The 57,671-nt window shown below is 32.4% G+C and carries 59 protein-coding genes and 1 pseudogene (2 of these 60 cut by a window edge); 47 read left to right on the forward strand and 13 right to left on the reverse strand.

Annotation, left to right across the window (positions count from 1 at the left end):
- The 24 genes and pseudogenes from T335_RS0106355 to T335_RS0106475 form a co-directional block, all read left to right on the forward strand.
- Window positions 1-421: the final stretch of a sensor histidine kinase gene (locus T335_RS0106355; RefSeq protein ID WP_026476798.1), read on the forward strand. Its footprint begins 1,382 nt before the window's first position; only the last 421 of its 1,803 coding nucleotides appear in the window; its start codon lies beyond the left edge, outside the window; it ends in the stop codon at window positions 419-421.
- An 80-nt stretch (window positions 422-501) separates the two neighbouring features.
- A complete protein-coding gene (locus tag T335_RS0106360; protein ID WP_026476799.1) occupies window positions 502-1,008 on the forward strand; it encodes a hypothetical protein in 507 nt (168 codons plus the stop codon).
- Window positions 1,009-1,023: 15 nt separating this feature from the next.
- Window positions 1,024-2,457, forward strand: coding sequence for a two-component system activity regulator YycH (locus T335_RS0106365; RefSeq protein ID WP_026476800.1), 1,434 nt, complete (start codon window positions 1,024-1,026; stop codon window positions 2,455-2,457).
- A gap of 16 nt (window positions 2,458-2,473) precedes the next feature.
- Complete coding sequence (gene yycI / locus T335_RS0106370) at window positions 2,474-3,379, forward strand: two-component system regulatory protein YycI (RefSeq protein ID WP_156943638.1); 906 nt, start codon at window positions 2,474-2,476, stop codon at window positions 3,377-3,379.
- A 323-nt stretch (window positions 3,380-3,702) separates the two neighbouring features.
- Window positions 3,703-4,959: a UDP-N-acetylglucosamine 1-carboxyvinyltransferase gene (locus tag T335_RS0106375; protein WP_026476802.1), complete on the forward strand. Its 1,257-nt coding sequence runs from the start codon at window positions 3,703-3,705 to the stop codon at window positions 4,957-4,959.
- Between the two features lie 136 nt (window positions 4,960-5,095).
- On the forward strand, window positions 5,096-5,896 hold the full coding sequence (locus T335_RS0106380; protein ID WP_034327899.1) for an MBL fold metallo-hydrolase: 801 nt from the start codon (window positions 5,096-5,098) through the stop codon (window positions 5,894-5,896).
- 117 nt (window positions 5,897-6,013) lie between these two features.
- Window positions 6,014-7,264 (forward strand): serine protease HtrA, encoded by a 1,251-nt coding sequence (gene htrA, locus T335_RS0106385; protein ID WP_242837259.1) that lies wholly within the window; start codon window positions 6,014-6,016, stop codon window positions 7,262-7,264.
- Between the two features lie 203 nt (window positions 7,265-7,467).
- Window positions 7,468-7,635 carry a CxxH/CxxC protein gene (locus T335_RS21925; RefSeq protein ID WP_084281029.1) on the forward strand — a complete coding sequence of 56 codons (168 nt, stop codon included), beginning with the start codon at window positions 7,468-7,470 and terminating at the stop codon, window positions 7,633-7,635.
- 55 nt (window positions 7,636-7,690) lie between these two features.
- Complete coding sequence (rlmH, locus tag T335_RS0106395; protein WP_026476805.1) at window positions 7,691-8,170, forward strand: 23S rRNA (pseudouridine(1915)-N(3))-methyltransferase RlmH; 480 nt, start codon at window positions 7,691-7,693, stop codon at window positions 8,168-8,170.
- Window positions 8,171-8,356: 186 nt separating this feature from the next.
- Window positions 8,357-10,441: a winged helix DNA-binding protein gene (locus T335_RS20045; protein ID WP_330371200.1), complete on the forward strand. Its 2,085-nt coding sequence runs from the start codon at window positions 8,357-8,359 to the stop codon at window positions 10,439-10,441.
- A gap of 329 nt (window positions 10,442-10,770) precedes the next feature.
- Entirely contained in the window at window positions 10,771-11,304 is a 534-nt protein-coding gene (locus tag T335_RS0106405; RefSeq protein ID WP_026476806.1) for a hypothetical protein, read from the forward strand.
- A 288-nt stretch (window positions 11,305-11,592) separates the two neighbouring features.
- Complete coding sequence (locus tag T335_RS0106410; protein ID WP_026476807.1) at window positions 11,593-12,342, forward strand: potassium channel family protein; 750 nt, start codon at window positions 11,593-11,595, stop codon at window positions 12,340-12,342.
- 269 nt (window positions 12,343-12,611) lie between these two features.
- A complete protein-coding gene (locus tag T335_RS0106415; RefSeq protein ID WP_026476808.1) occupies window positions 12,612-13,346 on the forward strand; it encodes an AraC family transcriptional regulator in 735 nt (244 codons plus the stop codon).
- 94 nt (window positions 13,347-13,440) lie between these two features.
- Window positions 13,441-14,340 carry a DMT family transporter gene (locus tag T335_RS0106420; RefSeq protein ID WP_034327905.1) on the forward strand — a complete coding sequence of 300 codons (900 nt, stop codon included), beginning with the start codon at window positions 13,441-13,443 and terminating at the stop codon, window positions 14,338-14,340.
- 331 nt (window positions 14,341-14,671) lie between these two features.
- Complete coding sequence (locus tag T335_RS22815) at window positions 14,672-14,959, forward strand: DNA methyltransferase (protein WP_084281035.1); 288 nt, start codon at window positions 14,672-14,674, stop codon at window positions 14,957-14,959.
- A 177-nt stretch (window positions 14,960-15,136) separates the two neighbouring features.
- A pseudogene (locus tag T335_RS20055) lies at window positions 15,137-15,573 on the forward strand (DUF1643 domain-containing protein).
- Between the two features lie 196 nt (window positions 15,574-15,769).
- A complete protein-coding gene (locus T335_RS20060) occupies window positions 15,770-16,036 on the forward strand; it encodes a hypothetical protein (RefSeq protein ID WP_084281037.1) in 267 nt (88 codons plus the stop codon).
- Window positions 16,037-16,408: 372 nt separating this feature from the next.
- Window positions 16,409-17,386: an alpha/beta hydrolase gene (locus T335_RS20065; protein ID WP_051569175.1), complete on the forward strand. Its 978-nt coding sequence runs from the start codon at window positions 16,409-16,411 to the stop codon at window positions 17,384-17,386.
- 1,011 nt (window positions 17,387-18,397) lie between these two features.
- Window positions 18,398-19,231 (forward strand): class I SAM-dependent methyltransferase, encoded by an 834-nt coding sequence (locus tag T335_RS0106450; protein ID WP_026476811.1) that lies wholly within the window; start codon window positions 18,398-18,400, stop codon window positions 19,229-19,231.
- A gap of 272 nt (window positions 19,232-19,503) precedes the next feature.
- Complete coding sequence (locus T335_RS21575) at window positions 19,504-20,133, forward strand: TetR/AcrR family transcriptional regulator (protein ID WP_026476812.1); 630 nt, start codon at window positions 19,504-19,506, stop codon at window positions 20,131-20,133.
- Window positions 20,126-20,935, forward strand: a complete 810-nt coding sequence (locus T335_RS0106460) for an alpha/beta fold hydrolase (RefSeq protein ID WP_026476813.1) — start codon at window positions 20,126-20,128, stop codon at window positions 20,933-20,935. The genes T335_RS21575 and T335_RS0106460 overlap by 8 nt, the downstream gene beginning before the upstream one ends.
- On the forward strand, window positions 20,922-21,746 hold the full coding sequence (locus T335_RS0106465) for a pentapeptide repeat-containing protein (RefSeq protein ID WP_026476814.1): 825 nt from the start codon (window positions 20,922-20,924) through the stop codon (window positions 21,744-21,746). The genes T335_RS0106460 and T335_RS0106465 overlap by 14 nt, the downstream gene beginning before the upstream one ends.
- A 391-nt stretch (window positions 21,747-22,137) precedes the next feature.
- Window positions 22,138-22,704 (forward strand): sigma-70 family RNA polymerase sigma factor, encoded by a 567-nt coding sequence (locus tag T335_RS0106470; protein WP_026476815.1) that lies wholly within the window; start codon window positions 22,138-22,140, stop codon window positions 22,702-22,704.
- Entirely contained in the window at window positions 22,691-23,767 is a 1,077-nt protein-coding gene (locus tag T335_RS0106475) for a DUF4179 domain-containing protein (RefSeq protein ID WP_034327909.1), read from the forward strand. Before T335_RS0106470 ends, T335_RS0106475 begins: the two co-directional genes overlap by 14 nt.
- Window positions 23,768-23,901: 134 nt before the next feature.
- Here T335_RS0106475 and T335_RS20075 read toward each other — a convergent pair whose 3' ends face one another.
- Window positions 23,902-24,975, reverse strand: coding sequence for a serine hydrolase domain-containing protein (locus T335_RS20075; protein ID WP_051569176.1), 1,074 nt, complete (start codon window positions 24,973-24,975; stop codon window positions 23,902-23,904).
- A gap of 359 nt (window positions 24,976-25,334) precedes the next feature.
- On the opposite strand from T335_RS20075, the gene T335_RS0106485 reads away from it, so the two are divergent.
- From T335_RS0106485 to T335_RS0106505, 5 genes are all read left to right on the forward strand, one after another.
- Window positions 25,335-25,955 carry a DUF1062 domain-containing protein gene (locus T335_RS0106485; protein WP_026476817.1) on the forward strand — a complete coding sequence of 207 codons (621 nt, stop codon included), beginning with the start codon at window positions 25,335-25,337 and terminating at the stop codon, window positions 25,953-25,955.
- 210 nt (window positions 25,956-26,165) lie between these two features.
- Window positions 26,166-26,459 (forward strand): CD3324 family protein, encoded by a 294-nt coding sequence (locus T335_RS0106490; RefSeq protein ID WP_026476818.1) that lies wholly within the window; start codon window positions 26,166-26,168, stop codon window positions 26,457-26,459.
- Window positions 26,460-26,814: 355 nt separating this feature from the next.
- Complete coding sequence (locus tag T335_RS0106495; protein ID WP_026476819.1) at window positions 26,815-27,231, forward strand: RrF2 family transcriptional regulator; 417 nt, start codon at window positions 26,815-26,817, stop codon at window positions 27,229-27,231.
- Window positions 27,232-27,366: 135 nt separating this feature from the next.
- Complete coding sequence (locus T335_RS0106500) at window positions 27,367-27,993, forward strand: class I SAM-dependent methyltransferase (RefSeq protein ID WP_026476820.1); 627 nt, start codon at window positions 27,367-27,369, stop codon at window positions 27,991-27,993.
- A 166-nt stretch (window positions 27,994-28,159) separates the two neighbouring features.
- Window positions 28,160-28,906 carry a class I SAM-dependent methyltransferase gene (locus T335_RS0106505; protein WP_026476821.1) on the forward strand — a complete coding sequence of 249 codons (747 nt, stop codon included), beginning with the start codon at window positions 28,160-28,162 and terminating at the stop codon, window positions 28,904-28,906.
- Between the two features lie 177 nt (window positions 28,907-29,083).
- Here T335_RS0106505 and T335_RS0106510 read toward each other — a convergent pair whose 3' ends face one another.
- A complete protein-coding gene (locus T335_RS0106510) occupies window positions 29,084-30,406 on the reverse strand; it encodes a hypothetical protein (protein ID WP_026476822.1) in 1,323 nt (440 codons plus the stop codon).
- 135 nt (window positions 30,407-30,541) lie between these two features.
- Here T335_RS0106510 and T335_RS0106515 point away from each other — a divergent pair, with 135 nt between their 5' ends.
- The 3 genes from T335_RS0106515 to T335_RS0106525 all read left to right on the forward strand — a co-directional run bounded on the left by T335_RS0106515 (window position 30,542) and on the right by T335_RS0106525 (window position 33,696).
- Entirely contained in the window at window positions 30,542-31,921 is a 1,380-nt protein-coding gene (locus T335_RS0106515; RefSeq protein WP_026476823.1) for a tryptophanase, read from the forward strand.
- Window positions 31,922-32,486: 565 nt separating this feature from the next.
- Complete coding sequence (locus tag T335_RS0106520) at window positions 32,487-33,272, forward strand: alpha/beta fold hydrolase (RefSeq protein WP_026476824.1); 786 nt, start codon at window positions 32,487-32,489, stop codon at window positions 33,270-33,272.
- A gap of 73 nt (window positions 33,273-33,345) precedes the next feature.
- Window positions 33,346-33,696: a DUF2200 domain-containing protein gene (locus T335_RS0106525; protein WP_026476825.1), complete on the forward strand. Its 351-nt coding sequence runs from the start codon at window positions 33,346-33,348 to the stop codon at window positions 33,694-33,696.
- 59 nt (window positions 33,697-33,755) lie between these two features.
- Here the strand turns inward: T335_RS0106525 and T335_RS0106530 are convergent, their stop codons facing one another.
- Window positions 33,756-34,295 (reverse strand): nitroreductase family protein, encoded by a 540-nt coding sequence (locus tag T335_RS0106530; RefSeq protein ID WP_026476826.1) that lies wholly within the window; start codon window positions 34,293-34,295, stop codon window positions 33,756-33,758.
- Between the two features lie 123 nt (window positions 34,296-34,418).
- Between T335_RS0106530 and T335_RS0106535 the strand changes: the two genes are divergently transcribed.
- Both T335_RS0106535 and T335_RS0106540 read left to right on the forward strand, forming a co-directional pair.
- On the forward strand, window positions 34,419-34,745 hold the full coding sequence (locus T335_RS0106535; protein WP_242837260.1) for a winged helix-turn-helix transcriptional regulator: 327 nt from the start codon (window positions 34,419-34,421) through the stop codon (window positions 34,743-34,745).
- Window positions 34,746-34,784: 39 nt separating this feature from the next.
- Entirely contained in the window at window positions 34,785-35,414 is a 630-nt protein-coding gene (locus T335_RS0106540) for a flavodoxin family protein (RefSeq protein WP_026476828.1), read from the forward strand.
- Between the two features lie 686 nt (window positions 35,415-36,100).
- On the opposite strand, the gene T335_RS0106550 is transcribed toward T335_RS0106540, so the two are convergent.
- The gene (locus T335_RS0106550; RefSeq protein WP_026476829.1) at window positions 36,101-37,069 is read right to left on the reverse strand and encodes a DUF4367 domain-containing protein; all 969 of its coding nucleotides are present in this window, start codon (window positions 37,067-37,069) and stop codon (window positions 36,101-36,103) included.
- A complete protein-coding gene (locus tag T335_RS0106555) occupies window positions 37,062-37,637 on the reverse strand; it encodes a sigma-70 family RNA polymerase sigma factor (RefSeq protein ID WP_026476830.1) in 576 nt (191 codons plus the stop codon). The genes T335_RS0106550 and T335_RS0106555 overlap by 8 nt, the downstream gene beginning before the upstream one ends.
- A gap of 197 nt (window positions 37,638-37,834) precedes the next feature.
- On the opposite strand from T335_RS0106555, the gene T335_RS0106560 reads away from it, so the two are divergent.
- The gene (locus T335_RS0106560) at window positions 37,835-38,143 is read left to right on the forward strand and encodes a hypothetical protein (RefSeq protein ID WP_026476831.1); all 309 of its coding nucleotides are present in this window, start codon (window positions 37,835-37,837) and stop codon (window positions 38,141-38,143) included.
- 167 nt (window positions 38,144-38,310) lie between these two features.
- On the opposite strand, the gene T335_RS0106565 is transcribed toward T335_RS0106560, so the two are convergent.
- A complete protein-coding gene (locus T335_RS0106565) occupies window positions 38,311-38,733 on the reverse strand; it encodes a carboxymuconolactone decarboxylase family protein (protein ID WP_026476832.1) in 423 nt (140 codons plus the stop codon).
- Between the two features lie 135 nt (window positions 38,734-38,868).
- Between T335_RS0106565 and T335_RS0106570 the strand changes: the two genes are divergently transcribed.
- The 8 genes from T335_RS0106570 to T335_RS0106605 all read left to right on the forward strand — a co-directional run bounded on the left by T335_RS0106570 (window position 38,869) and on the right by T335_RS0106605 (window position 46,644).
- A complete protein-coding gene (locus tag T335_RS0106570; RefSeq protein ID WP_026476833.1) occupies window positions 38,869-39,321 on the forward strand; it encodes an Lrp/AsnC family transcriptional regulator in 453 nt (150 codons plus the stop codon).
- Window positions 39,322-39,564: 243 nt separating this feature from the next.
- On the forward strand, window positions 39,565-40,176 hold the full coding sequence (locus T335_RS0106575; protein ID WP_026476834.1) for a TetR/AcrR family transcriptional regulator: 612 nt from the start codon (window positions 39,565-39,567) through the stop codon (window positions 40,174-40,176).
- A 21-nt stretch (window positions 40,177-40,197) separates the two neighbouring features.
- Window positions 40,198-41,007 carry an alpha/beta fold hydrolase gene (locus tag T335_RS0106580; RefSeq protein WP_084281044.1) on the forward strand — a complete coding sequence of 270 codons (810 nt, stop codon included), beginning with the start codon at window positions 40,198-40,200 and terminating at the stop codon, window positions 41,005-41,007.
- A 167-nt stretch (window positions 41,008-41,174) separates the two neighbouring features.
- Window positions 41,175-41,735: a hypothetical protein gene (locus T335_RS0106585; protein ID WP_026476836.1), complete on the forward strand. Its 561-nt coding sequence runs from the start codon at window positions 41,175-41,177 to the stop codon at window positions 41,733-41,735.
- Between the two features lie 396 nt (window positions 41,736-42,131).
- Window positions 42,132-42,806 carry a response regulator transcription factor gene (locus T335_RS0106590; RefSeq protein ID WP_026476837.1) on the forward strand — a complete coding sequence of 225 codons (675 nt, stop codon included), beginning with the start codon at window positions 42,132-42,134 and terminating at the stop codon, window positions 42,804-42,806.
- Window positions 42,803-43,831: a sensor histidine kinase gene (locus tag T335_RS0106595; protein ID WP_026476838.1), complete on the forward strand. Its 1,029-nt coding sequence runs from the start codon at window positions 42,803-42,805 to the stop codon at window positions 43,829-43,831. Before T335_RS0106590 ends, T335_RS0106595 begins: the two co-directional genes overlap by 4 nt.
- A gap of 90 nt (window positions 43,832-43,921) precedes the next feature.
- A complete protein-coding gene (locus T335_RS0106600) occupies window positions 43,922-44,680 on the forward strand; it encodes an ABC transporter ATP-binding protein (RefSeq protein WP_026476839.1) in 759 nt (252 codons plus the stop codon).
- The gene (locus T335_RS0106605; RefSeq protein ID WP_026476840.1) at window positions 44,677-46,644 is read left to right on the forward strand and encodes an FtsX-like permease family protein; all 1,968 of its coding nucleotides are present in this window, start codon (window positions 44,677-44,679) and stop codon (window positions 46,642-46,644) included. The genes T335_RS0106600 and T335_RS0106605 overlap by 4 nt, the downstream gene beginning before the upstream one ends.
- Before the next feature lie 128 nt (window positions 46,645-46,772).
- On the opposite strand, the gene kynU is transcribed toward T335_RS0106605, so the two are convergent.
- From kynU to T335_RS0106620, 3 genes are all read right to left on the reverse strand, one after another.
- On the reverse strand, window positions 46,773-48,056 hold the full coding sequence (gene kynU / locus T335_RS0106610; protein ID WP_026476841.1) for a kynureninase: 1,284 nt from the start codon (window positions 48,054-48,056) through the stop codon (window positions 46,773-46,775).
- Window positions 48,057-48,198: 142 nt separating this feature from the next.
- On the reverse strand, window positions 48,199-48,633 hold the full coding sequence (locus tag T335_RS0106615; RefSeq protein ID WP_026476842.1) for an Lrp/AsnC family transcriptional regulator: 435 nt from the start codon (window positions 48,631-48,633) through the stop codon (window positions 48,199-48,201).
- Between the two features lie 46 nt (window positions 48,634-48,679).
- Entirely contained in the window at window positions 48,680-49,111 is a 432-nt protein-coding gene (locus tag T335_RS0106620; protein ID WP_026476843.1) for a MarR family winged helix-turn-helix transcriptional regulator, read from the reverse strand.
- Between the two features lie 195 nt (window positions 49,112-49,306).
- On the opposite strand from T335_RS0106620, the gene T335_RS0106625 reads away from it, so the two are divergent.
- From T335_RS0106625 to T335_RS0106635, 3 genes are all read left to right on the forward strand, one after another.
- On the forward strand, window positions 49,307-49,789 hold the full coding sequence (locus tag T335_RS0106625) for a glutathione peroxidase (RefSeq protein WP_026476844.1): 483 nt from the start codon (window positions 49,307-49,309) through the stop codon (window positions 49,787-49,789).
- A gap of 359 nt (window positions 49,790-50,148) precedes the next feature.
- Window positions 50,149-51,966, forward strand: coding sequence for a methyl-accepting chemotaxis protein (locus T335_RS0106630; RefSeq protein ID WP_026476845.1), 1,818 nt, complete (start codon window positions 50,149-50,151; stop codon window positions 51,964-51,966).
- On the forward strand, window positions 51,953-52,921 hold the full coding sequence (locus tag T335_RS0106635) for a pectinesterase family protein (RefSeq protein ID WP_026476846.1): 969 nt from the start codon (window positions 51,953-51,955) through the stop codon (window positions 52,919-52,921). The genes T335_RS0106630 and T335_RS0106635 overlap by 14 nt, the downstream gene beginning before the upstream one ends.
- On the opposite strand, the gene T335_RS0106640 is transcribed toward T335_RS0106635, so the two are convergent.
- From T335_RS0106640 to T335_RS0106650, 3 genes are read right to left on the reverse strand one after another with little or no spacing between them, the layout of a single operon-like run.
- On the reverse strand, window positions 52,918-53,139 hold the full coding sequence (locus T335_RS0106640; protein WP_026476847.1) for a hypothetical protein: 222 nt from the start codon (window positions 53,137-53,139) through the stop codon (window positions 52,918-52,920). The two genes, T335_RS0106635 and T335_RS0106640, sit on opposite strands and share 4 nt — an antisense overlap.
- Window positions 53,139-54,290, reverse strand: coding sequence for a Ger(x)C family spore germination protein (locus tag T335_RS0106645; protein WP_026476848.1), 1,152 nt, complete (start codon window positions 54,288-54,290; stop codon window positions 53,139-53,141). Before T335_RS0106645 ends, T335_RS0106640 begins: the two co-directional genes overlap by 1 nt.
- Before the next feature lie 18 nt (window positions 54,291-54,308).
- A complete protein-coding gene (locus T335_RS0106650; RefSeq protein ID WP_051569177.1) occupies window positions 54,309-55,922 on the reverse strand; it encodes a spore germination protein in 1,614 nt (537 codons plus the stop codon).
- Between the two features lie 114 nt (window positions 55,923-56,036).
- Between T335_RS0106650 and T335_RS0106655 the strand changes: the two genes are divergently transcribed.
- Complete coding sequence (locus T335_RS0106655; RefSeq protein WP_026476850.1) at window positions 56,037-57,152, forward strand: GerAB/ArcD/ProY family transporter; 1,116 nt, start codon at window positions 56,037-56,039, stop codon at window positions 57,150-57,152.
- Here T335_RS0106655 and T335_RS0106660 read toward each other — a convergent pair.
- Window positions 57,124-57,671: the 3' portion of a M15 family metallopeptidase gene (locus T335_RS0106660; RefSeq protein WP_169735931.1), read on the reverse strand. Its footprint extends 349 nt past the window's final position; 548 of the gene's 897 nt are visible here — the last part of the coding sequence; the start codon falls outside the window, past its right edge — the gene reads right to left on this strand; it ends in the stop codon at window positions 57,124-57,126. The genes T335_RS0106655 and T335_RS0106660 overlap by 29 nt on opposite strands.

Raw genomic sequence — 57,671 nt, forward strand, 5'->3', positions numbered from 1 at the left:
TAAAGAACAACAGTTAAAGTGTTTTGTTGAGGATGAAGTTAACTCTATTGATATTTTTGCTGATGAAGACCGAATCGAACAAGTTTTATTAAACGTTGTAAGTAACTCTTTGAAGTATACACCAAAGGGTGGTTTGGTAGAAGTTACTGTTAAGTCTACGGAAGAGAATGCTGTAATTGAGATTATTGATACCGGTATAGGGATTCCTAAAGAGGATATACCAAGACTATTTGAACGTTTCTATCGTGTTGATAAAGCTAGGTCGAGGGAAATGGGCGGAACAGGATTAGGTTTATCTATTGCCAAGGAAATAATTGATGCCCATGAGGGATCAATCCAAATTTTTAGTAACGAAGAAAAGGGCACAAAGGTTGTAATTTCACTACCTTTAATGGGAGAATCTCATGTAATTTATTCTTAATTTGGTTGTAATATGATTGTAACATTATTCTTGTATAATGATAATAATTACACGTATGTTGTTTTACAGGAGGAATCTGTATGATGAAAAAATTAATGGCATGTACATGCGTACTTGTTATATTAGGAAGCTCAGGCTCCTTCACATATGCAAACCAGACTAACAAATCTGCTATTGTGAGGGAAGCTAAACAATTACAAGTTGTTACACCAGAAAGAGATGAGTCTAGCACAACAAATAATAAATTGGTTATTGAATTTACTGCCCCTAGAGAAACTCAAGTAACGATCCTAGTATACTATAATACAAGTCTTGAAAAAGATGGGGAAAACTTTACATTAGGACTAGATCCTATAACCATCGAAGTAGGAGCGCTTCAAAGAGGTTGGGCGGAAGTCGACTTAAGAAGAGGCACTAACAAGGTAGAAGTTCATGCAATATTTAAAGATGGTTCAAAGGAAATGGAAACACGCATAGTAAGAGTCAATAGAGTTGAGGATGTAAAAAAGTCTTTAGAAGATAATAAACTTTTAAGATCTACAACACAAATCTTACAAGGAATTGCAGGTAACGGCAAAACTCAGTAATCTGGAGTGGAAACTATGAATAGAGAAAGAACTAAAACCTTGATATTATCTTTGCTGGTAATATTGAGCATTATGTCGGTTCATAAGATTTGGTTCGATTCACCGCTACCATTATTACAAACAGACGCGACTGGCGGAAAGGAGTATCAAGCCAAAGTTTATGACTTGCGTAATCAGGTTATTTCACCGAAGAGGGCAACTGTAGGCTTTGGTGGAGGAACTAGGAATGATCCATACGCCATTCCATATACGATTTTAGATTATTATGAGATGAAGGATGTTTGGGAAATAAGCAAACTCCTTCTTCTTGATTTTTTCGCAGGAGAAGTAGAAATAGAATCCATCGGTATAGATCAATATCTCGATAATAATAGACGAAGGTTTGTCGAATTAGAGTTTGGAGATAATATATCATCCGTAATACTTTCTTCATTATTTGAAGTAGTAGATAGTAGGATTATTAGAAATGTACGGGAAATCAAAAAAATCTTTATCCCTGTAAATAATGTTGGTCGAATCTACTTGGTAGGTAATGATGATAATATTTATGAAGTAAGATTAAATAATTATCAAAATGATATGTTAGAAGGATCTATTTTAGAACTTGAAAGAAAAGAGTTTGTTAGATATTATCCTACTTTAAATTATGTGGGGAATCAAACCCTCATACCTGTAAATTATGATCAACCATTGCACTCAATAGTAATTGAAAGTGAGATTAATAGTAATAATGAATCTGATGTGATTGCAAGAACGAAAAGTCTTTTTAATGATAATTTTGATTTTGTTAAAACAATACAAGAAACCAGTGGTTCTAGAATCTTTTTATATGGCTATGGGGAAAAAAGTGTTCGGGTAAGTAATCGAGGTCATCTAGAATTTAAACAAGAAGTTGGAAATGCTTCAAGTACTAATGTAACAGAAGCCTTAAACGTAGCTCTTGGTTTTATAGATGGTCATGGAGGGCTACCAGAAACAGCCTACATAGACAAAATAGAAAATGTTGCTGAGTCTAATAAAGGTTACTATTTTTCTTTCGGTTATAGTGTTGGTGGATACCCAATAGCCATTGGTGATGATATACCACCGATTGAAATTGAGATATTTGGAAATAAGGTGAAGACCTATAGACGGATAATTAGAAATGAGTTAAACCCAGCTTCTTTCGATATGGGCGAAGGCATTATATCTCCAATAAATATTATTGAAAAACATCTTGAATTACTTAAGAAAGATTTTATTGAAGATTCAATTACTGTAGATAAAATAGATGATAACGAGATTTTAAGTAGTATTAGTAATGTAGAAATCGTTTATCATGATCCCTTAGAAATAGGGGGGATGCAATTGCTTACTCCAAACTGGAGGATCACAGTGAATAATAGGGTTTACTATTTTGACGGATATAGTGGGTCATTATTATATAATTATAATTATACTGCAAATTAATTTGGTGGTGGATGATATGGATTGGTCAAAGGCAAAAAATATTCTAATATTAGCTTTTATCGTGACCAATATGTTTTTATTCTATCATTTGAGTAGGGATCTATTGGTAGGTGGAGACCTAAACATTATTAGCGATCAATATATCTCAAATGTAGAGACACATTTAAAAGAAAATGGAATTTTTCTAGAAACGGATATTCCTAAGGAGATAATCTCTCTACCTGTTTATTTAACAGTTAAATATCAACAATATAACCCTAATGAGGTAGCCAAACAATTTTTAAGGGAAAATTATAAGTTAGCTGACGAAGGTGTTAATAAGTTAGACATAAATGAGGTTGTCTATCAAAAGGGTGATGAAAAACTTATAGTTGAGAGCAGTAAAAGAATTCAGTACTATAACTTCAATAAAGGTAGAGCCAGCAGTCTTAGTGAAAAGGATGCCATTAGTAAAAGTATTGAGTTTTTAGCCCAGGTGGGTTTCGATGATTCTGATGTGCTTCTTAATCAAATCCATCATAATTATTATAATGAGATTTTAGATGAGCACTTATATAAGTTAATATACAATCAGACTTTCAATAATCGGTTTTTAGGGGAGAGTCATATTCATGTATATGTTAACGACATTGGTGTTGTTGGTTTCGAAAGTATGCTTTTAGAGGTGGAAAAGGTAAATAATGAGAAAAAAGTTTTAATCCCTGCAACCCACGCACTACTTAGAAAAATGTCTGAAATAGTTGATGATAATAAAGGGAATCGAGTTGTAGTCGATCGTATTGAAATGGGATATTATTTCAATCCTCATGATTTTGATTTTGTTACTAACTGGCATACAATTGAAACTGGAAGAGCTTTTCCAGCTTGGAAAATTACATTAACAAATGGAAGAACCTATTATGTCGAAGCCTTGAAAAATTAATGTTTTTTAAAAAAAATAAAGGATTTTTAAATTAAAAGTAGAAAAAGTATATTGGACTTTTCTACTTTTTTTTTATTGCATAAAATAAATTATTAGATAATTTAGAAAAAAATAGAGTTACTTAAGTTATTTTTTGATGTTATAGAATGGTATAATAAAATTTAAGTAAAAATATTATTTTATATAGTTAAATTTTCCATTAACAAATAGACATGTAAGTGATAAAATAGGAGTTATGAGTGGTGTAAATATGCGAAATGCTTTGATTAATAAATTTATTAAATTTAAAGGTGGTGGATTGCTGACACTGGTCAGTGGGATCTATGGATAAAATAATAATTGATGGTGGTAAAAAATTACAAGGTATTGTTAATATAAGTGGTTTTAAAAATGCTGCTGTAGCTATTATTCCAGCTACAGTTTTAGCTGGAGGTAAGTGCATTATTGAAAATTTACCGCAAATAAGTGATGTAAAGACTCTTGGTAGTATATTAACTAATTTAGGTGCATCAGTTGTTGAAATAGACGAAAAAACAATGGAAGTAGATACAACAAAAATGAATCAATGCTTTGCCGACTATGAAATGGCGAAAGAACTTCGGGCTTCCTATTATCTTTTAGGTGCAGGTCTGGGTCGATTTAAAAAGGCTAGGGTAATTTATCCAGGAGGCTGTTCTATTGGGACAAGACCTATTGATCAACATATAAAAGGATTTGAAGCTTTAGGTGCAAGTGTTTCTATAGAACATGGACTTATTTCAGTAGAAGCAGAAAGGCTAGTTGGAGCAGAAATTTATATGGATGTTGTGAGTGTAGGGGCAACAATTAACATTATGCTGGCAGCTACAATGGCTGAAGGAAATACCATTATTGAAAATGCAGCAAAGGAACCCCATATTGTTGATGTTGCCAACTTCTTAAACTGTATGGGTGCAGATATCCGTGGAGCAGGTACTGATGTCATTAAAATCCGTGGAGTTGAAAAGCTTAAAGGATGTAATCATATGGTTATTCCTGACCAAATTGAAGCGGGAACTTATATGATTGCTGCTGCAGCAACTGGTGGAGACGTAATTATTAATAACGTAATTCCTAAGCATTTAGAAGCAATTACAGCTAAACTAAAGGAGATGGGTGTAGAAGTAGTTGAAAATGGCGACTCTTTACGAATCATATCTTCTAAAAACTTAAAAAATATTAGTATTAAAACCCTTGTTTATCCAGGTTTTCCTACTGATCTTCAACAACCAATGTCAAGTTTATTAACTATTGCTAAAGGAACAGGGATGGTAACTGAGACAATTTTTGAAGGTCGTTTTAAACATGTAGATGAACTTAAAAGAATGGGAGCCGATATAAAAGTAGAGGGAAGAGTAGCAGTAATACAAGGGGTAAGTAACTTAATGGGAGCAAAGGTAGCTGCTAGTGATCTTCGAGCTGGTGCAGCCTTATTAATTGCTGGACTTATTGCAGAGGGTGAAACTGAAATAGAAAACATTCACTATATTGAAAGAGGCTATGATAATGTTGTAGAGAAGTTAGCTAGTTTGGGAGCTTCAATTAAGAAAATAGTAGGTTAGATAAATGCACATCCCAAAGGGTGTGCATTCTAGCCTTTAGTATAATTTGTGCGATAATCTTCACAAAACCATCATATAACTTTGATATAATTATAGAAACTCGATCAAACTAAAGCACAACGATTGGGGGTGTAATATGACAATAAATTTTTGTTCCCTTGCCAGCGGTAGTAGTGGTAACTGTCATTTTATCGCTGATGATAGTAATTCAATATTAATAGATGCTGGGTTGAGTGGTAAGCAGATCCAGTTAAAGCTAGGGGAAATAGGAGTCGAACCCCAAAAACTTTCAGGTATTTTAATTAGCCATGAACATTCAGATCATATTCACGGGGCAGGTATTTTGTCCCGTAGATTTAACATCCCAATTTTTGCAAATAAAGGGACATGGGAAGGAATGGAGCATAAGTTAGGGAGCATAAAGGAAGATAATATTAAAATATTTGAAACTAATAAACCCTTTGAAATGGGTAATTTCTCGATACTACCCTATGAGATTTCCCATGATGCAAATGAACCTGTTGGTTTTTCTCTTTTTAATGGTAGAACTAAAATTTGTATAACTACAGATTTAGGCCACATTACAGACGAGATTAAGGATCATATTAGTGATTCTGATTTGGTAGTATTAGAGTCAAATCATGATATAGAGATGTTAAAGGCTGGGGGATATCCCTATTACTTAAAGAGGCGTATACTTTCAGATTTTGGACATTTAAGTAATGAAGCTTGTGGCAATGCCATTGTAGATCTAGTAAATAAAAATGTAAAAACTGTAATGCTAGCTCATTTAAGTAAAGATAATAACTTTCCAGAGTTGGCAATCGAGACAATTAAAAGTATCTTATCAATGAACGAAATTGTCATTAATAAGGATGTTATGATTGATATGGCTTTTCGAGATCGTGTAAGTCATTTGTATCGGTTCTGTAAATAATCTTTATCTTTAATTATGAAGAAATTTAGCTAAAATGGACATAATTATTGTTATACTATTTTAAATCAGTTAGGATTGAATATTTTTCAAAATATAGCTATTCAGGAGGTACTGATTATGAACTATGATAATAATAATGAATATCAAGAAATAAATGACCCTCAAGAAAATACACCAATGGTAGAAGGTGTGGATCAAAGGATGGATCAAGATATGAAAATGGAAGCTCGGCCTTCCACCTATTTTGATCAAGAAAGAAAATTAAAACCCAAAAAAACTTCAAAGGTAAGTTATTTTATTCTTATATTAGTAGGTGCATTACTAGGAAGTACAATTACGATGGCTGCCACATATACTTACTTACCCCAGATTATCCAACAAAGGGGAATTTATGTAGGAAGTGGGGAAGGTCAACCGTTTGTTATTGAACCTGTACAAGATTTAACTGTATATTCGGCGGTTGCAAGAAAAGCAATGTCTTCGGTGGTTGGGATTACCACAATTACATTACAAAGGGATGCATTTTTTGGAACAACAAGAAGAACACCTAGCTTAGGGACAGGTGTTATTGTTGATGCAAGGGGATACATCTTAACTAATTCCCATGTAGTTGGGGATGGTAATGTAGAAGAGATAGGTGTCATTTTATATGATGGAGAGCAGTTGCCAGCTGAAGTTGTTTGGCAAGATAGAAGTTTAGATTTAGCCGTCATAAAGGTAGATGCTGCAAATTTACCTGTTGCTGAATTGGGAGATAGTGATCTTTTAGAAGTCGGTGAAATTGCCGTGGCTATTGGTAATCCTTTAGGTTTAAACTTTGAAAGAACATTAACCCAAGGGGTAATTAGTGGATTAAATCGTTCAATTCCGCTGGATGGACAAGAAACAATCGAGAATTTAATTCAGACTGATGCTTCTATTAACCCTGGTAATAGTGGAGGTCCGTTATTAAATGCTAGAGGGCAAGTAATTGGAATTAACACTGCTAAAATTAGATCTGGGGAAGGATTAGGGTTTGCAATACCCATTAATACAGCTAAACCAATAGTTGAACAAATTATTGAGCAAGGTGAATTTACTCGAGTTCATTTAGGAATACGTGGTGTAAATGTAGATGCTTTTGAAGCTACAACTGGTACAAAGCTTCAAGCAGAATATGGTATTTATGTAGTTGAAATTGTTGCAGATTCACCTGCAGAAGTTTTTGGCATGTTACCTGGGGATGTAATTACTAAAATTGGTGAAATAACTGTAAAAACCATGGGCGGATTACAAAGAGAATTATATAGATATCGCCCTGGAGATCGTATAGATGTAACTGTCATTAGAAATGGCAGAGAAGAAGTGATTAATATTCAGTTTGAATAGAAGGTCTTTTTAGAACCAAGCTCTTTTGAGCTTGGTTTTTACATATTATTGTAAAATTTATAAAGTTAGTATATAATAATGAAAAGTATAAAAGTTAAAGCTATGGTAGAAAAGTGAATTAGTTCTACTAAATTTACTAATAATAAGTATGAATAAATTTATATTTATTGAATATAAAAAAACCATGAATATGGGGTGAGGCTATGTATGTTGTTTGTAGTAAACATGTAGAAGATGCAATAGAGGAATTTGTTGATGTATATGAGCAGCCACCGGACTTATACGAATTAGATACCATTACTTTTACTGAATGGACAACTCCAAGTTGTTGTCATTTTTGTGATACGGTTCCTAAATACTTAATTGTTTAGCTGAGGTATATACTCAGCTTTTTCTATTTATATTGATTTAGATAGGTGGGATAAAGTGAATATTACTATATTAACAGTAGGAAAAATCAAAGAAAAGTTTTTTAAGCAAGCTATTGATGAATATGCAAAAAGGCTATCAAGATATTGTAAGCTAAACTTTGTTGAAGTGGCTGATGAAAAGGCACCAGAGAACTTAAGTAATGCAGACATGGAGATTATTAAAGCTAAGGAAGGAGAAAACCTTCTAAAACATATAAAGGACGGTAGTTATGTTATTGCCTTAGTAATTAAAGGGAAAATGTTAACCTCTGAAGAACTAGCTGATCAAATGAATAAGTTAGCAATCACAGGAAATAGTCAAATAGTCTTTGTTATTGGGGGCTCTTTAGGGTTGGCTGATGAGGTTATAAAACGTGCTGACTTTAAGCTTTCTTTTTCACCTATGACTTTTCCTCATCAGCTTATGAAGGTGGTATTGTTGGAGCAGATTTATAGGGGGTTTAGGATTATTAAGGGTGAACCGTACCATAAATGACGGCGGTTTTTTGAAACATATATAGGATACAGCCGACTCTAGTATTTTCGTAAATACAATAATTATAGGAAGCCTAAGAAATATTGATACAATAGAAAGACAACTTTTTTCTACAAAGCTATCTAATTATTGCCATAATATGCTAAAATAATATTAATATCAATAATAGGGGTGATAACTTTGGGAATGGAACTATTATCATGTTCAGTACAAATAGAGAAAGTATTTAAATCTCTAATGCAAAGTGGTAGACCGGATGTATATGATGATGAGAATAATAACATCACAGGAGATCTTTATGTTGACCTATTTGAGCAGGATTATATGTTAAGACAGGTGTTAGATAATAATCATATAATTTTAAAAGGTAGAAGAGGAACTGGCAAATCTACGATTTTCGTTAAGGCTGAAAAAATAATTCAACAAAATGAAAAAGATTCACTGCCAATATATATTAATTTACAAACTTGCTATGAAGAAATAAAAACATCAGGTTCAAATGATGCAAGTAGCCATTTGACTAAAATTAGAACATATACAAATTTTTTAAGTGAGGTTTTAAAGAGTATCCAAAAAAAAGCTAGGTCAAAGATAAGGGATTCAAAAGATTTCGATCAACTGTTTCAAGCTATAGAAAATGGAGAATATTTTGATGCTGATTTTGAAAGAAGTATTGAAGTTGCAGCTACAATTGAAGAAGAAAATAAAAAAAGTTTAGGTGCAAGTTTAGATATAACAAGCCTTGGATTAAGTGGAGAACTTGGTAAAAACAATAAAGTAAATTCTAGCTTATCTCATCAACGTCATGAAATTAGGTTGTTTTCAATACATAGTATATTGAAGAGAATAAAAGAAATTTTAGAAAATAGCGGAATTAATAAAATTTATTTATTCTTAGATGATTTTAGTGAACTTACTAAAGAGAGCCAAATGGTTATAGTAGATTCTTTAATAGCTCCTATCATTACATCATATAATGATACATTTAAAATTAAAATAGCAGCCTATCCAGGAAGAATATACTTGGGAAGTATCGATTCAACTAAAATACCTACAAACTCCCTAGATTTTTACGATGCATTTGAGCAAAGTACTAGTAATTATACTGGTGTAGAAAAAGCAGCAATTGATTACATTAAAAGAACTCTAGAAAAAAGATTAGAAGTATTTACTGCTAATCAAATCAAACTGCATGAGATATTTTCAATAAACAGCAGAGCTACATTGGATGATTACCTAAAAAGATTATTTGAATGTAGTGCAGCAATACCACGGGTGTTAGGATTCATATTAAATTATTGCTATCTAGGGTCGATAAATAATGGGAATCCTATAACAATGAATAATATTGATAATGCTTCTATAAAGCACTATGAAGAAAATGTGTATAACGATTTTATTAATGATGCAAGATTTAAACAATCATTTTATGATGATAAGAGCTTGCTTGATCAAGTTGCACAAAAAAACTTAATGGATGAAATGGTAAAATATCTATATGAAGTTAAAAGAAAGGTAATCAAGGATTATCAGGATGGAAAGCTGAGTAATCAGTTGTTTATTGAGACATTAGAAAATAATAAAAGAGGGAGTGCTTATTGGCTACCTACTTCCTATTTTTATGTGAGTAAAAGTTCAGAAAAACTACTAAAAACTTTAGAATTAAGCTATATCGTAAATAAGTTCAATGAAGGAAGCTCTAGAGGTGCAGGAGAGGAAAAGGACTGTTATTATGGTCTTAATTATGGTTTATGTTTATCTAAAAAGATAGATTACGGAAGACCGGATGGGAGAAGGAAATCAGACTATTGGAGACAAGACGAGTTTGATTTGACAAACTTTATACCGACTATTTTAAGTAATATCGAGACTATTCAATGTACTAATTGCGGGAAAATATACAATGATATTGAATTTGAAATATATGAAAAGAATAAGAATTGTTTTCAATGTACTGAACATAATACGGTAAAGAAAATTAATAAGTTTGAGAAGAAATTAAAAAGTAAGCTAGACGAGTGGAGAGAAAAAAGTCTTCCTAATGTGCATATTGAAATATTAAGAGTGTTATATAACCATAGAAATTCAGAATTATCTGCATCAGATATTGGAACTATAATAGATAAACATCACCTTACAATCACAAATGCAATGAGAACCTTATGTAAAAGAGAATATGTAGAATATAATACACATGATAAGCGATATTATTCTATAACAGACAGATCTATTTCTGATTTCTTTTCAGATTCAATTGATAATTTAATGTAGTGATATTAATTAAAAGATATGGTTGTTACCATATCTTTTAATATAAAAAAAACTCTGGTACGATAATTTGGTGAATCGGATTAAAAGTGATTATATTTTTTCACTTAAACCTGTAAATTTTCAATGATATTTGGCAATATAGGAATTGTAAATCTATAGCTTTATAATATCTTTATTAGTATACAATAGATACAATACAATAAATAAAAATTAAAAGAGTGGGAATCATACTGAGCAATACCCACAGAAACGGGAAGGGGTACTGTCTGGAGTGACCTCCTGTTGCCATACAGTTCGAAATTAATTTTTCAAAATTATAAGGAGGACAAATGCATACTTCAGCAATTAAAAATATTAAAACATATGAAAACGGGAAAATTGGTGTTTCCTATTTAATTACAGAAGTTTATAAAGACGATTGGCGTGATACTAAAGATTACGATGAATATCATATAAGATATAATGAATATAACTATGTGAATGAAATAGATTTTTATTCTATGTATATAGAAAATTCAGAGGTTGAACTAGAAAAGTGTTTTATTAGTGATTTCTCACTAGAATATATAAGTAAGCTTGTAGAAAATACTGAATATAATGATGATTATAAACTTTTAAATATAGAATTAAGAAACTGTTATCTTGTAGCTAAAAAATTTTCTGTATTTAAGGACTTTAAGATAAAGAAAGTTGTATTTAATAGATGTATTTTTGATATATTGAGAATTGATTTAATAAATTTAATAATGGATACAAATAGCCAATTTGAATTTTATGATTGTAAATTTATAAATACTCAAATATCTTTTGAGGATTTTATAATGGATAATGCACACTTTGTTATTTCAAATTGTGAATTTTAAAACTCTAAGATTATATTTAAAGGAACAATCAACAATTCCAATATGTTTTTTAATAGTAATAAATTTATTGTATCTCCACTGTTTTTTTATGAAAGTAAATTTACAAACTCTCTGCTTTGTTTATCTAGTGATTTTAAATATAATAATGATATACATTTTCAATCAATATATTGTAACAATTCAAATTTTGATTTTTGTATTGATAATTCATCAATTAATAATGTAAGTGTTATAGAGTTTGAAAAAAATAATTTTGAAGGTGGAAATCTTAGTTTTAAGTACTCTAATTTGGAGGGTTCTATACTTATATTTAAGGATTGTATATTAAATACATTTTTAAATATATCATTAAAAGGTTGTAAGGGAATTAGGTTTGATAGTGAGGTTGTTAATAATGGAATTATTAATATCAATGCAAAAAATAAATTTGATTTTCTATCCATAGAAGGATTATTAAATATAGGAACAATTGAAATAGATTGGGTTAAGAATAATGTTAAGGATTTGATTATAAGAGGTCAATGTGGAAGTTATTTAGATTTGGCAAAACAGTTTCTTATTTTAAAAGAAAGCTATAATAAGCTTGGATATTACGACTATGAGGATGAAGCATATATCTTATTTAAACGATACCAAATGAAAAATGATTTGAAAGAATTCCTTGAATACAATAATATTTTTAAAAAGATATGGGGCTTAACTAAATATCTTAATAAGAAAATAGTATTTGATTATATAGGTGAGTTTGGAATGAATCCAATAAGAATTGGAGGTTCTATGTTTTTAGTAATTCTATTATTTGGAATTATATATGCATTCTGTCCTTATATTGAATTTGCAGGTACAAACATGCATGCAGATATATTATCAAAACTGTATGAATCATTATATTTCTCAGGGATAACATTCTTAACCATTGGCTATGGAGATATTCAACCGATAGGGCTAACTAGAATATTAACTATTATTGAGGGGTTTTTAGGTTTATTTCTTATGTCTTATTTTGTAGTAGCATTTTCGAGAAAAGTTATAAGATAAGGCACCATAGCATACTAAATAAAAACCGCCGTTATACCCGTTACGGTGAACCATACCATAAGTAACGGCGGTTTTCTTGATAAACTAGTGATATCAATACTTACGATGAATGATATTTTAAAAATGTATGAAATAGGTCTTTAAGATATGAGTATTATATAATGTAAGTTAAAGAATGGACAGATTTTAAATAGGATATTATTTTTCAAAGAGGAATTATACTATTTATTATAGAAAAAAGCAATAAAAGAGAATGGGTGAGAAAAACGATGCAATTAAAAAATTTATTGTGCGAGACGAGGACATATACAGAAAAAACTTATAAACATAGTCATTGTTATAGTCAGTTAATACTTCCACTACAGGGCAGTTTATTTATCAAAACAGATAAGCATGAATTAAGCTTAGATGAAAATCATTTGTTTTTGCTACCCCCTGAATGTTATCATTCATTTAACTCAAATAGTATAAATAAGTTTTTAGTACTTGATATCCCAAGAGAAAATAGTCTGATTTTATTAGAAGATATGTTTAAGTATGAAATGCATCAAGTCCTCGATGATAGATGGAAAGCAATTAGATATCTTCTGCTTGAAGAGACGCGAAACCCAAACAAAAGAGGACTATCTGACTTAGTGAACTATGCTTATAGTTTTCTACTAGATGAAGCAAGATCAATTTCCATACAGTATATTCATGATAACTTTCAGGAGCAAATATCAATCGATAAATTGGCAGCAATTGAGAATTTTAATGTATCCTATTATATTGAATGGTTTAATAAAAAAACTGGCATGACACCGAATGTATACATTCAAAAACTACGGTTAGAAAAAGCAAAAGAATATTTGATAGACACAGACTTAAGTATACTTATGATTTCTCAACTTGTTGGATATGAACAACAATCATCCCTTACCAGACTATTTATAAAGCATCAAGAATTGTCACCAAGTGCATATCGTAAAAAATACCGAGAAATGGCCAAAAGCTCCTCCATTTAAGTAAAGAACTTTATCCTTATTCATTTTATAATGATTGTATGGACTTAGATTTTAAAGTCCGTAGAACATATAAATATTTTGGGAGGACAAAGTTATGGAACAATTGAAAATAAGAGCACAAGTATTCGTACTAATGGCAGCGATACTATGGGGAACCACAGGTTCTACACAAGCTTTTGCTCCCCAAGGCTCTACACCAATTGTAATCGGTGCATTACGTATGGCAATAGGGGGAACATTTTTACTTGTAGTAGCAAGAGCAAGAGGGGGATTTAAAACAAAGATAAAATTGGATAAAAAATTACTAGTAGTAGCATCTATATGTATGGCAGTCTATCAACCTCTTTTCTTTTCAGGAGTATTTAAAACGGGTATTGCACTTGGTACGGTTTTAGCATTAGGAAGTGCACCTGTTTTTTCAGGTATGATTGAATATTTTATGGGAGAAAGGCTAAGTATAAGATGGATTATTGGTACGATACTATCTATTATTGGATGTACTTTACTTTTCGGTGGACAGGATTCTATGAATATGAACGTATTAGGCTCGAGTTTATCTTTAGGAGCAGGGTTATCATATGCCATATATGTAAAAGTATCTCAAAAGTTATTTCAGAATTCACGAAGAGAGGAAGTTAATGGATTAGTATTTTTTATAAGTGCAATAATACTATCACCAATTTTATTTATGAACGACTTAAGTTGGGTAACGTCTACACGTGGGATTGTGACAACACTACATTTAGGAATAGTAGCAACTGCCTTAGCATATACTCTATTTGCATATGGACTTGTTAATATTTCAACACCTAAGGCAGTTGCTTTAACATTGGCAGAACCACTTACTGCAGCTATGCTTGGGGTATTTATGTTTAATGAAAATTTTACAAGTGTTTCCATGGTGGGTGGTTTACTTTTATTTTGTGGGTTAATAATAAACTCTTATCCAGAAAAAGAAAACGTAAAAGATAAAATAAGAGCATTACAAATCTAGAGTGGTACTATATATGAAACAAAAAATTATTTTATTATAGGATGAGATTGTTTATTTAAAGACCATAGGGTTAGATATCTACCCCTATGGTCTTTATTGCTTCAGGAGGCTTAAGCAAGTTGGACTATATATAAGGGAGAGAGGCCGAACGTTTTTAATACACAGAGAATTCCTATGAAAACTTGTAGGCACTGTGGAGGGGAAATACATGATTACGGTGGGAAGAAAAAAGATGTAAATAGAACTGGTCAAACAATTTCTGATATATGGGAAGACATCCATCCAGTTTAGGCATAAAGGACATAAAAATAGGGAATAAAATGAATTACCTATTAAATTATTATTTAGAATAATATCATTAGCTACAAATAAAGGAGATAAAATATTTGACCCTTTTGGAAGTAATGGCACTACATATATTGCAGCTGAATTGTTGGAAAGAAAATGGGTTGGCTGTGAGCTTGGGTCACTAGATCCGATAATCAGTAGATTAAATGATAAGACAAGAGATAAAGGTAAGTTATACACTTTTCTGGAGGAAAGCAATACAATTTTTACAGTTGATCAAAGAGAACTCAGAATTAAAAACAAACGTTGGTTGCCAGAGGATTTTGATTAAATTTTTACTTTATTAAACCCGAGCTAAGCTTGGGTTTTTTATTTTACTGGAGGTGTAATTTTGTTAAAAGCGGAAAAGAGCATCACTAAAACAGAGGTTATCTTTTCGAAAGACAAAGAGCACAGGTACTTTATAAGAAAAGAATGAAATAAATCCCATAAAAAAGCAATGGTAATAATGATTAACCCTAGTTCTGCTGGTGAACTACTGATAGATCATACAACCATGTATGTTGTCAATAATCTGTCAAGATTGGCTTTGGTTCAGTAAATATCGTCAATATTTTTTCCAAGATAGATACTAAAATCAGTACGAAAGAAGGTATAGAAGAATTAGTGGATGCAGAAAATGATGCTCAAATTTTAAAATCTGCTTCCAAGGTAGAGAATATAATCATTGCATGGGGGAAGGTAGGTGAGAATAATAAGAAGGTGAAGGAACGACAGGAACAGGTTATAAACCTCTTAGCAGAGTATAAAGACAAATTCTACACCATCCAGGACAGCAAAGGCAGGGAAGGCTTCCACCCCCTCGCCCCACAAATCCGACATAACTGGAAGCTGAAAAAACTGCAACTGAAACTAGAAGAAACTCCCACAGAACAAAACAAATAGTCCAAGAGAGCCGCTAAAACCCTTTCTTGGGCTTTTTCTGTTTCGGAGAACAGGAAGGGGAACCTCAGGACTGACAAGCCGAAAAAACGAGAAAAACAGGCTTGGAATCCTGCACCAAGCAAACGGAAGAAACAAGCAGAAAAAAAACCACCAAAACCTTGGGAGGAAAGCTAAAACTACGAAAGGAGCAATACAAATGATAAAGATAGCACACGTGAAGGAAACAGAATCCCTAAGATTGCCACAGGAGGTGGTGAGAGTAATTAAGGATATTGCAACGATTTTTGATACTGAATACGGAGAAGATCGAAATGTAGATGGTGGTGATGGCGGATATATTCTAGTGATAGAATCCAAAGATGAATTTGATAAATTAAGAGACATCTACATAGATATGGAGGAGGTCATTGCCGAATATGTTGATTTAATTAAGGTGACCGACGGAGAAGATTACATGTTATAAAGACTGGTTTGCGGTGTTTGATGAATCTTGAATGGGACAAGTGGGACAAGGGGACAGGTTTTTTGTCCCAAAATATATCTATAATTCTAAAAGAACCTTTGCTTAAGCTTGATTTAAAACCGCAGTTAAAGTGATACGGTGAACCATATCATAAATGACTGCGGTTTTCTTTGAAAGTAATTATTTTAAAAGTATAGCACTTAGGGAACGGAGTAATCTATATTGTTTCACTGCAGGATATATGCTACACTTATAGTGTTCCAAAATATTCATAATTTGAGCAAAACAGGATTTAGGATACTTAATTTTAAAATCTGCTATATATGTCTGTACTTTTAAGAAATATTATTGGAAAATGGAGGATTAAGCAACTTGCACAATAAAATAAATATAAGTTCCACAACTAAGGTAGTGAAGAATAAGAATAAAAAAATTAAAAAGTGTATAAAAATATTATCTGTTTTTATCGGGATAATGATGACAATTTTCTTAGCAATACAGATAGTTACTATGAGTAAATTTATTAACATACATGTAGAGTATGAAGACGTCTACACAGCAGAGGACTTCGGAATAGAATCTGAAAAATTGAAGTTAAAAACTATTGATGGCTTTAATATAGTAGCTCATGAGGTATTTATATCAGAGCCTAAAGCTGTAGTTATACTTATTTCAGGTATTCATAATCCTTCTGTAACAGCTTTTTTCGGGCATTCTAAAATGTTGCAAGAAAATGGGTATGCATCTATACTACTAGAACTAAGAGCCCACGGCGAAAGTGATGGAAATGTAATCGGATTAGGGTACAAAGAACACTTGGATGTTAGAGCAGTAGTAGAGTATATTAAGTTGAATAATAAATATAAAAACGTTCCAATTGTAGTTCATGGGGCATCCATGGGAGGGGCTACTGCAATAAATTCATTTGGACAAATTCCCGAAATAGATGGGTTAATAAGTATGTCAGCCTTTTCATCGTGGGAGGATGTATTTTGTGATACGATGATTAATATGAGGGTGCCAAAAGTATTTGCATATATGCAAAAGCCTTTTATGAAGCTTCATACAACACTTAAATACGGTTTTGAATCTTTCTATATAAGTCCTAAAGTTCAGATAAAAAATTCAGGAGAAAGACCTGTACTGATTATGCATTCTAGCGAAGATCCAGAAGTACCCTTTTCAAATTTTGAAAGAATTATAAAAAATGCACCTGAACATGCTGAAATTTGGATCAGAGAAGGATATCATCATTTTATTGTAGAAAGGGATAGTCTTTTAAATCCACAAAATGACAAAGAGTACTCAGAGCGAGTTCTTCAGTTTTTAGATAACCACTTTGATAATTGAGTTAAATGTGAGCGTCGATTGCTTTCGCTTGCTTCTAAATAATTCTTGAATTTCAAGTTAATCAAATTACTACTGTATGGATAAATATAAATGCTAAATTATGTTAAATATAACCAAATTAATATCAGCTACTTTCAATTAGAGTTTTTGCTACTGCTGATTTAAAAGGTTAGAAATGAAGAAGAGTGTTCGTAGGTAACATAAAGTATCAAAGAAATAAAAATTATTGATATAATCAACTTTGTGTGATTTAATATAGATATAACAATATGATAAGGAAAGGTGGAATGCTATCCGGCAACACTTGATGTTAACTAATCAAATAACATAAGTGAAGCACGGAGATGAAGGATAAAATCTTAAATTGAGTTTAATAGGAAAGACAGTACTGTTAGCTACTTGACAGTTACTTGTTGTACCTAAATTCCAATTTAGATTTTAATCTTTTATCTCTCGGCATAGCTTTAACCTGTTTTTTAGGAGCCGTAGAGTAAAATCTATGGTTCTTTTTTATTGAAATTTTAACATAATCATATTGTTATATAAAGAAATTTACAGAGGATGAATATGTCTAGACCATACGTTGAATGGAGGTCTTTCTAGGGTATTAAACGTAGGCAATTAGCAATTGAAGATTTATGGAATGAAGTAGACAATTTTATTAAGCGTAAGGGGTATAGGGGATCTAACTTGGTATACCATCAAAAGTCATTCTATCATTTATTAAGGCAGCTTGTCTAAAGAGAAAGTATTTCAGTATTTCCGTTGATGAAAGGAATAGAATATCTAATTTTTTCAGTTCTTATATATAGAACCCTTTCACAAGATTACAGAAATTTGTGGGGATAGAATTACACTGAATAAAGAGAGACTAATCTTCTTAAAGATAGAAGGTTTGTACTCTTAGAATTATGAAATAGTATAAGGCGTGATTGAAGATTTAAAATTAGTTTACCTATAAAACTTAAAAATAAAAACTATTATACGTATAAAAGAAAAGAGGAAATAATTATGTTAAAAGAGTTGTTCAAGTACTTAAAGAAACCAGCGATATATGCACAAAGCACAAGTGAATTTTGGGATGATGAACATATTTCTAAGGGAATGCTGGAAGCTCATTTACATCCTAACTGGGAAGCAGCTAGTAGATGTCATGACTTTATAGATGAATCAGTAGCGTGGATTGCTAAAATTACTCCATCAGAAACTAATAAACATCTCTTGGATTTGGGCTGTGGGCCTGGTTTGTATGCCGAGAGGCTATATAAAAGAGGTTACCAGATTACCGGTATTGATTTTTCAAAAAGATCAATTGAATATGCCAAGGGGAAAGCAAATGAAAGGAATTATGATATAAACTATATTTACAAAAATTACTTAGAAATTAATTATAAAAATGAGTTTGAATTAGTTGTAATGATATATTGTGATTATGGAGCTTTATCAGATAATAATCGAGAGGCTTTATTAAAGAAAATCTATGACTCTTTAAAGCCAGGCGGTAAATTTATCTTTGATGTTTTTAGCTTAAAGGAGTTTGAAGGCAAAAATGAAAATAATACATGGTACATGAGTGAGGAAAGTTGCTTTTGGAAACCGGAAAAACATATATGTTTAGAATCTCATTTTATTTATGAAGGAGATGTGAGGTTAAATCAGCATATAATAATTGATAAAGATGGAAAAATTGAAATAATTAGAAACTGGTTTAAAAGTTATACTAAAAATACTATCATTACAGAAGTTAAGAGGGCAGGATTTAATAAGATTGAAGTATATTCAGATGTAACAGGAAAACCATACACAGAAGAATCTAAAACAATTTGTATTGTAGTAGAAAAATAGAGTATATAAATAAAGTAGTAAGCTATTCCGAACGTGATGTGAATATTACTGTAATATAGCTTAAAAAACCACAGTTTTAATGCTATGGTGAGCCCTAGAATAAATGACTGCGGTTTTTAAGAAGATAGTATTTTTAAAAGATATATGTTAATATATAATTTTTGCAACTAACCCCTTCTAGTAATAATATAGAAGGGGTTCTATATATTGACAGAATAATATGACTATGTTATATTTGAAGAGACCAAGTGGTCTCCGAAAGGAGTTTATTGATGAAAGCTACATTTTTCAATCTTTCAAATCAAAAAAAAGAAAATTTAATCAATGAGTGTATACATGAATTTGCAGAGTATAATTTTTCTAGTGCTTCAATTAATCGAATTTTAAAGAGAGCACAGATCTCTAAGGGCGGCTTGTTTAAATATATCCATGGAAAAAATGACCTCTATATTTTTGTTATAACGGGGATTATGGAAGGTGTAATATCACATCAGGCTGCACATATCAATGAATTAGAAAGCTGTTATTTTGATCGGATTCATACATTATTGCATTATGGATGTAATTATTACAAAGATAATCCCATGGCTTTTAGAGCTATGCTCAATGCATTCTACGATTTAACTTCTCCAATGTATCATGAAGTAGTATTAAGACGAAAGGAGTTAATTCATAAGCATCAGAAAAATTTGTTAAAGGGCATCAATTGGAATCAATATAACCGACCCAAAGAGGATGTTTTGAAGTTTTCAGAATACTTAATTGAGGGATTTAATGTACTCTTATTAAAGAAAGTCACAACTGGGCTAGAAATCGAAGATTTTGAAAAGTTGGTGAAACAAGATATAGATATTCTTATATCAACATTAAAGAAAGGTTTGGAGAGAAAAAATCATGCTTAAATATAAAATTAACGGTAATGAATCTGGAGAGCTAATTGTTTTTGTGAATGGAGCAGGGGTAGGACCATGGATGTGGGAAAGACAACTTAATTATTTTAAAGATTATAAATGTATAAGCTTTGATTTACCAGGACATGGGGAGAATAGCGATAGAGATTTTACAACGATTGAAGATTGCAGCAGGATTATCCGGGAAATTATTGAAAATGAAAGCTCTGAGGGCAAAGGAATCGCTATAGGTCTATCAATTGGAGCTCAAATTGTACTACATATGATATCCCATCATCAGGATGTATTGAAAAAATGCGTTGTAATTAGTGGACTTAATAAACCAATGAAACTAAGCAAGCCATCAATTCGTATTTTAGTTAGTTGTTCTATGCCCTTTATTAAGTTAAAGTCCTTTTCTAAGTTACAAGCGAAACAACTAAGCTTACCAAAGCATATGTTTGAAGCATATTACACCGATTCGTTAAAAATATCAAAAAATAGTCTGGTTAATATTTTATATGAGAATATGAAATTTTCTTTCGGTAAAATGGAACAAACTACAGTAGATACTCTACTACTTGTAGGTGAAAACGAAAAGAAAATCATGATTGACTCAGCACGCTTGACATATAGCAATATGAGTAATTGTATAGGTTATATTGTAAAGAAAGCGGCCCACGGAATACCCTATGAACAGGCTGACATATTTAATGTTCTTGTCTCTAATTTTTTTGAAGGAATTACGACAAATATAAGTGATGCTGTTATAGGAAATATAAATTTGAGGAGATTACAATATGAAGATACATGAAAAAAATAAAGGAAGATTAGAGCAACTAAAAGTAGATTGTGAAAAATGCAGTGGTTTATGTTGCACAGCATTGTTCTTCTCAAAAATAGATGGTTTTCCAGAAAATAAAATAGCAGGTAAACCTTGTACAAAACTACAAAATAATTATCTTTGTAAGATTCATCATGAATTAGAAAAGCGTAATATGAAAGGTTGTATAGGATATGATTGCTTTGGGGCAGGACAGCATGTAACACAATGCATTTATAATGGTAAGACATGGAAAACATCAAAAGAGCAAGCAAAGGAAATATTCGATGTTTTTGTGATTGTTTCTCAATTATATCAAATACGTTACTTTTTAGAAGAGTCAAAAATAATAATTCCAGCAAAAGGATTATGGAGTGATATTCAAAACTTGATTTATGAAAATGAAACCTTATGCAACTCTACTCCACAGACTATCCTTGATATTGACACCGAGAGTTATAGAAACAACGTCAATATCATTTTAAAGAAAGTCTGCGATTGTATTATAAAGTGCTTTAAGAATAGTGATAATAAGAGGTTAACAGAGTTATTCGGAAAAAATTTTAAAAATAGAGACATGACTGGATTAGACTTAAGCATGAAATTATTAATTGCAGCTAATTTTGATAGTTGTATATTTAATGGAACAGTTTTTTTAGGTGCTGATACAAGAGATACTAATTTTAGTAATGCAGATTTAAGAGAAGCTGTTTTTTTAACACAAGGGCAAATTAATTCTGCTAAAGGAAATCGGAATACAAAACTACCTCCATATTTAGATTATCCAGTAACGTGGAAATAATATTTAAGTAAGTGAAGAAATCTATGAAGGGTACATTTATTCCTGCTCTTTTAATAGGAGAAAGTTACCTCCTTATACCTGTTACGGTGCGCCGTACCAAAATAACTGCGGTTTTTTGAAGATGAGTTAAGGAAATCTTAAAGAGAGAACCATACATATATAAGATAAAGAGTATGAACAAGCCCACTAATTCTTTAGGAGTAGTGGGTTTGATCGTTTATAAAAAAGGTATTGGAGTAAAGATCTATCTATAATTTACTATATGGTTTAAGTAGTCAATAAAATATTTTGTGTTCTTGATAGATTTACTTGTTTTGTTGCGAAATATTAAGTGAAAAGATAAGTATCTAAATGATCTACATGTAGAAATAAAGGTAAAGAAGGTGAAGCATTGAAAATAACAGAGCATAATTTTGTTGATGAATTGAAGAAGGGAAACGAGAGGGCTTTAGAGTATGTTATTGACAACCATACTTGGATTATTAAAACGGTTTTAAAAAAGCACCTCTATTACCTCATGGACTTTTATGAGGAATGTATGAATGATTGTTTGCTTGCAATTTGGGAAAATATCCATTACTATAATCCCCAAAAATCTACCTTTAAAAACTGGGTAGGTGGAATTGCAAAATATAAGTCAATTGACTATATGAGAAAATATTTAAAAAATATGGAAAACAAAAATATAGAAGAGATAATTATTGAAGTAGAAGATCAGACCCTTAGAGAAATTTTAGCAGATGAAGTTAGAGAAGAAACAGAGAAAATACTAAGTAATTTATCGGAACAGGATCAAATAATTTTTAAAAAGTTATATTTACAAGATAAAAATATCGATGAAGTGTCTCAAGATATGGGAATTAGCAAACCGATTCTTTACAATAGGGTTTCTAGAGGAAAGAAGAAGCTACGTGATAAGATTAATATGCAGGGAGGGTATAAAGGTGAAGGATACTAACAATTTATATGAGTTTTTAAATGAAGTGTATTTTGATATTGACGACTATGAAAAGCAAGACCTTACAGAAATAGAAAAGAAACATTTACGAAATACTATAAAAAATAATCTTAAAAACAGGAGAAAAAAACACAAGCTTAAAAAATTCGGAAGCATTGCAGTAGCCTTAGTATTAACTATAGGAATTTTTAGTCAAACAAGTTTTGGAAGGGAAGTTTATGCCAGCACCCAATCAATGATTTCAGAAATATCTTATTCTATTGGTAGAGCGTTAGGTGTCGAAAGAGATGTGGAGATTTATAGCAATGTGGTTAACAAGGTAATAGAGGATAAAGGTGTAGAGGTAAAATTGACTGATGTCATTATTGATAAAGATGAATTGATTATTTGTACAGTTGTCAATACTAATAGGCCTGTAGAGGGGTTTAGGTTGGATTATAACATTTTTATTAATGGAAAAAAGATTAGAGTTTGGGGTGGCTCTGGTTCATATGGAGAAGTTGACGATTCTAAAACGATATTTACCCAAATTGATTATATTGTTGTTAAAGATATTGATACTACAGAAAATTTAGATATAAAAATTGCATTTAATGAGTTGAATTACTTTACCACTCAAAATGATAATGTAGTAGAAGGGAAGGTGAAAGGAAAATGGATATTTGAATTCACAGCAGATGGTAGTGAGTTAATGAAAGATACTCAAGTGATTCCATTAGATTATTCATTCCAAATAGCTGATCAAACCTACAGTTTAGAAAAATTTAGATACAATCCTGTAAATCAAAAAATAGAAGGAAAAGTACAGGGAAAGCCTAAGGGTTTTTACCAATTAGATTTAAGAGGGCATGATAATTTAGGAAATGAAATAAACTTTTATTTAAGCAGGCAATCAAATGAAGATTTAGTATTTAAATATGAGAATTTATATAAAGACTTTTCTAATGAAATTACATCAATCACCTTAACTCCATATGCTGCAAAATTTCCCGAAGAAAGTGGTAGGTTGAGTAATGATTATGAGCAAGCTGGAGAAACATTTACAATATTTTTAAATAAATAATGATGGATATAATAGTAGAAGTGCTGGGGAAGGTCTCAGCACTTCTACTTATTTTTGCTATATATAAGCTTTCTTTTAGGATGAAACCAATTTTGCTGGTATGATTGGCCCAAGCTCTTTGAATCCACAAAATCCTATGAAAAAAATTCAATTTTGGTTGGCCAGTTATATTCGGTACTTATCGCACGCATTATTTCGCCTACCAGTGAATTGTGTTGTGGTTTACCTGGTTCAGAATTAATCATAACTACTGCAGCTTTTCCGCTAACAGGCAAAGCTGCCAGCATGCATTGAAAACCAACACCCCATCCTTGGGAAGTGATTTGGATGTATTCACTAGTTTTAGTAATAAATACGCCTAAACCTGCGTCCTCAAAGTTTCCCTGAGGGCTTATCAAGTTTTCCATTACCTGTTTATTAATTCCTAATTTACTATTGCCACCAAGTCCAAGGATTACTTCTAAAATTAACTTGCAAAGGTCTGTGGGGGTGGTTAAAAAGCCAGCAGCTGCTAGATACGGATATATAGTTTTATTAACTTCAATTGCCTTACCATTCTTATCATGACCTCTTGCCAGTGTAAATTTAGTTTTATTATCGGGTGGATACATAAATAAACTGTTATGCATTTCTAAAGACTCTAGTACCAGTGCATTCATTAGTTCTGAAAATGGTTTTTCCATTACATCAACAAGGAGCTGCTCTATTATGCAAAAGCCTGCATCAGAATACTCGAAATTACTACCTGGCTTGTATTTTACTTCTACTTTGCTTGAGTGATAGCTTGTCTTACCGTCCAAGATATCGATTAGCTGTGGATAGCCTTCTAGAGGGTTATATGGAGCAAAGCTTCCTTCTTTATCTCTAATTCCACCTTGATGGCTTAATAATAGTCGTAATGTAACTTTTCTCTCTTCTACAAAACTATTAGGGTATATTTTCCAACTTCTTAGTCTATTGTTTATGTCCTCATCTAAGTGGAGGATACCCAAACTAACGAGCCGGAGTACTGCTAGGGTAGTCACAAATTTACTCATGGAACAAGCATGAAACAAGCTATCTACATTAACTTTATCACTGGAATTTGAATCTAATACCCCATAAGCCCTACTTAATACGATCTGTCCTTGATCTATAACGCTGAAGCTTACTCCAGGCACTTTAGATTCTTTCATTCTATCAATGATATTCAGATTTTTAAAAATCAACTTTAATACCTCCCTATGTTTTAATTTATTTAATTTTACTATAGTTCTTTGAGATACTTTTAATAGATTTTGCTATAAACTGGATTTGCTTTGAGGGAGTTCACCCCATAAAATTTTAAGAGAGATAATCGTGTTATAGCATGTGGAAATCTGGTCTCATTTTCATTTATGAAATAAGAATGGGGTTTTATGTAACATATAGAGCTGATAAAATTATATTTAGAAAAAAAGATTGGAGGAATAATTATGACAATAGATATCTTTAATGCATAGCAGAGGCTATTGCATTATAGTAAAAAAATATAGTGAAATAGCCTTTGCAAGTCCTAAAAAATAATTAAATGACTAGGAGGAGCAAAATGAGCTATTTAAATAAATATCAATGGGAAATAGTCCCCGAAAACTTACCAATAGTAAAAAGAAGTTGTCCTAAATGTACTGAAAAAACCAACTATATAAGCAGTGAAAAATTTAGAATAAATGCAAATAAAAATACCATTGATATTTGGTTAATTTATAAATGTGAAAAATGTAAATCAACTTGGAACATGACGATCTATGAAAGAATAAAGCCTTGTAATATTAGTAAAGATGAATATGAAAAATTTCTTTCCAATGACAGCGAATTAGCCAGAGAATATGCTTTTAATTCAAGTATATATAGTAAGAATAAAGCTGAAGTTATTCTAGATAATATAAATTATAGAGTAGTTCAAAGAAAATTAGAAGCATGCTATATAAGAGAAAATGAACAGCTTGTTGTTGAAGTTGTTTGCAAGTATCCAATAGAATTGAGACTAGATAAGCTTTTAAGTGATGTATTTGGAATTTCAAGGAGCAAAACAAAAGGCATGCTAAAAGAAGAAGTAGTCTTTATTAAAGATAATAAAAATACATCAAACATAAAAGTAAGAGATGGAATGGAGATACATGTTTTAACGGCAGCAGGTAAGATTGAAATAACAGAGAATATAGTATGAGCCACTATATATGAACAGTAAGTGGCTGTTGTAATTATATACTAGATTTGATAAAATTTTTATAAGTGTAGTTAAGAAAGGAGCATAATTTTATGAGAGAATACATTTTCTATGCATAGCAGAGGCTATTGCATAAGGGTGGTAAATAGTATCATATAACAAATAGCCTTTGCTAATCCTAAAATAAAATTATATTTAGGAGGAGCATAAATGAGCTATACAAACGCAAGGGATATCTTCCCAAATGAGGTATTAAAAATAATTCAAAACTACGTGGATGGTGAATTTATCTATATACCGAAGAAAGAAGAAAATAAAATTGCATGGGGTAAACTTACCAATAGCAAGAAAGAAATTTTCAAAAGGAATACTAATATATATGAAGATTATTTAAGCGGAATGTGCACACAATCTCTTTCAGAGAAGTATTATTTGTCACGTAAAAGTATACAACGGATTATTTCAGAAAAGAGAAAATGCCATAACATAGAATGTGCTACCTAAATTGGTTTAGGTGGCTTTTTTGTAGGACTACATCATGCCAGTAACATAAAATATCATAAGTAGATGTCGTTTTTGCATTGACTACACTATAAAATTCATACTTTATCATATCGATAAAGGAGTGATATTTATAGTGAGTAATGGGAATAAATAATTTATAAGTAGAAATAAATCTAGACTAGGCAGTAAAGAGAAAATGTTTCTGCTAATGCCCTGTATAGGAAAAAAGAATGGTTGCAGGGGTGTATAAGAACTGAGATTTATTTAAAGTATAATTAGGATTGACAATAATAAATAATACATATATAATTGCAGATAATAACAGTCTATAATATCTTTGTAAGGAGGCTACATTTTGAAATATACGAAGGCTACAAATTATGCACTGCACACCATGGCCTATATGATTAAAAATAATGAAAACAGTAATTTTAGCTTACAAACATTATCAAACCACTTCAATATATCTGCCACATATCTTTCAAAAATTTTAACACAGCTAGTAAAGGCAGATTTAATTCAATCAACTCCAGGTGTAAAAGGTGGATATATTTTACGTAAAAAGGTAGAGGACATTTCATTTATGGATGTGATTAAGGCAACTGAAGGAACAGGAGCGTTATTTAGTTGTGAATTACATGAAGAGGAAAGCAAGTGTCAAATCTTTAAAGTAATGAAAGAAGCAGAAAATGTAATGGAGACGTATCTGCAGAATAAAAAGATTTATGAATTAGTCCAAAATACGGTAAACAATAGAATATGCAAGGAATAGCCCCTTTACATATTCAGTTATAGTATAAGTCTTCTTTTATACTTTAATTATGGATAAAATATACCTACAATAAAAACGATATAAAAGAAGGATATATAATAAAGTTAAAGAAATCTATTATAAGGAGATAATTGTATGACAGAATTCTGGGAACATAGTTTTATAGAAAAACAAACAATGTGGGGATTCGCCCCTTCAGATTCCGCAATTATGACAAAAGACTTTTTTCTTGAAAATAAGGTTAAGGAAGTATTAATACCAGGCATTGGATATGGTAGAAATGCAAAGGTATTTATTGAGAACGGAATTAATGTTACGGGTATTGAAATTTCAAAAACGGCCATTGAGTTGGCAAGAAAAAACGGGCTTGATGATATTAATATTTATCATGGTTCAGTAACTGATATGCCCTTTGACAGCAAACTTTATGACGGAATATTTTGCTATGCATTAATCCACTTATTGAATAATCATGAGAGAAAAAAATTTATAAAAGCTTGTTATGATCAATTAAAACCAAACGGATATATGATTTTTACAACTATTTCAAAAAAAGCTCCAATGTTTGGTCAGGGAAAGCAACTGAGCAGAGATCGGTTTGAGAGGATAAAAGGGGTAAAAATCTTCTTTTATGATCCAGATTCAATAAAGAAAGAATTTGGAGATTATGGACTGATAGAAGTTTCCGAAATCAATGAGATAGATAGTAAAATAGAAAATAAGTCTCCATTAAACTTTATGGTTATTAAATGCAAAAAGTGAATTTTGCATAATTGGTATACTTTAGAACAAAATAAAAGGGACAAGGAGACAGTCTATTGCAGTAAGGTAGTTTAAACAAAATTATAGAAATACTTTTCTATATATTTTTTAAGATTCTGTAGGTGGTATCTACCATAAATAAATAAGTGCATAAGGAGATAGAACCATGATAGAAAAACAAATAGAGAGATACTGGAGTAGACGTTCTGAAGGTTATAGTGCATCCATTCAAGGTCAAATAAACAGTCCTGTAAAAGGAGCTTGGCAAGAACTAATTAAAAAATATGGGGGAGAAGATAAAACTTGCAAAGCGCTAGACGTGGGGGTAGGACCTGGTTTTTTCTCTATTCTAATGGGTGAACTAGGTTATCAGGTTACTGGGGTTGATGTAAGTGAAGATATGTTGGTGGAAGCTAAAAGAAATATGGAGAATGCAGGCGTAGAGGGAAAATTTATAAAGGGAGAGGCCCATCAAGTAAATATGCCTAATGACAGTCTAGATCTTATTGTAAGCAGGAACGTGGTATGGACCTTAACTAAGCCAGAAGAAACCTATAGAGAGTGGTATCGTTTACTAAAGCCTGGGGGTAAAGTATTGGTATTTGATGCAAACTGGTACCTTCGTTTATCTAACCCAGAGCTTCAAAAGCAATATATACATTATCGTCAATTAGCTATAGAACATGGGATGGTTGAAGAGATATCTCCAGAAAGAGAAAAAGAGAGTGAAGACATAGGAAGAAACTTGCCACTAACTTATCGAAAAAGGCCAGACTGGGACAAGGAAATATTATCCCAGCTAGGATTTAAGGAGATTATAGTAGAGGAGAATATCAATGAATTAATATATAACGATATACAAAAAATCCTCTACACACCGAATCCTGTGTTTGTTGTCTGTGCCATTAAATAAAGCAAATTTATGGAATCAATTACTGTGGTAAGGGTGGGACCGTAATTTCTTTAAAAAAATATACCTTAAAAGCTAAAAAGTATGGAAAAGTTTAAGGTGTTTATATAGGACATTATATTAGAAGTTGGTGAAAACAAGATAAAAACATAATGGCTTGTGTAGGTGAGGATAGGAATATTAAATAAGAAGTTTTAAGATTCTGCTTGGTCTTCCTGCCTTTCCAACTATCTTTTTACCGACAACCTCGATATAGCCGGCCTGTTCAAGTCTTTCAATTATTCTGTTCATACTTCTAAGGGAATTTCTAAACTCCTCAGACAGCTCTAAACTAGTGAAGGTATCCTTCTTATATATGTCCATAATGCATTTTAGGCGATAGATGTTGTTGATGCTAATACCGCTTTTTTCTGAAACATCTTTGTAGGAGAGGTCTAAAGGTGAGATATCGCTGTTGTTGGCTCTATCTAATGGCGTAATTCTTTCCATTTGCTTTCTATCGTAGACTACAAAACATTGATTTCCACCCATCTTCAAAGCTCTATTCTTTCCAATGATAGCATTGGATTTAGCTTCCCTTGCTGTAATACCAAATCCAATACCTACACTTATGGTATTGTTAGTTTTATATTTTATAGAACTCAGAATGGTAAGTTCCCGTAGATTCTTTGTCTCAAATTCCACTATTTGTTTCGTCGTGAAAAGTAGATAGTTTTTTTCTGTTTCTATGACTGCCGCTTGAATACGTTGTGCAAATTTATACACTTCTTCAGTAATTTTGGTCTTTTGAAGCATAATGCTATATTCATTTTCTGATATCAAGTCATATTCATTGTTTATATCGATTTCTATAGATATGACAACAATCTGACTGATGATCATATTCTCAATTCTAATCTTTTCCAACAAATCATAAAGTTTGTTCTTAATTGCATTTACATTAGGAGTTAAGAGCAGACTAGGGACATTGTGGGACTGAAGCATCTTATATATAGTTGAAATTCCAGTAATGGCGATTAAGTTAGGGTGTGATAAATAATTATTTTGATGAAAATTGAATAGATCATCTAAAAGCGTTTTACGAAAAATATCTATTTTTGATACATGGGCGAGGTACTGTCCAGAATTTAACCCAAAGTCTTCATATATGGTCTTTACAGTATTTTCAGAATAAGAGTCAATGCTTATTTGAGTAATGTCCATATTATGTTTAAGGCGGGCTTCAAGTAGGCTCCGCTGTAATTGACTTTCATCATTTTCAATATATACCCAAGGATTTTGAGAATGCATATTGTGGTTCATAATGTCATAAAGGATTTTTCCAGTGAAAATGATACCATCAAAATCATTAATATGTTCTTTAAGATAATTCACAGTTGTTTGGATTTGACTCATCTCATTAATTTCAATAGGATAGCCATCTATTTTTGGAAAGCTCTGACGAATGACCAGTTGAATTCGTTTAATGTTGTCAATATGACCTATTATACCTATTTTTTTCATGCTATCACCTCAATTTAATTTTAGGGGAAATAATAAATAAAGTCAAATTAAAGACACTTTAAAGTCTAAAATGCATGTGTTAAACTTTAATCAAGAAATCTAATAAATCTAATCAAATTTAAAGGAGGAATTATTGTGATTAAATATGTTGCGGAACCTTTTAAGATTAAAATGGTAGAACCATTGAAAATGACGACAAGGGAAGAAAGAGAAGAGAAACTAAAAGCAGCTAACTACAACCTTTTTGGACTTGAATCAGACGATGTTTACATTGATTTTCTAACAGATAGTGGTACTGGAGCTATGAGTGATGCTCAGTGGGCTGGTATAATGTCTGGCGATGAATCCTATGCTGGAGCAAGGGGTTACAAAAGGCTACAAAATGCTGTACAAGATATATTTAACTACAAATACTGTCAACCAGTGCATCAAGGTAGGGCGGCAGAGCAAGTGCTACTTCCAAGCCTATTAAAGAAGGGCCAAAAATGTATTTCGAATATGCACTTTGACACGACAAGAGGTCACGTAGGTCTTCTTGGTGCCAGACCAGTTGATATTGTTGTACCTGAAGCAAAGGATACCCAAACATACGTGGCATTTAAGGGAAATATGGATATTGAAAGATTGGAAGCTTATATCAATGAAGTTGGAGCTGAAGAAGTTGGTCTTATCATTATGACAATCACCAACAATTCTGCTGGTGGACAGCCGGTTTCAATGGCTAACATTAAAGCTACAAGGGAAATCGCTGATAAGTATGGTATTACAATGATCATTGATGCTGCAAGATATGCTGAAAATGCCTACTTCATTAAGCAAAGAGAAGAAGGATATGCAGATGTTGAAATTATTGACATTGTTAGAGAAATGTTCAGCTACGCAGATGCCTTTACAATGAGTGCCAAAAAAGATGCTATTGTAAATATGGGTGGTCTGATCGGTGTTAGAGAATCGGAAGATCTATTTACTAAGGTAAAGGGTCTGACAATTCCATACGAAGGTTTTGTAACTTATGGAGGTCTTGCTGGTAGAGATATCGAAGCACTATCCATCGGTCTGTACGAAGGGCTAGACAAAGATTATCTTCGATACAGAATAGGTCAAGTAGAATATCTTGGTGCAAAGCTAAAGGAAGCAGGGATTCCATTCCAATATCCTGTTGGTGGCCATGCGGTATTCCTTGATGCAAAGGCGCTGCTTCCACATATTCCTTACTTCCAATTCCCTGGTCATGCACTTGCGTGTGAACTATATCTTGAAGCAGGTATTAGATCCTGCGATATTGGATCTTATCTTTTAGATTTAGACCCAGAGACAGGTGAACAGCAGGAAGCGGAAATGGAGTTTACAAGATTAGCTATACCAAGAAGAGTGTATACTCAAGCTCATTTTGATGTAGTAGTTGAAGCTCTGATTAATATTAAGAAAAAGGCAAGTGAAATTAAAGGTTATGAGATATTATGGCAACCGCCTGTATTAAGACACTTTACAGCAAAGCTAAAGCCAGTTGAATAAGAAGTAAAAGGTCAATCAATATAAAAATAGCAATAGATAATTGAAAAAGTTATACTTGAAGAAGCTAGTAATGGATTTAAGAATATATTGAAGACTTGAATAATATGAAAAAAGTTTAGTAGAGTAGGGTTAGAGACATATGACATAACTCCTTTAGAATATGATTGTGATGATTATATTTTATGAGAGTGTTGTCTTGTGTCTCATTTTTTTTGAATAAAAATGCTACAGGTACTATTCGCCGTGAAGGAAATCTAGGGTTCACTAGCGAAAATAAACCACTATTATATCTGTTACGAGGAAGAACCATGTCATAAGTGACGGTGGTTTTTAGCCAAAAATAACTAAAGGAGCGGTTTCATTCTAATAAGAATAATTAGTTAATAAAATAATTTTGAATAAGTACATAAGAAGGATATGAATTTTAAAAAAGAATATTTTAATGACATAGAAAAACATATCTTGTTATATCACAAATCTATTAAGATAAAATAAATAGGATTATGTTTAAATTAAAAAAGTAGATAAAAAGTGTTTTTACAATTTTACAAAGGAGAAAGTAGAAATGAGGTATATCTCAGAAGACTTGGAACTTAATTATGAGGTTATTGGAAACGGGACTCCTATAATTATGCTAAATGGGTATTTTAACGATTTAATAGCTTGGAAAAGCTGTATGGAATTAATACTTAAAAATAGACCTAACTATAAGAGAATCTACTTAGATTATCCTGGCACAGGTAAGTCTAATGTTAGCAATTCAATAAAAACATGGAATAATTTGCTGGAATGTATTTTGGAGTTCATAGAGCATGTAATTCCAGGTGAGAATTTTATTATAGTAGGTCACTCGGTAGGTGCTTTTTTGGCGAGAGGTATATTAAAAAGAAAATTTGAGCACATCGATGGAATTATGTTGACATGCCCTGTTGTTAAGCCAAGACTTCAGGATAGATGTATTGATAAAAAAGTTAGTAACATGCTAAATATAAATGCAGATAGATTAAAATATATTAAAGCAAGAATCAATAGAGAAGTTGTTAAAAGTCGGAAAAATACTAATAAGAAATATTTAAAAGAGTTAAGAAGTAATAGTATTGAAACTGAATATGACTTTGATGATTTAGATAAACTATTCATAAAACCTGCGCTATTTGTAGCAGGAAGACAGGATACAGTTGTTGGGTATAAAGACCTCTATGGGCTATTAGACAATTATCCAAGAGCTTCGTTAATTATTCTAGACAATGGAAAACATGATATTCAAATAGAGCAGGATGACATATTCCATATTTTAGTACACGAATGGTTGTCAAGAATAGAGGACCATATAGCTAATTCTAATAAATAATTAAGCTAACTTTCTTTTGAAGTTGATTATTTTACATGATACAATAAAGAAAAATTATAAGCGAGGATGAATTATGGCCAAACATCATATCTATTCAATGAGTTTTGCAAAGGTATATCCCCACTACGTTACAAAGGCAGAGAAAAAAGGGCGTACGAAAGGAGAAGTCGACGAAATCATTCGTTGGTTGACTGGATATAGTCAAGAACAGTTAGAAGCCCAACTAGAAAAACAAATAGACTTTGAGACTTTCTTTGTCGAAGCTCCCCAACTAAATCCTTTGCGTGCTTTGATTAAAGGAGTAATTTGTGGTATCCGAGTAGAAGACATCGAAGAACCCCTTATGCAAGAAATTCGTTACTTGGATAAATTGGTGGATGAGTTAGCAAAGGGAAAAGCAATGGAAAAGATTTTGCGAAAATAATAACTTAAATGAAGAAACACTGATTCTATGGGGAAAGAATCGGTGTTTTTTTGCTATTATTACCAGCTTTCATGATGTATGATTTCATCTAGTTTTTTTCGGGGACGTGCTTTGGGCATTTCGTCACTATATCCAACAGTAATGATACTAACAACATATTTATCAGAAGGAATATTTAGAATAGGCCGTATTTCTTCTTGAGTAAACCATGCCACCCAACAGGTGCCTAAACCTAAATTCTCAGCTTCAATTACCATATGGTCTATAGCAATCGTCGTGTCTCTAATAATTTGCTTTAACTCTGGATGGGGGCTATTCTCATCAATTGATAGGTTATCACCATCTTTAATTCTAGAACGTATGTCGGCCACACATACAATAAAAACAGGAGCAGAGAGCATCCATTTTTGATTATGAGATACGTTGCTTAGTTTTTGCCTATTTAACTCTGATTTTACTATAATAAAATGCCAAGGCTGTGAATTGCTACCAGAAGGGGCAAGTCGAGCACTTTCAATTAATTGAAGTATTTTTTCTTCTTCCACGGACCTATCTATATATTTTCTTATACTTCTTCGTGTTTTTATTTGATTAAGCATAAAGAATAGAGCCTCCTTATAAAATAGTTTATTGCACTTGCAATTTTAGTATATAATTTATATATATGATATGTAAAGTACGCACATTTACTATATATACTTACGAAAAGGAGAGTGTGGTTTTTGAGTAGTCAAACAGGTGTTGACTTAAAGGATACAGCATTTGGGTATACCTTAAGTATTATCAGTGGAAAGTATAAAATGATCATTTTGTATTGGTTAGCCGAAAAAGAAGTTTTGCGTTTTAATGAATTAAAAAGATGTATAGGAAATATATCTTTTAAAACATTAAGCATAACATTAAAACAGTTAGAAGTTGACAGCCTGATTGTTAGGACTGAATATCCACAAATACCACCAAAGGTGGAATATCGGTTATCAGAAAGGGGGAAATCATTAATTCCTATACTAGACACCATCTGTAAATGGGGGCAAAAAAATCGGATTTAACCATATGGTAAAAAACATTAATTTAGGAGGTAGGACTTTATGAAAGTAGTTGCATTTAATGGAAGTCCCAAAAAAGAAGGGAATACCTATCATGCTATTAAAATGGTAGAAGAAGAACTTAAGCAGGAGGGCATAGCAGTAGAGATTATTCATGTAGGAGACAAGGCAATAAGAGGTTGTCTAGCCTGTAATGCCTGTGCAAGAAATAAAAATGGCAAATGCATAATAGATAATGATGAAGTTAATATATGGATTCAAAAAATGAGGGAGGCCGATGGAATTTTATTGGGATCTCCAGTATATTACTCAGCTATTGCTGGTACGATGAAATCCTTTTTAGATAGGGCATTTTATGTAGCAAATGATGGCTCCTTAAGACATAAGGTGGGAGCTGCTGTAGTTGCTGTTAGAAGATCAGGAGGGGTAACTACCTTTAATCAGCTAAATAATTACATAAATTATGCGGAAATGCTTATGCCTAGTACAAATTATTGGAATGTAATACACGGGACAGCACCTGGTGAAGCGATAGAAGATGAAGAGGGTAAGCAAATAATGAGAATACTGGGGAAAAACATGGCATGGCTTATGAAACTGGTGAATAATGGGAAAAAAACTATTAAAGAACCAGAAAGAGAAGGAAAGATATTTACAAACTTTATTCGATGATAAACAAAATCAATTTTGATTCTTACCCCTTTGAGTGGATATAATTCATAGATAGACCTTGTTATTTTAAGGGAGGGGATCAAATGAATAGAGTAGTATTCTCAATAGATTTATGAACCCCTTAACGGTATACGATATTTGTACCTATAGATCAAAAATGTTAGTTGCATCACCCAACAGCTTAGCAATAGATGTTATGCAAGCTATAGAAAATCAACTTTTTTCACGGGTGCCTATTCTTGAAGATGAAAGCGTCTAGCCTTAACCAAGCTAGAATCCCATCGAAAAGAAGAGTTTGACTTTGCGGATAAGAACCTAAATGTGTATGATGTAGAAAAATTTTTAAAGGAAAGAAATAAAAATAATAAGAAGTTAATTGCATTGTTTATCACTTCATATGGAACGAGATAGGGTAAACCTTTAGGTCTATTAACCGAATGGGATTTGCTCAATAAGGTTGACTAAGTATAAATTATTAAATGGGATCCGATGGGTTAAGCTATAACTGGAAATGAAGGTAATAAGAAGATGAATTGAATGGAGACTTAAGTGAATTACATGTTCAATGTAAGTTTAGAGTTGGTTTAGTAGCATAATTAAAAAAAGTCCACAAATATCCCTCCGGTAGAAGGTATTGTGGACTTTTGATGCAATATTAGAGGTAGTGTAGATAATAAGAGAAGGGGCTATTTAATAGATTCGGCTATTTTAATTAATTCAGCTTTAGAGATTAAACCCCTGCCATTTAGACCATAAAGGGTATCATTCATTTCCCAATCAATACCTCTATTATTAGAGAGTACAGCATCAACGCCATTTATTTTAATTAATTGAACCTTTCCATCGGTGGAAAGTTCATAGGCTGTTTCTTCGTCAGAAAACCTTTGCTGTAGAAAGATATACGCTTCACTTTCGTAGTTAGTAAAGTATAGATTGATATATTTGCTATCTTGGACTATCCCATTTTCATCTTTATAAAACTCGGCCCTATCAAACTGATAACCACTAGGTAAGTAACTGGGAAGAAGTACTTCAAAACAAGTATACTCACTTAATGCACTAGGGTTTTTTATTACTAAAATGTTCTCTTCTCTGTTGGCATTAGCCATATCGATAGTGATAATTTCTCCATCAGAAAAACCAACAATTTCTTTTCCTTCAGAGGTATATACCCTTCCAGAATACCCTACTGGGATTTCCACTAGAGGGTTACCCTCCTGATCAAAAATTTTACCCTTTAAGGCTTCTGGAATAGGAGGAAATTCCTTTGGGGCTTCAAACTGAACAACTTTTATATTTCCAAGGTTTATTGTTGCAATCACCTTTTCCATTAAATTAAAGGCAAAGGATGGCTCTATTAAAGTAAAACTAATGGAGCAGATCAGAAGGAATGAGGCGGCAATAACAAGGCCCCGACCCAACCAATTCTGGCTTTTGTTTGAAAGTGAATTTTCTACTGCCTCTATCCTATTTAAAGTCCTATAATATACAGCTTCCTTGTTGCTGTTTTTGCTAAAATCCATATCTATTAAACCCTTGCCAATCTCTAAGAGCTCATTATACTCTCTAGAATCTAATTTATCCTTGTCTGGTATACCATTTAAGTAATCATCTAATTCTACAGATAATCTATCTGCTAGTCCACTTCTATTCATAATTATGGCTCCCTTCAATTTCTTTTTTTAATTTTTTCATCGAACGATAAAGAATTACGCCGACATTACCTTCTGTAATGTTTAATAATTTTGCAATCTCAGTATTTTTTAAGTTTCCACCAAACTTTAGGGATATAATATTTCTCTCCCTATCATCTAAAATTTTAAGAACCTTAAACAGCCATTCATTAGACTCTTTTGTTAAAAATAAATCCTCTGGTGTCTTCTCCTTTGAAATAAGATTCATAATTATGTTAAGGGGAAAAGAGAGTCCTCCATACTTTTTTAGCCCTCTTAAATAGTCCCTCACAATATTTTTAGCTATGGTAAAGAGCCAGACTTCAAAGGGGCCTTTTTTTTGATCATATTTCTCAATATTAATCATGGCCCTTTCAAAGACTTGGCTTGTCAGGTCCTCTGCTGTTAATGGACAGTTAATTCGATAATATATATAGTTATAAACCCTTTTATAATAGGATTCAAATATATAGCCAAAGGATTCTTTTGTATATACATTTTCTTTGGAGCTATCTTTATCCCAAGTAGGTGCTATTGTAAGTTGCCCCATCTTTTGATAGCCCTCCCTTCTATTATTTTTACTTAGCTAAGTATTATCAACTATAAATACGTATAGAATCTATTTTCATTACATAGATTTATGAAATTTATAAATAAATTTATAGTACTCTAATTTGTTGTGGACAATAGTATTCAGAAAAATTTTATGGGTAAAGAAGGAAAACCACCTAGCCTTAGTCATAAGAGATGTTTCATCAAGAAGCCCTGTGGGGATGCCTTTATTATAACTCTATCGTTACTAGCAACATTATATTTAACCCTAGGGGTGTACTCCTACTGGGTGGGGAAGTAAATATATTTAGTATAATAGCTTTGACGATTACAACAACCTTTATTGGTTTTGAAAGCCTCTACTTTACAACTCAGCCTAGACTTTCAGGTTTTCGATTAATAACAGCGATAGAGATGATATTATGCTTTGTTAATACAATAATCTTAATACCAGCCCTTCATCAGTTGATCTATGCAAAAAATAAAAAAAAAAGTGAGATATAGAGGCTTAATCATTTTCCTTATGTTCTATGGAAGTCTAAAAAAAAATAAGTTACAAAGAAGAAGATAGCAGCTATAAATATGGCTGCTATCTGTAGGTTTATCAACTATTATTAATAACTAACAAATAACAACTAAAAAATAATAACTAAGCCCTTTTAAGTGAACATTTAAATTGGGCAGCTAGGCTGTAATTCAAGTAGTGCACCAAATTTTTGAGAAGCTGTAACAAAGCATATGAAGGCTAAAAGTTCAGAGATTTCTGCATTAGTAAACGCCATCTTTAATTTGTGAAAACTTTCCTCAGTGATAGGATGGTTTTTAGAAACAGTATCTGCAATTTCTGTAGCAATTAGAATTTTAGAATTAGTTATTTGATTTTGATCAGAAGGTTTTCCTTTAGCCATACAATAGTGGCATCCGTTATTAAAAGCTAACCTACGGCGCACTTCTTCTTTAAGCTCAGCTGGAAAGGTGGGACTATTAAAAAGACAATCATCTAAAGAAGACCATTTTTCTAGTATGTGTTTATTGTGGCCCAGCAATTGTTGAAATGGTGAAAATCCTTCTTGAGAAAAAGATATTCTAGCCATAATGCATCTCTCCTTTATAAATTTATTTTATTAACTTAATTATACCAATTATAATTTTAAAATTAAATTTCAAATGGTATATAATTAATTTATAAATATATCATTTAAAATAATAATTAAGGAGATGGATTTCAAATGAAATTTGACGAAGTAGATGTATTAATTTTGGAAGAACTCCAAAAGGATAGTAGATTATCTATAAGGGAATTATCTAAGAGAGTTAATCTTTCACCGCCTTCGGTTACTGAGAGAATCCGAAAGCTAGAAGATAATGGTGTTATTGAAGGATATACAGTTAAAATAAATAAAAAAAAAATAGGGTTTTCTATCGATTGTATCATTAGGGTAACGATGAAGAATGGACAGTATGAAAGGTTTAAAACCTTCATAAGGGAATACAAGCTAAGTGAATGGTGCTATAGGACTGCTGGGGAGGGATGTTTCTTAGTTAAGCTATCAGCTAAATCGCTAAATGATATTGAAGAATTTGTAAATAGCATAGCTTCCTATACAACGACAGAGACCATCTTAGCCTTTTCAGAAGTAGAGATAAATAATAATATTAATAAGTTTCTAAAAGATAAATAGACTTCAATTTCTTCAAGCTTCAACCTGTGCTTTTCACCACTTAACCCAAAGGGAAAAGGAAAGGGGAACTGATCATATGATTAGCTCCTTAAAGCCTAAGGAAAAGTAAAAAAAATAGATCAAATAGATATGATAAAGGTTGACACAGACATAAAATATGATATGATTTAATTAGTGACCAATGGGTCACTAATTAAATAGGCAAAAATGACCGCATGGTCGTTAAGCGGGAGGTGTCAAGCGTTGCCAAGTGAGCTATTTAACGAATTAAGTCAAGAGAAAAAAAGTAGAATTATGGAAGCTGCATTGAAGGAGTTCGCAGAACATGGATACAATGAAGGCTCCACCAATAGAATTGTGAAAGAGGCTGCTATTGCTAAAGGGAGTTTATTTAAGTATTTTAAAAACAAAGAAGAACTATATTTTGATGTATTAGATCATGCTATTGGTGCTCTAACCAATGGGCTAAAGGATGAATTAAAAAGTTTACCTCAAGATTTTTTTGAAAGGATCATCAAGTTTGCAGAGATGGAAATTTCATGGTACATAAAAAATCCCGTCCATTATAAATTGATCAGAAGGGCATTTGGGAAAGATAATGAAATTATTTACAATAAAACAATAGAAAAATATGGTGATCAAGCTGAAGTCTATTATTATAGTATGTTTGAAGATATTAACGATAAACAGTTTAGGGCAGATAAAAAAAAGGTCTTAAATATTATTAAATGGTTCCTTGAAGGATATAATCAATCCTTTATAATAGAAGATATTGAGGGGAGTCTTGATGTTGTGAAAAGGAAGTATATGGAGGGACTTAAGGAATACATAGAAATATTAAAAATAGGATTATAGAGTGTTAGGGGGGTTATGTTAATGATATTTACTTCATATCAAACAAAAAAAGTATTACTGGAAGATACAGAGATGGATTATATCATCTTTGGGCAAGGAGACAAGCACTTAATTATGATACCTGGCTTAAGTGATGGACTAAAGACCGTAAAAGGACAGGGCTTATTGTTATCCTATTATTATCGTAAATTTGCTAAGGAATTTACTGTGTATATCTTTAGTAGAAAAAATAAAATTTCTGAAGGCTATAGCACTAGAGATATGGCTAAAGATCAGAAAAAGGTTATGGATTTATTAGGGATAAAAAAGGCTTATGTGATGGGGATATCACAAGGAGGAATGATTGCACAATATTTAGCCATTGATTATCCAGAAATAGTAGAAAGATTAGTGATAGGGGTATCAGCCTCCAGGCATAACCCTACTATAGAAAAGGTAGTAGGAAGTTGGATTCAGTTAGCTAATTCTAATGAATATGGCAGGTTAATCATCGATACGATGGAAAAGACTTACTCTGATAAGGGAATAAAGAAATATCAACCCTTTTATCCCATTATTCGTAGAATTGGAAAACCAAAGTCCTTTCATCGTTTTATCATTCAGGCAAAGGCGTGTCTTTCCCATAATGCTTATGATGAATTAGACAAAATACAATGTAAAACCTTAGTAATTGGTGGAGACGTTGATAAGGTAGTGGGAGAGAATACCTCTGAAGAAATGGCAGAGAAAATAAAAGATAGTAAATTAGTATTATATAAAGGTCTTGGACATGGGGCCTATGAAGAAGATGCAAACTTTAACCGACAGGTAATGGACTTTCTATTGAAATAAGCTTAAAAATAGAACGAAAGGCTTATTTTGGAAATTATGGTTAATTTGATATAATAAAATAATGGTGTATTAATGTTTTTCTTATGCATTAATATAAATCTAATATCAATTATACAATTTCCTTAATTGTGAAAAAACAGGGGAGAAGGTAAAGAAAGGGGATTAAGATGAATAGAAAAGGTTGGATTATCATATTTTTACTAATTGTTTCCATGGGACTACAAGGGTGCAGCCCACAAGAGGTAGACGATGGAATCATATCAGTTGATGTTGTAGATCATGAAGAGGAGCAAGAAGAGACCAATGGAGATGTAAGACGGGTAGGGGAAGAAAACTTTGGTTTTGTGGATATCCCTTCTGACTGGGTAAACTTTAGAGACCTAGGTGTTACAGAGCCAATTCTTCAATATAGCGATTTATTAGGTGTTTCAATTATTACCCTTAATGCATGGGAAAAAGGGGAGGAAACTGTTGAAGATGTTGCCACAGCCATATGGATTGGGATGGAGGAAGAAGGAGCAATAGAGACGGAAGGAGCAGCACTTGAATTAGCAGGGCATGATGCTATACAGGTTTATGGAATATATCCTGATGAAGGTAAAGTGCTAGTTACTTGGGTTTTTGAAACGCAGGACGGTTATATGCATTATGTCTCTGCTGAATCTACCGTAGAAAATATATTTGAAATTGTGTTATCAATAGAGGAAACATTTTCCCTAGATCAATAATGATTAAAACCAATGGAAGTTAAAGAAACGTAAGAAAAGAAAAAAGCCTTCTTAGTTAATGAAGATACAGACATTAATTAAGGAGGCTTAAATTTTAATAAGTATAAAAAATAGGTTATAAATTTATTCATGGTAGATTTTTAGACAAAACCAAAAAGTACTGCCTTTACCTACTTCAGAAATAACGCCATATGTGCTATTGTGAATCCTTAACTCACCATTATTAACCATTTGCCTTACTAATATCCGGAAAACTATATTTAAGATGAATTAAGATTGAAGAGAATATGATAGGCTTGTGAATTAAATTTGGAAAGGGAAGGGAAAAATAGATTCTAAGATATGGTACAATTAAATTGGCATTAATTAAAAATAATGAATATGAAGGTGATTAACATGTATAAAATACTTATTGTTGAGGATGACAGCACCATATCCACAATTATTCAGAGTCAATTAGAAAAATGGGGATATACTGTTATAAAACCAGATAATTTTAATGATATTCTATCCTTGTATACTTCCTTTGAGCCCCACTTAATCTTAATGGATATTAATTTACCCTATTATGATGGATTCTATTGGTGTGGTAGGATTCGGCAGCTTTCCAATGTACCTATTTTATTCATCTCTTCAAGAGATACCGATGCAGACAAAATACGTGCCATCACCCAAGGGGCAGATGATTATATTGAAAAACCCTTTTCTATAGACCTTTTAATTGCAAAAATACAGGCGGCATTACGAAGGGCCTACTCCTATAGGGATCAAGGCTTAAATGTTCTTCAATACCGAGACTTATTATTAAATGTAGAAAATCTACAAGTTTTTTATGGTGAAATGCAAATGGAACTGACGCCTAATGAATCTAAAATATTAGCCCTATTAATACGAAATCAGGGTAAGACAGTTAGTCGAGCAAGGATTATGAAAGCTCTGTGGGAAGATGAAAGCTTTGTAGATGATAATACCCTTACGGTAAATGTCACCCGATTACGTAAAAAGCTAGAAGAAATAGATCTAAAAGATTACATTAAAACCATTAAAGGGGAAGGGTATCGATTAATATGAATTATATAAAATATTTAAAAGAGAAATTGTTAACCTACTTGTTTCTTTTTTTAGCTCTATTATTCTTCTTAATTGTTTATAGGCTAGACCAGCATTTTCATATAAGTAAGTCAAATGCAGTATATATCTTTATTGGGTGGTTTATACTCTTTTTATTATTTGTTTTTATAGACTATCTCATTTTTAATTCCCGTATTAAAGACTTTAAAGCCTATTGTAGATTACATACTGCCCAACATGACCCAGAAGATTTTTCTTATCCTGTAGATAGGGAATATGCCACCATCGTTCATCATTTGATGATGGAATTTGAAGAATACAAGGCTGATGTGAGGACAAAATCAGCAGAAGAATTAGAGTTTATTACAAGATGGGTCCACGATATTAAAATTCCTATAGCTGCCCTTAGATTGATTATGGATAATTATGATGTTAGTATGCCAAAGAATTTCTACCAAGCTATGGACTTGGAACTGGTTTCAATTGAAGAATCTATTCAACGGGTTTTTTATGAGATTAAAAGCAATACGTTAAGGGATGATTATAAGTTAGCAAGGGTAAGTACTAAAAAGCTAATTGGACAAGCACTGAAGGGATATTCCAGCTTTTTTAGCTATAAAAGTATTAATATTACCATTGAGGGTGAAGATTATAAAGTTTTAACTGATGAAAAGTGGAGTGGGTATGTTTTAGCTCAAATTATTTCAAATGCTGTGAAGCATACACCAATAAGGGGCAAAATTACCATTACCACCAGTAAGAAAGATAATAATTTTATAATTACAGTTAAAAATGAGGGAAAAGGAATATTGCCACAAGACCTTGGCCAAATCTTTAAAAAAGGCTACACCTCCACAGAAGACAGACTTGGTACTAATGCCTCTGGTTATGGTCTTTATTTATCGAAAAAGTTAATGGATCAATTAGGTCATCAATTAACAGTAGAATCCGTACATGGAGCCTATGCCTCTTTTCAGTTAACCTTTATTGAAAGGGAGACCCTTCACCACATGACAAAAATGTAAGCTAAGACTATGGAAATGTAAGGTCATTCGATTTTTTGTAATTGGTACTTAGGATATAATTATTCCATAATATTGATTGGAGGCATAGGTATGCAAATATTAAAAGTCGAAAATATTAGTAAAATATATGGTTCATCTAAAAGAGATAAGGAATATATGGCTTTAAAAAATATCAGCTTTGAGGTTATCCAAGGGGAGTTCATAGGCGTTATGGGGGCTTCAGGATCGGGAAAAACCACCTTGTTAAATATTTTAGGAAGCATAGATAAGCCCACCACAGGTAAAATTATAATGGAGGGTAAAGATATTGCTAAGTATAGCAAAAATCAGCTTTCCACCCATAGAATGAAGAACATTGGTTTTATATTTCAAGACTACAATTTGTTAGAGACAATGACGTTAAAAGAAAATATTATTTTACCCTTAGCCCTACACGGAACAAAGATAAATGACATAGAAAACAGATTGTCTGTATTAGTAAAGGATTTAGGAATACTGAATGTATTAGATAAATATCCTTATGAAGTTTCGGGAGGAGAACAGCAGAGGGCAGCTGCGTGTCGAGCTCTTATTACTCAGCCGAAAATAATTTTAGCAGATGAGCCAACTGGAAATCTAGATTCAAAATCAGGAAAGGACTTACTTCATTTATTAACCTATATAAACGACGAATATAATGCAACGATATTAATGGTTACCCATGACGTATTTGCAGCAAGTTACTGTAAGAAAATTATGTTTATAAGAGATGGAGAGATTTATAATGAGCTTCATGCAGGAAATGATAAAAAGCAATTTTTTGATTCGATTATTGATGTAATGAGTGTTCTAGGGGGTGAAGAGCGATGAATCTGTTAGATCTTGCCCTTCGGAATATTAAAAACAATATAAAAAAGCATATCATGTTTTTCTTTTCTATGACCTTTAGTGTTTTTACAGTGTATACTTTTTTAGCCCTTGTGCAAAATCAGCAGGTTAATGACGCCTTCATTTATGACGGCAGATATCGTGCAGTACTATTGGCATTTGGTGTTATTATAATGGTCTTTGTTATGTTTTTTTTAATCAGTTCTAATAATAGCTTTATCAAAGCAAGAAAACGTGAAATTTCTACCTATTCCTTATTCGGAATGTCCCATGGAAGGATAGGTAAGTTAATCTTTTTAGAAACGCTACTGGTGGGTTTAACTAGTCTTGCTACAGGTATAGGCGTCGGTATATTTTTTTCTAAACTGACCACCATGATTCTATTAAGTGTGACCGTAATTTCCTTTAGCGGAGATGTTGCACTGGATATTGATTTAAAGGCCATATACCTAACTGCTATTATGTTTATATCTGTCTTTTCCATGATGGGTTTATCGGGTCTTTGGGTAATCAATAGGTTTCAACTTGTAGATTTATTTAAAGCAGAAAAGCGTTCGGAAGGGAAGGGAAAAGGATCCTATATTCTACTGATTATTTCCCTAATATTGATTGGTTGGGGATACTATCTTGCTTCATCTAATAATCCTTACAACCTTGTTATGATGGCAATACCTATTTTAGTACTAGTAATTAGCGGTACCTATATCTTCTTTTGGGGTGGGTTACCTAAGGTTTTGAGTATACTAAAAAGAAATAAAAGAAAGTATTATAGAGGTGTAAATTTAATAGCTATCACTTCATTTTCCCACAGAATGAGATCAATTAGTTCTGTAATGGCAACAATTGCAGTACTGTCAGCTGTTGCCACCACAGCAATAGCTACTGGCTTTACCCTTTATAGCAATATAGAAAATAATGGTTATGACACCATAGGATATGACCTTTTCTTCTATGCAGGTGAAGATGATGGTATTCTTCAGGAAGTTGAAGAGATCTTTAGCAGGCATGATGTAGAAATTACGCAACAAGCACAAGTGCCTTTGTATCGAACTTACCCAAAGCTAGAAGCCATAGAAATTGAGGGTGTTACGTTTTATAATGAAGAATACTACTTTAGGGTTTATTCCCAGACGGCATATAATGAATTAGTCAATATGTCTAAAAGTAAGATAGCGCCCTTAGAAATTGCGTCTGGTAAGGCTGTCTGGTTTATAAGGGCTGATGTTCCCCGTGTTATGGAGATTATGAAGGAGCAGACCTTAGATTTTACTGACTTAAATATTGAAGTTAGTGATGTCTTAGTCAATACTTTTTTACACTTTGGAAGCATATATTCATTAGTTCTTAATGATGAAGACTTTAGCCATCTACTACTTGAAAACCAAATAGTAAAGGAAGACAAAGTAGGGAGAGGTGCTGGTGAGGTTAATGTTTTTAATTTCAATAATGCCCTTCAAAATGCAGAGCTAAATAGTGATTTAAATAAGGTATTATATCAAAATGCAGGTGGTTACAGAACTGCCTATAGTCACTATAGCGAAGCTAGAGAAACCTTTGGTCTAATTTCTTTTATAGGATTTTTTATGAGTGGCGTTTTTATTTTAATGACAGCTAGTCTATTATACTTTAAACAGATTATGGCTGCTGAGGAAGAAAGGCATCATTATAAAACCCTTAGGAAGATCGGTATGGATTATATAACAGAAAAAAGAGCGATTACAAGAAGATTACTACCAGTGTTTGCTATTCCCCTTTTAATCGGAATCCTTCACAGTATTTTCGCTATGAAAACTGCAGATACTATGGTATTTTCACATTTAATGCCAATGGGTAATTCCTATAGAAAAGTATTATTCTTTTCTTCTATGATGTATGGGGCTTATGGCTTTGTCTATAGTATTTTTTATTTTATTACCAAAGGTCAGTATAGAAAAATTATACGATAATAAAGTAGTGGATATATGCGTAAATAATAGATTTAAAAAGTACCTTTCTCGAAATTGAGAGAGGTACTTTTGTCTAATGCCTATAAAATAGTAGTTTCTAAAAATAAACTAAGTGGGTTTCCTTTAAGCTATAAAACCGTTACTCTGTCTAAGGAATACTTTTCATACACCCTATCTAAAACTATTTTTTCTAATGTTTCAACCAAAAGATATACTTCTTCATAAGATACATATAGAGCCACAGGAGCAAGACGAAGGACATTTGGTTCACGATAATCTGGAATTACGTTACTATCCCGTAATGCAAGGCTAATTCGATAGGCTTCATCATGTTCAAGTGAAATATGGCCACCACGACGATGGTCTTCACGAGGATTTCCAATGGAGAAACCATATTTAGATAACTTAGTATCTATTAAATACATTAGATATGCAGTAATGTGTAATGATTTAGATCGCACCTGTTCAATTCCAACTTCATTAAAGATATTCAGCACTCCGTCTAAGGGAGCCATTGAAAAGATGTTGTGGGTTCCAAGTAACCACCCATTGGCATCCTGATCTTGATCAAAGTTGTGGCTCATTAAAAATTGTGTTTCATCTTTGTTTCCAAACCATCCTTTTAAGCCAGCACTTTTATCAAAGTGTCTTTTATTAATATACATCCCTGCAGTTGCACCAGGACCTGCATTTAAATATTTATAGGAACACCATACAGCAAAATCTGGGGCAATTTTTTTAAAGTTATGGGGGATGACCCCTATCGAATGGGCTAAGTCCCAACCAATAAGGATTCCCAGTTTATGAGCCTCTTTTGTAATAAGCTCCATATCCAGTAGTTGTGCACTTCGGTATAGAACTGAGGGAAGCAAAATTAAAGAAACATCTTCCTTCATTAATGCAATAATATCCTCTTCTAAGATTGTTCTTCCATCTCTGCTTTTTACCTTAACTAAAGTATCCTCTGCATTTTGCCCCTTTAGTTCAATAATACTTTTTACAGCGTAAATGTCTGTAGGGAAATTTAATTCATCAATAATAATTTTATACCTTTCTTTAGTAGGCTTATAAAATGTTGTCAATGCTTGATGTAGGTTAGAGGTAATACTACCCATTACAATAATTTCATTTGGATCAGCCTTAATAAGATCCTTTAATTTGAGGGCAATTATTTTTGAAAAGTTGAAATAACGGCCTTCGTCTACACCCCAAATTTTAATTGCTTCTCTACGCCAGTCCTGAACTGCTGCCAGTAGAGATTCTTCTGCATCGACTGAGCTTAGTCCCAGCGAATTGCCATCCATATAGATTTCTCCTTTATTTAGGTGGAATCTTTCCCTAAGATAGTGGAGTTTATCTAATTTATCCAATTCCTTAGCAAAGTTTAAGCCTTCTTGAAAGTCATGGTTCATGGTGGGTCCCTCCTTTGTATTTCTGTTAAGAAAATTCTATCAAATAATCATTATATTAGATATGGATATTTGAATAAAATGAGAGGGCATTTCCTCCAAATCGGAGTTTTTAATTTAAACTAGATTCCAAAATGAAGGAGGTCTAAATTGGTTTAATGGGCCTATGGGGTAGAGGAGAGTTTAGTATAATAGAGGTAACTACATAGCTAAATTTTGTTAGCTCTGATAAGAGTTCATTCATCATTTCTATATTAGGCATAGAGGCCTTTACAATATAATTAGCCTTACCGGTGACACAATGGATTTCACTAACATATTGATTTGAAAGAAGGATATTCACCATTTTTTCATTGGAAATTTTTAATTCGCTAATCTCCATCATAAAACTGACATTAAGACCAATTTTGTCTGCTGGTACATGGGCTGTAAACTTAGATATAATACCCTTTTCTGTTAGCTTAGTAATTCTTTCCTTAATACTAGGTCTAGAAAGGTTAATTAATTTAGAGAGCTCTGTAATAGAAATACGAGCGTTTTCTTGTAATAACTCAATGATTTTTTTATCTATTTCATCCATATTAAAACCATCCTTTTTAATGATTTACCCAAATGAATTCTTAGTATTATTTATTTAAACCAGCTAATAGCTGGTCTAACCCTTGCTTTAAGCTATATAGAAGATTAAAATCTGCATTGATGGAATTAAGAACACAAATAGGGATATTTAAGGCTTGTTCCTTTAGATCAAGTCCATTTTCTGTGATAGATACCCAAAGAATTCTTTCGTCTTCTTTAGACCGTTCTCTCTTAATTAAAGAGCTGCTTTCTAGTCTTTTAAGTAATGGGGTTAAGGTGCCCGAATCAAGATGTAGTAAGACCCCCATTTCCTTCAAAGTAACACGTTCTTTCTCCCAAAGAACAAGCATAACCAAATACTGTGGATAGGTTAATCCCAAGGGCTCTAAAAATGGTCGATATATTTTAGTAATAGACCTTGAGGCAGCATATATAGAAAAACACAACTGATTCTCAAGCTTTAATACATCATCCTTCATAGTTTATCATCTCCTCATAAGTACTATTAGCTAATTTACATTATATATGATAACGATCCGTTAGTTAAGAAAATTTTAATAATTAATTTTGCAATATTTAATTGCGCGCAATTAATATCTGGTATAATATAGTTATACATATCACTGTTGATTATAATTGAAATAAAAATAGAAGAAATGAAGGAGGAAAATCAAATGAGCCTATACGAGATAGAGGTAAAGAACATTGATGAAGAACTAATAAGCTTAGAAAGCTATAAAGGAAAGGTGCTTTTGGTTGTAAATACTGCCAGTAAGTGTGGTTTTACCCCCCAGTATAAAGAGCTTGAAGAACTATATCAAGAGCTGGGAAATGAAAATTTTGAAGTTTTAGGATTTCCATGTAATCAGTTTGGTAATCAAGAACCAGGCGATAGCAATGAAGTTAAGAGCTTTTGTGAAATTAATTATGGAGTTACCTTTCCTTTATTTGAGAAGGTTGATGTAAAAGGACCTAACGCCCATACATTATTTAAATATCTTTCAAATGAAAAGAAGGGAATTTTGGGTGGAGATATAAAATGGAACTTTACTAAGTTCTTAATCGATGCAGAGGGCAATATAGTAGATCGTTTTGCACCTACTACACCTCCCCGCAAAATTAAGGATAAAATAATTAAACTGATAAATAAGATATAAAGTATTATAGGGGCTATAATTAGGTAAATACCTTTTAGAGCCCTTTTTATTTCTTTTTTATTATAGTTATGTTTTTATTGAATGTTACTTTAATTTTATAAACTTGACATTATGATTAGGTAGAAAGTCCTAATATTGGTTTTTCATAAAATTAAATGAAAAAGATAGCATCGAGAAGAAAAATCTGTAGAAATAAGTAAAAACTTAAATTTTCTAGGGATTTTTGTTTTGCAATTTAAAACGTAATTTCGTATAATGAAACAAAACAATTATCAAATCTGGAAAGTATTTTCTAAATATTCAAAACGATATTTGCTAATAATAGCAAACGTTTTCAGTGCTAGTAGGGAGGAATAATAATGGGAAGAGTATTAGGTAATATAAGGCTTAGTCATAGTATTATTTCATTAGTAATATTTAGTCTTATTTTTATTTTTATTGTGGCAACGACAGGTTATCAAGGAATTGGTAGTATCAATCATAATGTAGATGAAATTTATAATGAAGCAGTTTTACCTACTCAAAAAGTTAATGAACTTAATACACTTTTTATGAATATAAGGGTAGATGTCTTAAGACATATGGATGAGGACTACACGGAAAGTATTACTGGAATAGCTTCGCAGGATCAAGTCTTTAGAAGAGCTGTCGATGAATATTCCAACGAGATAGGGTCTGGATCTAGAGAAGCAATATTATTAGGTCTTGCAATGAGGAATTATAATGAATTTATGGAAACATGGGAAACGATTAAAGAACAGATGCTTCATGAGGAAAAAGTAGAATTAAGTAATAAATATGCCTTAGAAGCCACAAGTCAGGCTATAGTAAGGAACTTAAATGAAATAATTAATCATAATAAGGAAAGAGCAGAGAACCTATATAACGAAAGTGCGAATCTGTATATTGTAATTCGAAACAATCTAGTGTTATTTTTTACTATAGCGGTGCTAGCCTTATTCATTCTTTCTAGTATCATCATAATAATTATTCGAAAGTCAATTAAAGAAGTTTTACATATTTATGATAGGGTATCATTAGGTGATTTTACTACGACAATAGAAACAAGTTCTAAAAATGAATTTGGATTAATGAAGAAATCTCTAGCAAAGACCCTAAAAGAAATTTCTAACATCATAAGACAATCTAAAGAAAACGCTAGTAATACTACCGAAAATTCATTTCTTTTATCTTCAGTATGCCAGCAGATGACCGTTGTAACCCAAGACTTAGCTAACTCTATACAGCAAGTTGCTGAAGGTTCTGCTGGACAGACAGAGGAACTAATGAGGATAAAAGATAATGTAAGTCATTTTGGAGCAGAGTTAGAAAGGGTAGTGTTATCCATTGATGATATTTATATAAACACAAAAGAAACTGATGCTATGATTTCTGAAGGAAATGATAAGGTGCAAAAATTAACGATATCGACAAGTCATATTAGCGGTTCATTTAAAGAAGTTAATGAAAATGTAAGTCTGTTAAATCATAAAATACTTGAGATTAGAAACATAACTGAATTGATTAATGCCATTGCAGAACAAACCAATTTACTAGCTTTAAACGCTGCGATAGAAGCTGCTAGGGCTGGAGAAGCGGGTAAGGGTTTTGCAGTAGTTGCAGATGAGATCAGGAAATTAGCAGACCAATCGAAAAGGTCATCAGAGAATATTAACCAGTTACTAACAAATATTACTTCTAGTAGAGATCAGATTATGATGACAATCGAAACAGGAGTAGAGAATATAACGATTCAAGAACAAGTAGTAGAAAACGCAATAAAATCCTTTAGAATAATTTTGGAGAATGTTGGAGAAATGATACCAAAAATTGAGGGCATAAATGAATCTATTAATACTTTAAATAAAACTAAGGAAGATATTATAATTAAAGTAGAAGAAATTGCTTCAATTTCACAAGGTAACTCTAATATTGCTGAAGATATTGCAGCTTCATCAGAGGAAATGAATGCTTCTGTGGAAGAAGTAGCTTCTACTGCACAAGTGCTGAATCAAATTGCTTTAGATACGCAGAAAGTGATTGGTAGCTTTACGATTGAAGAAGAGCAGGACAAACCAGAACAAGATAAACTAGAACAGGATAAACTAGAACAGGAAAAACCAGAGCAGGACAAAACAGAATCTTTGGCGGAGGAAGAGGATCATGATTGTATGTAAAGATGGACAATGTAACTTTTCTACTCTTCAAGAAGCAATAGATAGTATACCAGAGGGGAATACTGAGAGAGTGATCATTCATATAAAAGAGGGAGTTTATAAAGAGAAAGTTCATATTACTAAACCCTATATAACTTTAATAGGTGTGGACCCAGAACGGACAATACTAACCTATGATGACTCTGCTAATAAATTATTACCTAATGGAGAAAAAATGAGAACCTTTAACTCTTATAGCGTATTCATTGATGGAAAAGATTTTATAGCTGAAAACATTACCTTTGAAAATTCTGCTGGTGATGGCAGTCGGGTGGGTCAAGCTGTAGCCGCTTATGTTGACGGAGATCGGACAACGTTTCGCAATTGTAAATTCCTAGGTTGCCAAGATACATTATTTACTGGACCATTACCACCAAAGCCAATAGAGGGTAATACCTTTGGTGGGCCTAAAGAGGGGAAAGCTAGGAAAAATACTAGACAATATTATGAGGGCTGTTATATAAAAGGAGATATAGATTTTATATTTGGCTCGGCAACAGCAGTCTTCAATAAATGCGAGATTTTTTCCAATAATAGAAATATGGAAGTGAATGGGTATATTACTTCAGCATCGACACCTGAGAACAATCGATTTGGGTATGTATTTATTGACTGTAAACTTACAAGTGATGGAGCTCCCAATACAGTGTATCTAGGTAGGCCATGGAGGGACTTTGCTAAAACAATTTTTATTAATTGTTGGATGGGAGATCATATCAAACCAGAAGGCTTTCACAATTGGGATAAGGTTCATGCAGAAAAACTAGTTGATTACGGCGAATATAATAGCCAAGGGCCTGGGGGACAAATGGATCAAAGGGTTTCATGGGCAAAATCCATAAAAAGAGAAGTCCTGCAAGAATACTCCATATCAAATATTCTTGCAGGAGATGACGGGTGGAATCCAACAGCTTAGTCAAATTTTGTTTCTACCCAATCATTAATGGGTTGTAATTTGTCTAAGGCAGTCTCTAAAGGACTAATATCAAAGATATATTTATCAGAAATAACAACCAATAAGATTAGGGTAACGATGATTAAATAAATCCCTATAAGCTTTAGGTTGTTTTTTTTTAGTCTTATAAAATCGATTAATAGTACAAAGCCGATTAAAAAGATTAAGATATATTTCATTATATTCTCCCCCTGTTTAAATTAAGGGCAGAATGGGTTATAGAACTTTCAGCTTTTACACTAATATCTGCCTTCGAAAAGTGTTGATTCCAATTATCTTGTAGTTCTTTAAATTCTTTTGGAAATTTCCGATAAAAATTTTTACTAAGATTAAAATAGTCGACTACATAAACTTGTTGAGCATTAGCTATAGCTTTATAAAGCTTATCTTCAATAACTTTATTTAGTTGTTCCTGTACAACACCAACATCTAATTGATGGGGAAAATCAAGCTTTGATTGTCTTTCTGCAATATTACCTTCAATCGTTATTTCAATATCAAAGGTAACCTTTCCATTACTAAAGCCAGGTGTAATTTTACTAGAGCTTTCTAAAACTTCTATAATAATCTCATCATCATTAGTAGCATATTCAAAGGCGATCAGACCATTCTTAAACCTGTTTGTAATTAGATTAAATGCTTGTCCTTCTTCATAATCTAGATATGCTTTTAATTTATCATTATCGAAAATAGCTAATTTGTTAAATCTTATCTGAGGAGGTTCTTTATCGGAAGGGGGAGGGATCTTTTCAACTAAGGTGGTTACATAGTTAATAACGGGATTATTGACAGCCTCAACAGTCTCATGAAGATCTGCTACATATATTTTAGAATTGGCACCATAGTTATCTGCTATTGTAGTTAGAACAATTGCAGGGATAACACCTAGGGTGTTGGGGGTATCTAAAATAACTTCTGGGGGTATTTCGCTTATAAAAACATCAAGTTCTAATCGAGCCTCCATATCTTGAACAAGAAATCCTACAATATCTGACAATCCTTCTTTTGCTATAGAATCATCAACAATTAGTACATTTACATGGGCAATATAAAGCCTACGGGCAGCCACCATAGATAAATTTCGTATTGCATCAAAAAAGGTAAGACCTTCTGATCGTAGTATACTATAGACTGCCCTTTGTTCTGGGGATTCTGCAACAACTGCACTAGGGTTAGCAACTTGTGCTACAACTGAATATAATCCTTCTTCTGTTTTAGAGATGCCTATGCCCATTACAAAGCCTAAGTTTTCAATTTCTCTGCGACTCCAACAGGCAGTAGAAAGTAGTGTTATTACTAATAATAGGGATAATAATTTGAGTTGTTTCAAATAAATACACTCCTTTTTCTAATTAGGCGGGTTTGGTTTCATGTTACGAGATTTCCTACTATTATTCCCTTTTACAATATGGCTAGACCTCTTAGTGATAGACCATTGAGGAAATCTGACAAACCAATCCTTCAGATCTTGAAGGCTTAAGGGGGCAAAAGGTACCATAAAAGGGACACCAAAAGATCTTAAAGAAATAAGATTAAGGGCTAACATAAAAGCACCAGTCATAATGCCATAGATCCCAAGAGTAGCAGCTAATGCCATCATAAAAAACCTTGTTAACCTTAGACTCAAAGAAAAATTTGTATAAGGTATTGTGAATGAAAAAATAGCGGTAATGGCAACTACAATAACGACAGCAGAAGAAACTAAACCGGCCTCAACGGCAGCTTGTCCAATAATTAATGCACCAACGATACTCACGGCTTGACCAACATGGGTAGGAAGCCTAGTTCCTGCTTGTCGTAAAGATTCAAAAGCAATTTCCATTAATAATGCTTCTAAAAATGCAGGAAAAGGAACCCCAGATCTAGCTCCGGCAATAGTTAAAGCTAGTCTAGTAGGTAAAACTTCTTGATGAAAAGTTGTAATAGCTATATATATTGAGGGAAAAAAGGTAAGCATAAAGGCACCTATATATCCAATGAAACGACTAAAGGTTGCAAAATATGGATTTTGATAATAATCTTCTGTGCTGATAAAAAAATCTGAAATAATAGAAGGAACGATAATAACAATGGGTGAACCATCAAAAAGTAGTGCAATTCTTCCTTCTAAAAGCAATGAAGCAGTCCGATCGGGCCTTTCGGTGCAAAAAGTTGTTTGAAAAAGATTCGATGGTGAATCTGTAAGACACTCTTCAATAGAAGACGAATTAATAAGACCATCTATATTAATTCGATCAAGTCTTTGAAATAACTCTTCAACGATAGAAGAATCTGCAATATTGTTTAAGTATATTACTCTTAACTCAGATCTAGATTCTTTACCTATTTTGCATTGGTTAACAACAAGGTTTGAAGATTTAATTTTCTTTCTTATCATGGAGACATTAACATCAATATCTTCCACAAAGCCCTGTTGTGGTCCCTTAATAACCTTTTCAGTTTTTGGTTCAGCAAAATCCCTTAGGGGGCCTCTGTTAATTTTGATAGAGATTCCTTTTGAATAATTGTCTATAAGCAATATCCCTTGCCCTAATAAAATTTGATCGATTACGTCAGTGACATTTTCATAGCTATTGACCAGACTATTAGATAATGCTTTTTCTATTAAAGAATCTATATGGATAGATAATGAAGCTCGTTCATCTTCGCTATGTAGACTTAAGCCGGTTGTTAATGGAGCAATTACAGAGGATTCCAACAGTTGATCCTCTACCATCGTATCTAAAAAAACCACACTAGCTCCGATACTAGGAACTGTTGGTATTAGAAATGACCTTACTTTTAGGTCGACACTATGCCCAAGATAGGTCTTAATTAATGTGACATTACTATCCAACTTATTAGACAACACACTGGAAGTGTAATTTTCTTCTGGAATAAAGAGTGGATCTTCATTAGTAGAATAATTTTTTATTGTTAGATTTTTGATCTTCTTGATGAAATTATTAAAATACCTTAGCATGATTTATTCTCCTACATTATGTTATTCCATTACAATATTTATATTTTGTCCAACAATTGGATAAAATATTACGGATATATGGTGCAAATAGAATGAAAAGGAAGGTTGTCTTATATGGAGGGAATAAGGGAAGAGAAAAAAGAATTGATTTCTTTTAATCAACTTATATGGATTACAGTTGCTCAGTTAGGTGGAGCTTCAATTATTTATTTACCTGGCATGATTGAAGCAGGGAGAGATATATGGATATCGAACTTAATTGCTTCAATAGTTGGCTATGTAGTAATTTATTGTCATTATCTTCCGTTGTCTTTGTGTCCAGAATGCTCTATGACAGAAACCTTGAATAAATATTGGGGAAGGGTTATAGGTGGGTTTATTAACCTCTACTATAATTTTTTCTTTTTTTTTCTATGTTGTCTAATTGTTTCTGATGTTTATTATTTTGGTAAGATAACCTTCCCCGAGACTCCGGGTTATATTTTTACTATTTTTTTTATTGTACCGATTGTTTATGGGATAAAATTAGGATTAGAAGTTGTAGTTAGATTATTGGAGTCACTAACTCCACTGCTGGCTATCCTCTATTTTATTTTATTTATTTTAGTCGTACCCAAATTAAACTTTCAGAACCTACAACCCGTAATGGCAGATGGAATCAGGCCAGTGCTAGCAGGTTCAATACCAAATATGAACTTTCCCTATGCCCAGATCCTTCCTGTTGCATTTTACTATAAACATACAAGGGCTAAAGAAGGAAATGAAAAAAAATTTTTAAAATATACATTTATCGGCATTGTTATGGCCACATTATTACTTACCATAAGATCATTGGCTTCTGTAGCTGCCTTTGAAGAAGAGACTTTAAAAACCCTTGTATTTCCCCCTTTTAGTACGATAAGGGTTATTGAGGTAGGGGATATTATTGAAAGACTAGATCCATTTTTTTTAGCAGTTTTTTATGCTACAACTTTTTTTAAGTTTGTGCTGACTTTTTATATTATTTGTGAGAGTATTTCTGATTATTTTCGTGTTGGAGAGCCAAAAGATTTTGCATGGCCATTAGCAATTCTTATCGGTGTTACAATGCCGTTTTTGATACCAAGGTTTGATATTATTTTAAGAACGGTAGTACCTTACTTTTTTGTTTCTATACCATTGTTTGTACCAATACCTTTAATTTTGTACATGACGATTAAGATTAAAGATGGAAGGAAAAAAGCACAATGAAGCCCTTTAACCTTTCTTCAATTAATAATATTATGTTTGTTACTTTTTCTTCTTTAACAGGAAGCTTTTCATACCAGAGGGTTTGGGGTTGGCTGTTGAAGTACTTGCCTTTAATTATGATTTCCGGTCGATATTCAAAATGTAGGGTATCAAATAACCCCCATTTGCCTCCCCATATAAAATAATGCTTCTCCATGACATCAACTATTTCTTGGGGATAACTCATTAACCGTTTTTCACCAGCTTTTCGTGAGGTCCATTGCCAATAATCATCTTTATGAATAGCTAAGTCTATTGATATGCCAAAGGAATGGGGGCTTAATCTATTAGTGTTAGAGATATACCTAAAATTATAGGTACCACCTATAGGGTGTAGATAGGACCAAAGATGTGGAGCATCTTTAAGAAGGTGGGTTAATTCGTCTAGGGCTTGATTAAGATGCAAGGATGCAGAATTATTGCTATTAAACCGATGATAGGAAGAATTAACACGGATGCCAGTTAGGTTTTTTTCAATCT

The sequence above is a fragment of the Alkaliphilus transvaalensis ATCC 700919 genome (assembly GCF_000621485.1).
Lineage (GTDB): Bacteria > Bacillota > Clostridia > Peptostreptococcales > Natronincolaceae > Alkaliphilus > Alkaliphilus transvaalensis.

Bases quoted from the DNA above. Each gene is read 5' to 3' on its own strand.
- htrA (WP_242837259.1), top strand. From the start codon at position 6,014: ATGAACTATGATAATAATAATGAATATCAAGAAATAAATGACCCTCAA.
- T335_RS0106615 (WP_026476842.1), bottom strand. From the start codon at position 48,633: ATGGATGAAATAGATAAAAAAATCATTGAGTTATTACAAGAAAACGCT.
- T335_RS0106590 (WP_026476837.1), top strand. From the start codon at position 42,132: ATGTATAAAATACTTATTGTTGAGGATGACAGCACCATATCCACAATT.
- T335_RS0106415 (WP_026476808.1), top strand. From the start codon at position 12,612: ATGCAATTAAAAAATTTATTGTGCGAGACGAGGACATATACAGAAAAA.
- T335_RS0106485 (WP_026476817.1), top strand. From the start codon at position 25,335: ATGAGCTATTTAAATAAATATCAATGGGAAATAGTCCCCGAAAACTTA.
- T335_RS0106510 (WP_026476822.1), bottom strand. From the start codon at position 30,406: ATGAAAAAAATAGGTATAATAGGTCATATTGACAACATTAAACGAATT.
- T335_RS0106450 (WP_026476811.1), top strand. From the start codon at position 18,398: ATGTTAAAAGAGTTGTTCAAGTACTTAAAGAAACCAGCGATATATGCA.
- T335_RS20045 (WP_330371200.1), top strand. From the start codon at position 8,357: ATGGAACTATTATCATGTTCAGTACAAATAGAGAAAGTATTTAAATCT.
- T335_RS0106600 (WP_026476839.1), top strand. From the start codon at position 43,922: ATGCAAATATTAAAAGTCGAAAATATTAGTAAAATATATGGTTCATCT.
- T335_RS21925 (WP_084281029.1), top strand. From the start codon at position 7,468: ATGTATGTTGTTTGTAGTAAACATGTAGAAGATGCAATAGAGGAATTT.
- T335_RS0106595 (WP_026476838.1), top strand. From the start codon at position 42,803: ATGAATTATATAAAATATTTAAAAGAGAAATTGTTAACCTACTTGTTT.
- T335_RS0106505 (WP_026476821.1), top strand. From the start codon at position 28,160: ATGATAGAAAAACAAATAGAGAGATACTGGAGTAGACGTTCTGAAGGT.
- T335_RS0106550 (WP_026476829.1), bottom strand. From the start codon at position 37,069: ATGAATAGAAGTGGACTAGCAGATAGATTATCTGTAGAATTAGATGAT.
- T335_RS0106565 (WP_026476832.1), bottom strand. From the start codon at position 38,733: ATGGCTAGAATATCTTTTTCTCAAGAAGGATTTTCACCATTTCAACAA.
- T335_RS0106625 (WP_026476844.1), top strand. From the start codon at position 49,307: ATGAGCCTATACGAGATAGAGGTAAAGAACATTGATGAAGAACTAATA.
- T335_RS0106500 (WP_026476820.1), top strand. From the start codon at position 27,367: ATGACAGAATTCTGGGAACATAGTTTTATAGAAAAACAAACAATGTGG.
- yycI (WP_156943638.1), top strand. From the start codon at position 2,474: ATGGATTGGTCAAAGGCAAAAAATATTCTAATATTAGCTTTTATCGTG.
- T335_RS0106360 (WP_026476799.1), top strand. From the start codon at position 502: ATGATGAAAAAATTAATGGCATGTACATGCGTACTTGTTATATTAGGA.
- T335_RS0106620 (WP_026476843.1), bottom strand. From the start codon at position 49,111: ATGAAGGATGATGTATTAAAGCTTGAGAATCAGTTGTGTTTTTCTATA.
- T335_RS0106405 (WP_026476806.1), top strand. From the start codon at position 10,771: ATGCATACTTCAGCAATTAAAAATATTAAAACATATGAAAACGGGAAA.
- T335_RS0106520 (WP_026476824.1), top strand. From the start codon at position 32,487: ATGAGGTATATCTCAGAAGACTTGGAACTTAATTATGAGGTTATTGGA.
- T335_RS0106640 (WP_026476847.1), bottom strand. From the start codon at position 53,139: ATGAAATATATCTTAATCTTTTTAATCGGCTTTGTACTATTAATCGAT.
- T335_RS0106650 (WP_051569177.1), bottom strand. From the start codon at position 55,922: ATGCTAAGGTATTTTAATAATTTCATCAAGAAGATCAAAAATCTAACA.
- T335_RS0106630 (WP_026476845.1), top strand. From the start codon at position 50,149: ATGGGAAGAGTATTAGGTAATATAAGGCTTAGTCATAGTATTATTTCA.
- T335_RS0106555 (WP_026476830.1), bottom strand. From the start codon at position 37,637: ATGGGGCAACTTACAATAGCACCTACTTGGGATAAAGATAGCTCCAAA.
- T335_RS0106465 (WP_026476814.1), top strand. From the start codon at position 20,922: ATGAAGATACATGAAAAAAATAAAGGAAGATTAGAGCAACTAAAAGTA.
- T335_RS0106540 (WP_026476828.1), top strand. From the start codon at position 34,785: ATGAAAGTAGTTGCATTTAATGGAAGTCCCAAAAAAGAAGGGAATACC.
- T335_RS0106605 (WP_026476840.1), top strand. From the start codon at position 44,677: ATGAATCTGTTAGATCTTGCCCTTCGGAATATTAAAAACAATATAAAA.
- T335_RS21575 (WP_026476812.1), top strand. From the start codon at position 19,504: ATGAAAGCTACATTTTTCAATCTTTCAAATCAAAAAAAAGAAAATTTA.
- T335_RS0106560 (WP_026476831.1), top strand. From the start codon at position 37,835: ATGTTTCATCAAGAAGCCCTGTGGGGATGCCTTTATTATAACTCTATC.
- T335_RS0106655 (WP_026476850.1), top strand. From the start codon at position 56,037: ATGGAGGGAATAAGGGAAGAGAAAAAAGAATTGATTTCTTTTAATCAA.
- T335_RS0106380 (WP_034327899.1), top strand. From the start codon at position 5,096: ATGACAATAAATTTTTGTTCCCTTGCCAGCGGTAGTAGTGGTAACTGT.
- T335_RS0106530 (WP_026476826.1), bottom strand. From the start codon at position 34,295: ATGCTTAATCAAATAAAAACACGAAGAAGTATAAGAAAATATATAGAT.
- T335_RS0106490 (WP_026476818.1), top strand. From the start codon at position 26,166: ATGAGCTATACAAACGCAAGGGATATCTTCCCAAATGAGGTATTAAAA.
- T335_RS0106420 (WP_034327905.1), top strand. From the start codon at position 13,441: ATGGAACAATTGAAAATAAGAGCACAAGTATTCGTACTAATGGCAGCG.
- T335_RS0106375 (WP_026476802.1), top strand. From the start codon at position 3,703: ATGGATAAAATAATAATTGATGGTGGTAAAAAATTACAAGGTATTGTT.
- kynU (WP_026476841.1), bottom strand. From the start codon at position 48,056: ATGAACCATGACTTTCAAGAAGGCTTAAACTTTGCTAAGGAATTGGAT.
- T335_RS20060 (WP_084281037.1), top strand. From the start codon at position 15,770: ATGATAAAGATAGCACACGTGAAGGAAACAGAATCCCTAAGATTGCCA.
- T335_RS0106525 (WP_026476825.1), top strand. From the start codon at position 33,346: ATGGCCAAACATCATATCTATTCAATGAGTTTTGCAAAGGTATATCCC.
- T335_RS0106580 (WP_084281044.1), top strand. From the start codon at position 40,198: ATGATATTTACTTCATATCAAACAAAAAAAGTATTACTGGAAGATACA.
- T335_RS0106460 (WP_026476813.1), top strand. From the start codon at position 20,126: ATGCTTAAATATAAAATTAACGGTAATGAATCTGGAGAGCTAATTGTT.
- T335_RS0106635 (WP_026476846.1), top strand. From the start codon at position 51,953: ATGATTGTATGTAAAGATGGACAATGTAACTTTTCTACTCTTCAAGAA.
- T335_RS0106585 (WP_026476836.1), top strand. From the start codon at position 41,175: ATGAATAGAAAAGGTTGGATTATCATATTTTTACTAATTGTTTCCATG.
- T335_RS0106570 (WP_026476833.1), top strand. From the start codon at position 38,869: ATGAAATTTGACGAAGTAGATGTATTAATTTTGGAAGAACTCCAAAAG.
- T335_RS0106365 (WP_026476800.1), top strand. From the start codon at position 1,024: ATGAATAGAGAAAGAACTAAAACCTTGATATTATCTTTGCTGGTAATA.